Origin of the sequence: Streptomyces sp. NPDC048584 (assembly GCF_043199595.1) — a bacterium.
GTDB classification, from domain to species: domain Bacteria; phylum Actinomycetota; class Actinomycetes; order Streptomycetales; family Streptomycetaceae; genus Streptomyces; species Streptomyces edwardsiae.
Map to the genome: position 1 here is coordinate 57,672 of NZ_JBICWF010000012.1, position 57,123 is coordinate 114,794.

The 57,123-nt window shown below is 69.8% G+C and carries 50 protein-coding genes, 1 pseudogene and 1 riboswitch (2 of these 52 running past the window's edge); of the genes and pseudogenes, 29 read left to right on the top strand and 22 right to left on the bottom strand.

The window, feature by feature from the left end; all coding sequences use genetic code 11:
- Window positions 1-313, top strand: partial view of a glycoside hydrolase family 3 C-terminal domain-containing protein gene (locus ACGFR9_RS25175; protein WP_393212381.1) — the final stretch only. The gene continues 2,528 nt to the left of window position 1, outside the view; 313 of the gene's 2,841 nt are visible here — the last part of the coding sequence; its start codon lies beyond the left edge, outside the window; it ends in the stop codon at window positions 311-313.
- Window positions 314-442: 129 nt separating this feature from the next.
- Here ACGFR9_RS25175 and ACGFR9_RS25180 read toward each other — a convergent pair whose 3' ends face one another.
- Window positions 443-991, bottom strand: coding sequence for an NADAR family protein (locus tag ACGFR9_RS25180; RefSeq protein WP_393212383.1), 549 nt, complete (start codon window positions 989-991; stop codon window positions 443-445).
- Between the two features lie 417 nt (window positions 992-1,408).
- Between ACGFR9_RS25180 and ACGFR9_RS25185 the strand changes: the two genes are divergently transcribed.
- From ACGFR9_RS25185 to ACGFR9_RS25215, 7 genes are all read left to right on the top strand, one after another.
- Window positions 1,409-2,899, top strand: coding sequence for a gamma-aminobutyraldehyde dehydrogenase (locus ACGFR9_RS25185; RefSeq protein WP_393212385.1), 1,491 nt, complete (start codon window positions 1,409-1,411; stop codon window positions 2,897-2,899).
- A gap of 49 nt (window positions 2,900-2,948) precedes the next feature.
- On the top strand, window positions 2,949-4,196 hold the full coding sequence (locus ACGFR9_RS25190) for a spermidine/putrescine ABC transporter substrate-binding protein (RefSeq protein WP_393212387.1): 1,248 nt from the start codon (window positions 2,949-2,951) through the stop codon (window positions 4,194-4,196).
- Window positions 4,197-4,200: 4 nt separating this feature from the next.
- Entirely contained in the window at window positions 4,201-5,391 is a 1,191-nt protein-coding gene (locus tag ACGFR9_RS25195) for an ABC transporter ATP-binding protein (RefSeq protein WP_393212389.1), read from the top strand.
- Window positions 5,391-6,317 carry an ABC transporter permease gene (locus tag ACGFR9_RS25200; RefSeq protein WP_393212391.1) on the top strand — a complete coding sequence of 309 codons (927 nt, stop codon included), beginning with the start codon at window positions 5,391-5,393 and terminating at the stop codon, window positions 6,315-6,317. Before ACGFR9_RS25195 ends, ACGFR9_RS25200 begins: the two co-directional genes overlap by 1 nt.
- Window positions 6,317-7,117 (top strand): ABC transporter permease, encoded by an 801-nt coding sequence (locus ACGFR9_RS25205; RefSeq protein ID WP_393212393.1) that lies wholly within the window; start codon window positions 6,317-6,319, stop codon window positions 7,115-7,117. The genes ACGFR9_RS25200 and ACGFR9_RS25205 overlap by 1 nt, the downstream gene beginning before the upstream one ends.
- 22 nt (window positions 7,118-7,139) lie before the next feature.
- On the top strand, window positions 7,140-8,558 hold the full coding sequence (locus ACGFR9_RS25210) for an NAD(P)/FAD-dependent oxidoreductase (protein ID WP_393212395.1): 1,419 nt from the start codon (window positions 7,140-7,142) through the stop codon (window positions 8,556-8,558).
- Between the two features lie 85 nt (window positions 8,559-8,643).
- A complete protein-coding gene (locus ACGFR9_RS25215) occupies window positions 8,644-10,458 on the top strand; it encodes a chitinase (RefSeq protein WP_393212397.1) in 1,815 nt (604 codons plus the stop codon).
- On the opposite strand, the gene ACGFR9_RS25220 is transcribed toward ACGFR9_RS25215, so the two are convergent.
- Entirely contained in the window at window positions 10,397-11,035 is a 639-nt protein-coding gene (locus ACGFR9_RS25220) for a phosphatase PAP2 family protein (protein WP_393212399.1), read from the bottom strand. The two genes, ACGFR9_RS25215 and ACGFR9_RS25220, sit on opposite strands and share 62 nt — an antisense overlap.
- A 431-nt stretch (window positions 11,036-11,466) precedes the next feature.
- A complete protein-coding gene (gene gabT, locus ACGFR9_RS25225; RefSeq protein WP_393212401.1) occupies window positions 11,467-12,801 on the bottom strand; it encodes a 4-aminobutyrate--2-oxoglutarate transaminase in 1,335 nt (444 codons plus the stop codon).
- Window positions 12,802-13,130: 329 nt separating this feature from the next.
- On the opposite strand from gabT, the gene ACGFR9_RS25230 reads away from it, so the two are divergent.
- The 3 genes from ACGFR9_RS25230 to ACGFR9_RS25240 all read left to right on the top strand — a co-directional run bounded on the left by ACGFR9_RS25230 (window position 13,131) and on the right by ACGFR9_RS25240 (window position 18,910).
- Window positions 13,131-15,524, top strand: a complete 2,394-nt coding sequence (locus ACGFR9_RS25230) for an ATP/GTP-binding protein (RefSeq protein ID WP_393212403.1) — start codon at window positions 13,131-13,133, stop codon at window positions 15,522-15,524.
- A 126-nt stretch (window positions 15,525-15,650) separates the two neighbouring features.
- A complete protein-coding gene (locus tag ACGFR9_RS25235; protein WP_393212405.1) occupies window positions 15,651-17,207 on the top strand; it encodes a PucR family transcriptional regulator in 1,557 nt (518 codons plus the stop codon).
- A gap of 257 nt (window positions 17,208-17,464) precedes the next feature.
- Window positions 17,465-18,910 carry an aldehyde dehydrogenase family protein gene (locus ACGFR9_RS25240; RefSeq protein WP_393212407.1) on the top strand — a complete coding sequence of 482 codons (1,446 nt, stop codon included), beginning with the start codon at window positions 17,465-17,467 and terminating at the stop codon, window positions 18,908-18,910.
- Between the two features lie 18 nt (window positions 18,911-18,928).
- On the opposite strand, the gene ACGFR9_RS25245 is transcribed toward ACGFR9_RS25240, so the two are convergent.
- Window positions 18,929-19,624 carry a DUF4190 domain-containing protein gene (locus ACGFR9_RS25245; protein ID WP_393212409.1) on the bottom strand — a complete coding sequence of 232 codons (696 nt, stop codon included), beginning with the start codon at window positions 19,622-19,624 and terminating at the stop codon, window positions 18,929-18,931.
- Between the two features lie 171 nt (window positions 19,625-19,795).
- On the opposite strand from ACGFR9_RS25245, the gene ACGFR9_RS25250 reads away from it, so the two are divergent.
- From ACGFR9_RS25250 to ACGFR9_RS25260, 3 genes are all read left to right on the top strand, one after another.
- A complete protein-coding gene (locus ACGFR9_RS25250) occupies window positions 19,796-20,857 on the top strand; it encodes an adenosine deaminase (RefSeq protein WP_393212411.1) in 1,062 nt (353 codons plus the stop codon).
- Between the two features lie 19 nt (window positions 20,858-20,876).
- On the top strand, window positions 20,877-21,572 hold the full coding sequence (locus tag ACGFR9_RS25255) for a glycerophosphodiester phosphodiesterase (protein WP_393212413.1): 696 nt from the start codon (window positions 20,877-20,879) through the stop codon (window positions 21,570-21,572).
- 150 nt (window positions 21,573-21,722) lie between these two features.
- On the top strand, window positions 21,723-22,871 hold the full coding sequence (locus ACGFR9_RS25260) for a serine hydrolase domain-containing protein (RefSeq protein WP_393212415.1): 1,149 nt from the start codon (window positions 21,723-21,725) through the stop codon (window positions 22,869-22,871).
- Here the strand turns inward: ACGFR9_RS25260 and ACGFR9_RS25265 are convergent.
- Window positions 22,864-23,385: a hypothetical protein gene (locus ACGFR9_RS25265; RefSeq protein WP_393212417.1), complete on the bottom strand. Its 522-nt coding sequence runs from the start codon at window positions 23,383-23,385 to the stop codon at window positions 22,864-22,866. The two genes, ACGFR9_RS25260 and ACGFR9_RS25265, sit on opposite strands and share 8 nt — an antisense overlap.
- 215 nt (window positions 23,386-23,600) lie before the next feature.
- Window positions 23,601-25,040, bottom strand: a complete 1,440-nt coding sequence (locus ACGFR9_RS25270; RefSeq protein ID WP_393212419.1) for a gamma-aminobutyraldehyde dehydrogenase — start codon at window positions 25,038-25,040, stop codon at window positions 23,601-23,603.
- 206 nt (window positions 25,041-25,246) lie between these two features.
- Between ACGFR9_RS25270 and ACGFR9_RS25275 the strand changes: the two genes are divergently transcribed.
- From ACGFR9_RS25275 to ACGFR9_RS25305, 7 genes are all read left to right on the top strand, one after another.
- A complete protein-coding gene (locus ACGFR9_RS25275) occupies window positions 25,247-25,765 on the top strand; it encodes an Lrp/AsnC family transcriptional regulator (RefSeq protein WP_393212421.1) in 519 nt (172 codons plus the stop codon).
- A 2-nt stretch (window positions 25,766-25,767) separates the two neighbouring features.
- Window positions 25,768-27,141, top strand: a complete 1,374-nt coding sequence (locus ACGFR9_RS25280) for an aspartate aminotransferase family protein (protein WP_393212423.1) — start codon at window positions 25,768-25,770, stop codon at window positions 27,139-27,141.
- Between the two features lie 209 nt (window positions 27,142-27,350).
- Window positions 27,351-28,100: an ABC transporter ATP-binding protein gene (locus ACGFR9_RS25285; RefSeq protein WP_393212424.1), complete on the top strand. Its 750-nt coding sequence runs from the start codon at window positions 27,351-27,353 to the stop codon at window positions 28,098-28,100.
- A complete protein-coding gene (locus ACGFR9_RS25290) occupies window positions 28,082-29,368 on the top strand; it encodes a hypothetical protein (RefSeq protein WP_393212426.1) in 1,287 nt (428 codons plus the stop codon). Before ACGFR9_RS25285 ends, ACGFR9_RS25290 begins: the two co-directional genes overlap by 19 nt.
- Window positions 29,369-29,466: 98 nt before the next feature.
- On the top strand, window positions 29,467-29,874 hold the full coding sequence (locus ACGFR9_RS25295; RefSeq protein WP_393212428.1) for a VOC family protein: 408 nt from the start codon (window positions 29,467-29,469) through the stop codon (window positions 29,872-29,874).
- Between the two features lie 26 nt (window positions 29,875-29,900).
- The gene (locus ACGFR9_RS25300) at window positions 29,901-31,022 is read left to right on the top strand and encodes an LOG family protein (RefSeq protein WP_393212430.1); all 1,122 of its coding nucleotides are present in this window, start codon (window positions 29,901-29,903) and stop codon (window positions 31,020-31,022) included.
- Between the two features lie 148 nt (window positions 31,023-31,170).
- A complete protein-coding gene (locus ACGFR9_RS25305) occupies window positions 31,171-31,860 on the top strand; it encodes an LAETG motif-containing sortase-dependent surface protein (RefSeq protein ID WP_393212432.1) in 690 nt (229 codons plus the stop codon).
- A 67-nt stretch (window positions 31,861-31,927) separates the two neighbouring features.
- Here ACGFR9_RS25305 and ACGFR9_RS25310 read toward each other — a convergent pair whose 3' ends face one another.
- The 10 genes from ACGFR9_RS25310 to rpsB form a co-directional block, all read right to left on the bottom strand.
- A complete protein-coding gene (locus tag ACGFR9_RS25310; RefSeq protein ID WP_393212434.1) occupies window positions 31,928-32,725 on the bottom strand; it encodes a maleylpyruvate isomerase family mycothiol-dependent enzyme in 798 nt (265 codons plus the stop codon).
- A 24-nt stretch (window positions 32,726-32,749) separates the two neighbouring features.
- A complete protein-coding gene (locus ACGFR9_RS25315; protein WP_393212436.1) occupies window positions 32,750-33,769 on the bottom strand; it encodes an ABC transporter ATP-binding protein in 1,020 nt (339 codons plus the stop codon).
- Window positions 33,770-35,443: an ABC transporter permease gene (locus ACGFR9_RS25320; protein ID WP_393212438.1), complete on the bottom strand. Its 1,674-nt coding sequence runs from the start codon at window positions 35,441-35,443 to the stop codon at window positions 33,770-33,772. It lies immediately after the preceding gene.
- On the bottom strand, window positions 35,419-36,504 hold the full coding sequence (locus tag ACGFR9_RS25325) for a thiamine ABC transporter substrate binding subunit (protein WP_393212440.1): 1,086 nt from the start codon (window positions 36,502-36,504) through the stop codon (window positions 35,419-35,421). The genes ACGFR9_RS25320 and ACGFR9_RS25325 overlap by 25 nt, the downstream gene beginning before the upstream one ends.
- A gap of 80 nt (window positions 36,505-36,584) precedes the next feature.
- Window positions 36,585-36,690: riboswitch (TPP riboswitch) on the bottom strand.
- Between the two features lie 24 nt (window positions 36,691-36,714).
- Entirely contained in the window at window positions 36,715-37,827 is a 1,113-nt protein-coding gene (gene rlmN / locus ACGFR9_RS25330; protein ID WP_393212442.1) for a 23S rRNA (adenine(2503)-C(2))-methyltransferase RlmN, read from the bottom strand.
- A 158-nt stretch (window positions 37,828-37,985) separates the two neighbouring features.
- Entirely contained in the window at window positions 37,986-39,110 is a 1,125-nt protein-coding gene (locus ACGFR9_RS25335; protein WP_393212444.1) for a phosphatidate cytidylyltransferase, read from the bottom strand.
- Complete coding sequence (gene frr / locus ACGFR9_RS25340; RefSeq protein ID WP_393212446.1) at window positions 39,110-39,667, bottom strand: ribosome recycling factor; 558 nt, start codon at window positions 39,665-39,667, stop codon at window positions 39,110-39,112. The genes ACGFR9_RS25335 and frr overlap by 1 nt, the downstream gene beginning before the upstream one ends.
- A gap of 121 nt (window positions 39,668-39,788) precedes the next feature.
- Window positions 39,789-40,547, bottom strand: a complete 759-nt coding sequence (gene pyrH, locus ACGFR9_RS25345) for a UMP kinase (RefSeq protein ID WP_030216636.1) — start codon at window positions 40,545-40,547, stop codon at window positions 39,789-39,791.
- 189 nt (window positions 40,548-40,736) lie between these two features.
- Window positions 40,737-41,573, bottom strand: coding sequence for a translation elongation factor Ts (gene tsf / locus ACGFR9_RS25350; RefSeq protein WP_393212448.1), 837 nt, complete (start codon window positions 41,571-41,573; stop codon window positions 40,737-40,739).
- A 155-nt stretch (window positions 41,574-41,728) separates the two neighbouring features.
- Window positions 41,729-42,697, bottom strand: a complete 969-nt coding sequence (gene rpsB / locus ACGFR9_RS25355; protein WP_393212450.1) for a 30S ribosomal protein S2 — start codon at window positions 42,695-42,697, stop codon at window positions 41,729-41,731.
- A gap of 284 nt (window positions 42,698-42,981) precedes the next feature.
- Here rpsB and ACGFR9_RS25360 point away from each other — a divergent pair, with 284 nt between their 5' ends.
- On the top strand, window positions 42,982-43,554 hold the full coding sequence (locus ACGFR9_RS25360) for a murein hydrolase activator EnvC family protein (RefSeq protein ID WP_393212452.1): 573 nt from the start codon (window positions 42,982-42,984) through the stop codon (window positions 43,552-43,554).
- A 290-nt stretch (window positions 43,555-43,844) separates the two neighbouring features.
- On the opposite strand, the gene ACGFR9_RS25365 is transcribed toward ACGFR9_RS25360, so the two are convergent.
- The 3 genes and pseudogenes from ACGFR9_RS25365 to ACGFR9_RS25375 all read right to left on the bottom strand — a co-directional run.
- Window positions 43,845-44,402, bottom strand: coding sequence for a TetR/AcrR family transcriptional regulator (locus ACGFR9_RS25365; protein WP_393212673.1), 558 nt, complete (start codon window positions 44,400-44,402; stop codon window positions 43,845-43,847).
- A 90-nt stretch (window positions 44,403-44,492) separates the two neighbouring features.
- Entirely contained in the window at window positions 44,493-45,335 is an 843-nt protein-coding gene (gene whiG / locus ACGFR9_RS25370) for an RNA polymerase sigma factor WhiG (RefSeq protein WP_393212454.1), read from the bottom strand.
- Window positions 45,336-45,640: 305 nt separating this feature from the next.
- Window positions 45,641-46,117 (bottom strand): annotated as a pseudogene (locus ACGFR9_RS25375) (DNA-processing protein DprA); the annotation flags it as partial.
- Between the two features lie 151 nt (window positions 46,118-46,268).
- Between ACGFR9_RS25375 and ACGFR9_RS25380 the strand changes: the two are divergent.
- The 4 genes from ACGFR9_RS25380 (at window position 46,269) to ACGFR9_RS25395 (ending at window position 53,084) form a co-directional block, all read left to right on the top strand.
- The gene (locus ACGFR9_RS25380; protein ID WP_393212456.1) at window positions 46,269-47,411 is read left to right on the top strand and encodes a tyrosine-type recombinase/integrase; all 1,143 of its coding nucleotides are present in this window, start codon (window positions 46,269-46,271) and stop codon (window positions 47,409-47,411) included.
- A complete protein-coding gene (locus ACGFR9_RS25385; RefSeq protein ID WP_393212458.1) occupies window positions 47,408-49,885 on the top strand; it encodes a tyrosine-type recombinase/integrase in 2,478 nt (825 codons plus the stop codon). Before ACGFR9_RS25380 ends, ACGFR9_RS25385 begins: the two co-directional genes overlap by 4 nt.
- The gene (locus ACGFR9_RS25390; RefSeq protein WP_393212460.1) at window positions 49,882-50,400 is read left to right on the top strand and encodes a DUF6262 family protein; all 519 of its coding nucleotides are present in this window, start codon (window positions 49,882-49,884) and stop codon (window positions 50,398-50,400) included. The genes ACGFR9_RS25385 and ACGFR9_RS25390 overlap by 4 nt, the downstream gene beginning before the upstream one ends.
- A gap of 164 nt (window positions 50,401-50,564) precedes the next feature.
- Window positions 50,565-53,084 (top strand): DEAD/DEAH box helicase, encoded by a 2,520-nt coding sequence (locus ACGFR9_RS25395; RefSeq protein WP_393212462.1) that lies wholly within the window; start codon window positions 50,565-50,567, stop codon window positions 53,082-53,084.
- 140 nt (window positions 53,085-53,224) lie between these two features.
- Here ACGFR9_RS25395 and ACGFR9_RS25400 read toward each other — a convergent pair whose 3' ends face one another.
- Both ACGFR9_RS25400 and ACGFR9_RS25405 read right to left on the bottom strand, forming a co-directional pair.
- Complete coding sequence (locus ACGFR9_RS25400) at window positions 53,225-54,142, bottom strand: hypothetical protein (RefSeq protein WP_393212464.1); 918 nt, start codon at window positions 54,140-54,142, stop codon at window positions 53,225-53,227.
- 212 nt (window positions 54,143-54,354) lie between these two features.
- Window positions 54,355-54,660 (bottom strand): helix-turn-helix domain-containing protein, encoded by a 306-nt coding sequence (locus ACGFR9_RS25405; RefSeq protein WP_393212466.1) that lies wholly within the window; start codon window positions 54,658-54,660, stop codon window positions 54,355-54,357.
- 84 nt (window positions 54,661-54,744) lie between these two features.
- Here ACGFR9_RS25405 and ACGFR9_RS25410 point away from each other — a divergent pair, with 84 nt between their 5' ends.
- The 3 genes from ACGFR9_RS25410 (at window position 54,745) to ACGFR9_RS25420 (ending at window position 56,424) form a co-directional block, all read left to right on the top strand.
- A complete protein-coding gene (locus tag ACGFR9_RS25410) occupies window positions 54,745-55,059 on the top strand; it encodes a transposase (RefSeq protein WP_393212468.1) in 315 nt (104 codons plus the stop codon).
- Between the two features lie 349 nt (window positions 55,060-55,408).
- Window positions 55,409-55,588, top strand: a complete 180-nt coding sequence (locus ACGFR9_RS25415; protein WP_393212470.1) for a hypothetical protein — start codon at window positions 55,409-55,411, stop codon at window positions 55,586-55,588.
- Window positions 55,589-55,617: 29 nt separating this feature from the next.
- Window positions 55,618-56,424 (top strand): hypothetical protein, encoded by an 807-nt coding sequence (locus ACGFR9_RS25420; RefSeq protein ID WP_393212675.1) that lies wholly within the window; start codon window positions 55,618-55,620, stop codon window positions 56,422-56,424.
- Window positions 56,425-56,503: 79 nt separating this feature from the next.
- On the opposite strand, the gene ACGFR9_RS25425 is transcribed toward ACGFR9_RS25420, so the two are convergent.
- Window positions 56,504-57,123: the final stretch of a hypothetical protein gene (locus ACGFR9_RS25425; protein ID WP_393212472.1), read on the bottom strand. Its footprint extends 1,216 nt past the window's final position; only the last 620 of its 1,836 coding nucleotides appear in the window; its start codon lies off the right edge, out of view — the gene reads right to left on this strand; its stop codon occupies window positions 56,504-56,506.

A 57,123-nucleotide genomic window follows, 5' to 3' on the forward strand; every position in this document is an offset into this window, starting at 1 on the left:
CGTCGACCGGGACAGGTCGGCGGGCGACGCGGTCACGGCCGTGGCCGGGAAGGAGGGGGAACTCCTCTTCCGTCGCTGCGACTTCGGTGACGGGGTGACGGGGGTCGCCATGGAGGTGTCCGGCGAGGGGACGGCCGAGGTCTCGGTGGGTGACGGGCCGGTGCTCGCGTCGCTGTCACCGTCGGCGCCCACGTCGGGGCCGTACGACTACATCACGCTCCGCGCGTCCTTCGCCGTCGTCGACGGTGTGCGCGACGTGCGGGTCCGACTGCGCGGGCCGCTGCGGCTGGCGCGGGTCGGCTTCTCCGGTTGAGGGTCCGGGGAGGGCCGGCATCTTGGGCAGGGGCCCGGCATCGCGGACATCGGTGCCGGGCCTCTGCCGGGGTGGTGGGGCGTGATCGGCAGGTCATGTCCGCAGACCGGCTTCCCCGCGCGAGGCCGTTCAGCCGGCGCGCAGTCTGCGGCGGGCTTCCATCAGGGCGAACCCCAGCAGGTTCGGGCCGCGCCAGCGTTCCGGGTCTGCCGCGCCCTCGTCACCGGCCGCGAGGCCGATGCCCCAGACCCGGTCCACCGGGCTGGCCTCGACCAGGACGCGGTCGCCGGTGTTCAGAAGGAACGCGCGCAGGTCTTCGTGGGCGGTGAACTTGTGCAGGGTGCCTTCGACGACGAGGGGGAAGCGTTCGCTGCGCCAGGTCGTCTCGTCGAAGCCGCGTACTTGGCGTCCCGCCTTTTTCGCCTGTGAGGGGTGTTCTGCGGCGAGTACCCGGCGCTCGCCCTCCGGGTCGTCGAAGAGGCGGGCCTTCGCGGCCATCATCCAGTGTTCGGCGGTCGCGTAGTGCTTGCCGTCGACGGTGAACGGGGACGGCCACCACTGGCTGAGGCAGCTCGGGCCGACGCGGCCGTCGGGGTGGGGGCGGTGGCCCCAGAAGTGCAGGTACTTGACCTTCTTGCCGGCCCGGACCGCCTCGATCAGGGTCGCGTGTGAGTCCATGGGTGCGCTGCCTCCGTGTCGTTCGGTCCGCCCCCGCCGCCCCTTCCCGTCCCGAACCGGGGGCGCTGCCCCCGGACCCCCGCTCCTCAAACGCCGGAGGGGCTGTTTCCAGCCCGTCCGGCGTTTGAGGACGAGGCCCGAAGGGCCGACAGGGGGTCTGGGGCGCAGCCCCAGGAACGGGACGGGAAGGGGCGGCGGGGGCGAGAAAACCCGTCGTCTCCTCCGCGCCGGAGTCTCCCAGCAACCACCGACACCCGCCCCGCCATTTCCGTCGCCACCCCTCTCCCCACCAACAGATTCCGTCGCGTAACCAAAATTCAACAACGGAATCACTTGTTGGACTCCCCTCCCTCTGCCAGGATCGGCACTCAAATCGAGCCGGCGCCACGCCGCCCCTCGTGCACGGAGGAGAGCGACATGCACCATCCGGACGGAGCCCAGTTCATCGCCGGTCGCCCGGCCAAGGGCACCTCGGGCCGTACCCACACCGTCGTGAACCCGGCCACCGGCCAGGATGTGTACATCTACGAACTCGCCGGCACGGCAGACGTGGACACCGCCGTCACCGCCGCACGCCACGCGCTGACCACATGGGCGGCAGCCACCCCCGCCGAACGCTCGGACACCCTGCACCGCTTCGCCGAAGTCGTCGCCGACCGCGCGGAGGACTTCGCCCGCACGGAATCACTCCAGTGCGGCAAGCCGCTGAAGCTGACCCGCGAGTTCGACGTCCCCGGCACCATCGACAACATCGCCTTCTTCGCCGGCGCCGCCCGTCACCTCCAGGGCCAGGCGGCCGGCGAGTACTCCGGCGACCACACCTCCTACGTCCGTCGCGAACCCATCGGCGTCGTCGGTTCCATCGCCCCCTGGAACTACCCTCTCCAGATGGCCGCCTGGAAGATCCTCCCGGCGATCGCCGCGGGCAACACCGTCGTCCTCAAGCCCGCCGAGCTCACCCCGCTGACCTCACTCCTCTTCGCGCGGGCCGCGACCGACGCCGGAATCCCGGACGGCGTGATCAACATCGTCACCGGCACCGGCGGGGAGGCGGGCGAGCACCTGGTCGGCCACCCCGATGTGGCCATGACCTCCTTCACCGGCTCCACCGCCGTCGGCAGGCGGGTCGCCGAGATCGCCACCACCACCGTCAAACGCCTCCACCTGGAACTCGGCGGCAAGGCGCCCTTCCTCGTCTTCGACGACGCCGACCTCGACGCCGCCGTCAACGGCGCGGTCGCTGGCGCGCTGATCAACACGGGACAGGACTGCACGGCCGCCACCCGCGCCTACATCCAGCGTCCGCTCTACGACGCGTTCGTGGAGCGCACCGCCGCCCTGATGGAGACGGTCCGGCTGGGCGACCCCTTCGCCCCCGGCACCGACCTCGGCCCGCTCGTCTCGCACGCCCAGCGCGACCGGGTGGCCGGCTTCGTCGACCGGGCGCGTGCCTACGCACGCGTGGTGACCGGCGGCGAAGCGCCTCTGGGCGAACTGGAGAGCGGCGCGTACTATCTCCCCACCCTCATCGCCGGCGCACCGCAGGACAGCGAGGTCGTGCAGTCCGAGATCTTCGGTCCGGTGCTGGTCGTGCTGCCCTTCGACACCGACGACGAGGGCATCGCGCTGGCCAACGACACCCCGTACGGACTCGCCGCCTCCGCGTGGAGCAGGGACGTGTACCGGACGGGCCGCGCCACCCGCGAGATCAAGGCCGGGTGCGTGTGGATCAACGACCACATTCCGATCATCAGCGAGATGCCGCACGGCGGATACCGGGCGTCCGGCTTCGGCAAGGACATGTCCGCCTATTCGTTCGAGGAGTACACGCAGCTCAAGCACGTCATGTTCGACAACACCGCGGCGGTCCGCAAGGACTGGCACCGCACCGTCTTCGGGGACCGATAGCAGCCAGGCCGCCCGACCCGCGGCCATCTCCCGAAAGGGCACCACGCGCATGGAGCAGTACGAGCCCGACCGCCTCTCCCCGGCCCAGGTCGCCGCCATGCGGCGCAGCTTGCGTACCGGCAGGGCGGGCCTGTCCCGCCGTTCGCTGCTGCGCTCCTCCGCGGGCGGGGCGCTCGCGGCCGGCGGACTCGGTGTGCTGAGCGGCTGCGGCATCCCCGCGGCAGGCAACACACAGGGCGGTGTCTCCGCGGAGGACCACTCGAAGGAGGAGAAGACCGTCAGCTTCTCCAACTGGACCGAGTACATGGACGTCGACGACAGCGGGCGCGCGCACCCCACGCTGGACGCGTTCACGCGGCGTACGGGCGTCAAGGTCAAGTACACCGAGGACATCAACGACAACACCGAGTTCTTCGGCAAGATCAAGCCGCAGCTGGCGGCGGGCCAGGACACCGGACGCGACATCATCGTCCTCACCGACTGGCTCGCGGCCCGTCTGATCCGTCTCGGCTGGGTCCAGAAACTGGACCCCTCCCATCTGCCGAACGCCTTCACCCATCTGTCGGCCCAGTTCCGCGACCCCGACTGGGATCCGGGACGCTCCTACTCGTATCCGTGGCAGGGCATCTCCACGGTCATCGGCTACAACAAGAAGGCGCTCGACGGCGTGGAGGTACGCACCCTCTCCGACCTGCTGGACAATCCGAGGCTCAAGGGCCGGGTCGGTCTGCTCACCGAGATGCGTGACACCGTCGGCATGACCTTGCTCGACATGGACAAGGACCCGGCGAAGTTCGCCGCGGACGACTACGACGCGGCGATCGCCCGTCTGCAGAAGGCCGTCGACAAGGGGCAGGTCCGCCGCTTCACCGGCAACGACTACACCTCCGACCTCGCCAAGGGCGACTTCGCCGCCTGTCTCGCCTGGGCCGGCGACCTCGTCCAGCTCAAGGCGGACAACCCGGACATCGAGTTCCTGATCCCGGACAGCGGTTACATGACGTCCAGCGACAACATGCTGATCCCCAACAAGGCCCGGCACAAGACGAACGCCGAGCGGCTGATCGACTACTACTTCGAGCCGAAGCCGGCCGCGCGGCTCGCCGCGTACATCAACTTCGTCTGTCCCGTCGACGGAGTGAAGGACGATCTCGCGGAGATCGACGAGGACGCGGCGAACAACCCGCTGATTCTCCCCGACCGGGCCATGCAGGCCAAGTCCCGTGCCTTCCGCTCGCTGAGCTCCGAGGAAGAGACGGAATTCGAAGAGAAGTTCGCGAAGCTCACTGGGGCGTGACGAGATGAAGACGACCGAAGACACCAGCACGGCCGGCCACGGCGGGGACGTCCGTCTCACCGGTATCGGCAAGACGTACGGCTCCTTCACCGCCGTACACCCCCTGGACCTGACCGTCCCGCAGGGCTCGTTCTTCGCCCTGCTCGGCGCGTCCGGCTGCGGCAAGACCACCACCCTGCGCATGATCGCCGGCCTGGAGGAGCCCACGTCCGGCACCGTCCACCTCGGTGACCAGGACGTCACCGCGCTGCCGCCGTACAAGCGGCCGGTGAACACGGTCTTCCAGTCCTACGCCCTCTTCCCGCACCTCGACATCTTCGAGAACGTCGCCTTCGGTCTGCGCCGGCGCGGCATCAAGGGTGTGAAGAAGCAGGTCGGGGAGATGCTGGAGCTGGTCCAGCTGGGCGAGCAGGCCCGTAAGAAGCCGCATCAGCTCTCCGGCGGCCAGCAGCAGCGGGTGGCGGTGGCCCGTGCGCTGATCAACCACCCGAAGGTGCTGCTGCTCGACGAGCCGCTGGGCGCCCTGGACCTGAAGCTGCGGCGTCAGATGCAGCTGGAGCTGAAGCGCATCCAGACCGAGGTCGGCATCACGTTCGTGCATGTCACGCACGACCAGGAGGAGGCCATGACCATGGCCGACACGGTCGCCGTGATGAACGCGGGCCGGGTCGAGCAGCTCGGCTCACCCGCCGACCTGTACGAGAACCCGCGCACCACGTTCGTCGCGAACTTCCTCGGCACCTCGAACCTCATCGAGGCCGAGGTCGACTCGGCGTCCGGCGGTGAGCTGGTGCTGAAGGCGGGCGGCGGCAAGCTCGCGCTCCCCGAGGCCCGTAACAGCGCGGCCACGACGACCGGCGGGAAGGTGCTGGTAGGGGTGCGCCCGGAGAAGATCTCCCTGACGCACGCCGACGACGCCGGAGAGATACCCGGGGGCCGCAACCGGATCACCGGGCGGATCGCCGACTCCAGTTTCCTCGGCGTGTCCACGCAGTTCGTCGTCGACAGCCCGGTCTGCGCCGGCTTCGAGGTCTACGTCCAGAACATCGACCGCGACGCCCGGCTGGTACCGGGCGCCGAGGTGGTCCTGCACTGGAATCCGGCGCACACCTTCGGTCTCGACGCCGCCCAGTCCCTGCTTGCCGGGACCGTGGGCTCCGCGGGCGTCGAGACGGTCGGGGAAGAGGTCGCCTGATGACCACGGTCACCGAGGCGCCGCCCCTGGCGCCCGCCCCGCCGGAGAAGAAACCGCCGCGCGGGCGGGGCCGCTGGACGCCGTACTGGCTGCTGCTGCCCGGTCTGCTCTGGCTGGTGGTGTTCTTCGCGCTGCCGGTGATCTACCAGGCCTCCACGTCCGTGCAGACGGGCTCCCTGGAGGAGGGCTACAAGGTCACCTGGCATTTCGCCGCCTACGGGGACGCGCTGTCCGAGTACTGGCCGCAGTTCGTCCGCTCGGTGCTCTACGCGGCCTCCGCGACGGTGCTGTGTCTGCTGCTCGGCTATCCGCTCGCGTATCTGATCGCGTTCCGCGCGGGACGCTGGCGGAATCTGATCATGATCCTGGTGATCGCGCCGTTCTTCACCAGTTTCCTGATCCGCACCCTCGCCTGGAAGACGATCCTCGCCGACGGCGGACCGGTCGTCGGCGCCCTGGACACGCTGCACGTCCTGGACGTCACGGCGTGGCTGGGCTGGACCGTCGGCGACCGGGTGCTCGCCACGCCGCTCGCGGTGGTGTGCGGTCTGACGTACAACTTCCTGCCGTTCATGATCCTGCCGCTCTACACCTCGCTGGAACGCATCGACCCGCGGCTGCACGAGGCGGCGAACGATCTGTACGCCAAGCCGTCGACCACCTTCCGCAAGGTCACCTTCCCGCTGTCGATGCCGGGCGTGGTCTCCGGGACGCTGCTCACCTTCATCCCGGCCACCGGCGACTACGTCAACGCGGATCTGCTCGGCTCCACCGACACCCGCATGGTCGGCAACGTCATCCAGTCGCAGTTCCTGCGGATTCTCGACTATCCGACGGCCGCCGCCCTTTCGTTCATCCTGATGGCCGCGATCCTGTTCATGGTCACCTTCTACATCCGTAAGTCGGGGACGGAGGATCTGGTCTGATGCCCTTCGTCAACTGGCTGAAGCGCCGTCTCGTGGTGATCGCGGGGCTGGCCACCCTGGCCTATCTCCTGCTGCCGAACGTCATCGTCACCGCGTTCTCCTTCAACAATCCGAAGGGGCGCTTCAATTACGAGTGGCAGGAGTTCTCCACCGAGGCGTGGCGGGATCCCTGCGGGGTCTCCGGACTGTGCGGTTCGCTGACGCTGAGCCTGCGGATCGCGCTGTGGGCGACGATCGGCGCCACCGTCCTCGGCACGATGATCGCCTTCGCGCTGGTGCGTTACCGCTTCCGCGCGCGCGGCGCGGTGAACTCGCTGATCTTCCTGCCGATGGCGATGCCCGAGGTGGTCATGGCGGCCTCGCTGCTCACCCTGTTCCTCAACATGGGTGCCCAACTGGGCTTCTGGACGATTCTGATCGCCCACATCATGTTCTGCCTCAGCTTCGTCGTGGTCGCCGTGAAGGCACGGGTGATGTCCATGGACCCGAGGCTGGAGCAGGCGGCGCAGGATCTGTACGCCGGCCCGGTCCAGACGTTCTGGCGGGTCACGCTGCCGATCGCCGCCCCCGGGATCGCGGCGGGCGCGCTGCTCGCCTTCGCGCTCTCCTTCGACGATTTCATCATCACCAATTTCAACGCCGGTTCGACCGTCACGTTCCCGATGTTCGTATGGGGCTCCGCCCAGCGCGGAACTCCCGTGCAGATCAATGTGATCGGTACGGCCATGTTCGTGATCGCCGTTCTGCTGGTGCTGGTCTCGATGGCCGTCGGCAATCGCCGCAACCGGCAGAAGGCGTGAAACCCCGTGGGGAGTTGACATCATGGCCGCTGACGCCATGAGCCGTTGGACGAAATCCCTTTCCGAGGCCCGGCCGTCCGCCTACTGGCTGGACGACGCCGCCAGGCCCGATCCCGAGCCGGCCCTCACCGGTACCGAGACCTGCGATCTGCTGGTCGTCGGCGGCGGTTACAGCGGACTGTGGGCCGCGCTGACCGCCAAGGAGCGCGACCCCGGGCGCGACGTCGTGCTGGTGGAGGGCCGCGAGGTGGGCTGGGCCGCCTCCGGCCGCAACGGCGGCTTCTGCGCCGCCTCCCTCACCCACGGCCTGCCCAACGGACTCGCCCGCTGGCCGGACGAGATCCACACCCTGGAGCGGCTGGGCGCCCGCAACCTCGACGCCATCGAGGAGACGGTGGCCCGGCACTCCATCGACTGCGACTTCGAACGCACCGGTGAGATCGACGTCGCCACCGAGCCGTACCAGGCCGGGCAACTGGAGGCCTGGTACGAGGAGATCCGCGCGAAGGGCCTCGCCGACGGCATCGAGTACCTGGACGCCGACGCCGTACGGGACCAGGTGAACTCCCCGACCTTCCGGGCGGGCCTGTACGACCGCCGGGGCGTGGCCATGCTCCACCCGGCCCGGCTCGCCTGGGGACTGAAGCGGGCCTGTCTCGGCCTGGGCGTCCGCGTGTTCGAGCACACCCCCGCCCTCACCCTGCGGCCCTACGGCGCGGGCATGGCCGTACGCACCCCGTACGGGAGGATCCGCGCCCGTGCGGTGGCGCTCGGCACCAACGTCTTCCCCAGTCTGGTCAAGCGGGTCCGCTCCTACACCGTCCCGGTCTACGACTACGCCCTGATGACCGAGCCGCTCACCACCGACCAGCTGGCGTCGGTGGGCTGGAAGAACCGGCAGGGGCTCGGGGACAGCGCCAACCAGTTCCACTACTTCCGGCTGTCCGCCGACCACCGCATCCTGTGGGGCGGCTACGACGCGGTCTATCCGTACGGCGGCCGGGTGCGCGCCGAGTACGACGACCGGCCGAAGACGTACGCCAAGCTCGCCGGGCACTTCTTCACCTGCTTCCCGCAGCTGGAGGGCGTGCGCTTCACCCACGCCTGGGGCGGCGCGATCGACACCTGCTCCCGCTTCTCGGCGTTCTTCGGCACGGCGCACGCGGGGAAGGTCGCGTACGCGGCGGGCTACACGGGTCTCGGCGTGGGCGCGACGCGTTTCGGCGCGGAGGTGATGCTGGACCTGCTGGCGGGTGAGCGGACCGAGCGCACGGAGCTGGAGATGGTGCGCAGAAAGCCGCTGCCGTTCCCGCCGGAGCCATTCGCCTGGACCGGTATCGCCCTCACCAAGTGGTCGCTGGCCAGGGCGGACTCCCATGGCGGGCGGCGCAATCTGTGGCTGCGGACGATGGACCGGCTGGGTCTGGGCATCGACAGCTGAGCCGCGCGGGGGCTTGACAACCGAATTGGTCTGGACCAAATTGAGCGCACTCCGCCCTCCAACTCCCCCATGCCCGGAGGCCCTTGTGGACCGCTCCAGACCTTTCGCGCGCCGGCCCCTGGTGGCGCTGCTCACCGCCACCGCCCTCGCCGCCACCGGAATGACCGCGCTGTCGTCGGCCGCCCGCGCGGCCGACGCGGACCTCGCCAGGAACGGGGGCTTCGAGTCCGGCCTCGACGGTTGGAGCTGTACCGCCGGTGCGACCGTGAACACGCCTGTTCACAGCGGCAGTTCGGCGCTGAAGGCCACCCCGGCCGGCTCCGACAACGCCCGTTGTGCACAGACCGTCACCGTGCAGCCGAACTCCCAGTACACGCTCTCGGGTTACGTCCGCGGCAGCTATGTGTATCTGGGGGCGGACGGCACCGGCACCACCGACGTGTCCACCTGGACCCAGTCGGCCCCCGACTGGCAGCGGCTCACGACCACTTTCCGCACCGGTCCCTCCACCACCCGCGTCACCGTCCACACCCACGGCTGGTACGGCACCGGCGCCTATCACGCCGACGACATCACCCTGATCGGCCCCGGCGGCGGCGAGACCGGCCAGCCGCCCGCCCCGCCCACCGGACTGCGGGCCGGCACCGTCACCACCACCAGCGTGGCCCTGTCCTGGTCACCGGTGTCCGGCGCCTCCGGCTACGCGGTCTACCGCGACGGCACCAGGATCCGGACGGTGAGCGGGACCTCGGCCACCGTGTCGGGACTGTCGCCCTCGACGGCGTACGCCTTCCAGGTCGCGGCGGTGAACGACGCGGGTGAGTCGGCCCGTTCGGCCACCGTCACCGCGACGACGGCCACCCCCGACTCCGGCGGCGACCCCGGTCTCCCGGCGCACGCCCTGGTCGGCTACCTGCACGCCAGTTTCGCCAACGGTTCCGGCTACACGCGCCTGGCCGATGTCCCCGACAGCTGGGACGTCATCGACCTGGCCTTCGGTGAGCCGACCTCGGTCACCTCGGGCGACATCCGCTTCGACCGCTGCCCGGCCGCGGAGTGCCCGGGGGTGGAGAGCGACGCCGAGTTCAAGGCGGCGATCAAGGCCAAGCAGGCGGCCGGGAAGAAGGTACTGATCTCCATCGGCGGCCAGAACGGCCAGGTGCAGCTGACCACGACCGCCGCCCGCGACCTGTTCGTCTCCTCCGTCTCGAAGATCATCGACGAGTACGGGCTCGACGGCCTGGACATCGACTTCGAGGGCCACTCGCTCTCCCTGAACGCCGACGACACCGACTTCAGGAACCCGAGGACGCCGGTGATCGTCAACCTGATCTCGGCGCTGAAGACGCTGAAGGCCAAGTACGGCGACGCCTTCGTGCTGACCATGGCCCCGGAGACGTTCTTCGTCCAGCTCGGTTACCAGTACTACGGCACCGGCAAGTGGGGCGGCCAGGATCCGCGGGCGGGCGCGTACCTCCCGGTGATCCACGCCCTGCGTGACGACCTGACGCTGCTGCACGTCCAGGACTACAACTCCGGGCCGATCATGGGCCTGGACAACCAGTACCACTCCATGGGCGGCGCCGACTTCCACATCGCCATGACGGACATGCTGCTCACCGGCTTCCCGGTCGCGGGCGACGCGAACAACGTCTTCCCGCCGCTGCGCGCCGACCAGGTCGCCATCGGCATGCCGGCCACCGTCAACGCGGGCAACGGGCACGTGTCCCCGGCCGAGGTCACCAAGGCCCTCGACTGTCTGACCAGGCGGACGAACTGCGGCTCGTACACGACCCACGGGACGTGGCCGGGGCTGCGCGGGCTGATGACGTGGTCGATCAACTGGGACCGGTTCGGGGGCTGGGAGTTCCAGCGGACGTTCGACGGCTACTTCGGCTGAGGGCGAGCCGGAGCCCGGTCAGCAGCATCGCGCCGAGGCACCAACTGGCCGCCACGTCCAGCGGCCAGTGGTAGCCCCGGCGCACCAGCCCGAACGAGACGCCGGCCACCAGGACGGCGCAGAGGACGACGAGCAGACGGCGGACGGCCGGTGACCGCAGCAGCGGAAGCAGCAGCAGCGTCGCCGCGCCGTACGCCACCACGGCGGTCGCCGTGTGCCCGGAGGGGTAGTAGCCGACGGCCGGGGGCACGGCGGGGGTGCCGGGCCGGTCGGTCCACGCCTTGAGGGGCACGACCAGCACGGGCACCAGCACCATCGCCAGCAGACCGCCGGCGGGCGGCAGCCACCAGCGGTCCGCACCCGTGGCCCGTCCGTGCCAGGCGGCGTACACCAGCGCGATCAGCAGGACCGGTACGGCGATCTGGACGTTGCCCAGGTCCGAGAGGAGTTCGGAGGCCCGGTCCGGGTGGACCAGCTCCCGGCTGAGCCGCTCGTCGAGGACCGTCAGCGGGCCGTCGGCGACGACCTGCCAGGTGATCAGCGCGAAGAGGACGGCGCACGGTCCGAGCAGCGGCATGCCGCACAGCATCTCAGGTGGGTCCGCGTACGCCGAAGGGCCGGCGCAAGGGGGGGTGAGCGCCGGCCCTTCGGGGAACGGCTTGCCGTGTCAGATGCCCGGGTGGCCGTCCTGATCGGAACGCCGCGCGCCCCGGGGGGTTTGGGGCGGGCGACCGTCCGATCGTGAGGAGACCCGAAGCCCCTTGAGGCCCCGGTTTGTGTGCGCGAGGCACGACCAGGTCGAAGCTGGGGAGGCCCCGGCCTGAACCCGTCCACAGTCCCCTGTGGTCGGGGTGTATCTCTCATCCGCGGAGAAACCTACGGCAGGGGGTGGCCCCGCGACAGGCCGAACGGGCTCCTGTCATCCACCTCGCACACCTTCTTCACACGCTCTGCCGCTGACCGCTCCCCGCGGCCCGTCCGGGGCGGCTCACCTGCCCCGATAGGGGCTCAGATGCGTGTGAACGCCTGCTCGATGATGTCGAGGCCCTCGCCGAGCAGGTCCTCGCCGATGACCAGCGGGGGCAGGAAGCGCAGCACGTTGCCGTAGGTGCCGCAGGTCAGGACCAGCAGGCCCTCCTGGTGGCAGGCCTTGGCCAGCGCGGCCGTCGCCTCGGGGTTCGGCTCCTTGGTGTCACGGTCCTTGACCAGCTCGATGGCGATCATCGCGCCCCGGCCTCGGACGTCGCCGATGATCTCGAACTTCTCGGCCATGGCGGTCAGGCGGGCCTTCATGACGGCCTCGATCGCCTTCGCCTTCGCGTTGAGGTCGAGCTCCTTCATCGTCTCGATCGCGCCGAGCGCGCCCGCACAGGCCACCGGGTTGCCGCCGTAGGTGCCGCCCAGGCCGCCGGAGTGCGCGGCGTCCATGATCTCGGCGCGGCCGGTGACGGCGGCGAGCGGCAGACCGCCGGCGATGCCCTTCGCGGTGGTGATCAGGTCGGGGACGATGCCCTCGTCCTCGCAGGCGAACCACTGGCCGGTACGGCAGAACCCGGACTGGATCTCGTCGGCGACGAAGACGATCCCGTTGTCCTCGGCGAACGCGCTGAGCGCGGGCAGGAAGCCCTTGGCCGGCTCGATGAAGCCGCCCTCGCCGAGCACCGGCTCGATGATGATCGCGGCCACGTTCTCGGCGCCGACCTGCTTGGAGATCTGGTCGATCGCCTGCGCGGCGGCCTCCGGGCCCGCGTTCTCCGGGCCGGTGGGCCAGCGGTAGCCGTAGGCGACCGGGACGCGGTACACCTCGGGCGCGAACGGCCCGAAGCCGTGCTTGTACGGCATGTTCTTCGCGGTCAGCGCCATGGTGAGGTTCGTACGGCCGTGGTAGCCGTGGTCGAAGACCACGACCGCCTGCCGCTTGGTGTACGCCCGCGCGATCTTGACGGCGTTCTCGACGGCCTCGGCACCGCTGTTGAACAGCGCGGACTTCTTGGCGTGGTCGCCCGGGGTCAGCTCGGCGAGCGCCTCGGCGACGGCGACGTAGCCCTCGTACGGCGTGACCATGAAACAGGTGTGGGTGAAGTCGGCGAGCTGCGCGGAGGCACGGCGTACGACGGCCTCGGCGGAGGCGCCGACCGAGGTCACGGCGATACCCGAACCGAAGTCGATCAGGCGGTTGCCGTCGACGTCCTCGATGATGCCGCCGCCCGCGCGGGCGGTGAACACGGGCAGCACGGAGCCCACGCCCTGGGCGACCGCGGCGGTACGGCGGGTCTGCAGTTCCTGCGACTTCGGGCCGGGGATGGCGGTGAGGACGCGGCGCTCCTGCGGAAGTGCGGTCATGCGGGGCTCCTGGGGGGTGTTTTCCGGACGCTTCTCGTTCTTTTCTCGCAGGCTAGGGCGGGGAACGAGGGCTGGGCATGCTCCATGTGGGCGCTGTCGGGGGTTCCGCGTTGTCCGCGATGGACATACCCCAGCCGCGGACAGTCGTGCCGCCGGGGCGGCACGGGTGGGCGCGGCGGCACGGGTGGGCGCGGCGGCACCTCGCGAACACGGGCAAGTGAAACCCGCCGCCGCCCGGCCCCCGGCCGCGTAAACAGTGAACTCGCCCTGTCGGGGCGTTAGATTGGCTCGCTGATGGTGGACGGAGCGGCAGCTCAGGGGGCAGGGCGATGAACGACGACGGTACCCAGGACGCGCGGGGCACACACGCGAACCCCGTTCCGCGCCCGGCCGGCCCCCCGGACGTCCCGAAGACACCTCCACGCCCGCCCCGGGCCCCCGGCACACCGCCACCTCCGCGGCAGTCCCCCGTCACCGCCTGGCTGGACGAGGAGAGGCCGACGGCCCGGCCGGGGATCTGGCGGTTCGGCTACCGCCCCAAGGAGGTCCGCGAACGCATCACCCCGGTGACCGTCGCCGGCATGTTGATCCCGGTCGTCCTGGCGCTCATGGTGTGGTCCCTCTGGAGCAGCGGCTACTTCCCCTACAAGACCACCTTGATGCGGGTGTTCACTCCGGACGACTGGTGGTACGAGCTCTCGCTGGTCCCCCGGCCGGTCGAGGGCCGGACCGTGACACTTCCCGGCGAACACGCCAGGCTGGTCGCCGACGGCATCCTCTTCGGCGCGCTCGTCCTCGGAGTCGGTGTGCTCGGCAGCTGGCGTGCCATCGTCCGCCACTACCTCAACCGCCTGCCCCGCCCGACCAGGCTCCTGATCTCCGCCTGTCTCGCCCTCCTCACCCTCGGTTTCGTCTTCCCCGACGCGTTCGTGGGCCTCGGCTGGTTCGAGCTGCCGGTCCTGGTTCCGCTGCTCTCCCTGACGGCGCTGGTCACGGACAGCTACGAACTGATGGCCTCCCCCTTCTTCACGTACTCGCTGTACACGGTCGTCACCGTGCTCGTGCTGTGGCCGTTCGCCCGCCTCGGGGGCTGGCTGCCGTACGCGAGGGAGCTGTTCGCCCCTCCTCCGGCGGACACCGCTGCCAGGACCGCACCCGACCGCCCCCGCTCCCAGTGGCCCGCCCTTCGCGACGCCGGACAGTACGAGGCCGCGGAGCTGCTCACCACCGAGGTCGCCGGAGGCCGCGTGAACGACGTCGACTGCGCCCGTGTCGAGCACGCCTTCGCCGCCGCCCGGCACGGCGCCACCCTGGCGGCCTTCAGCGACACCGTCCTGCGGGAGGGCGGCGCGGCCTGGACGCATCCTTCCGGCGCCCGGGACCTGCCGCACCGGTCCGCCCGCCACGACCTGCTCGCCGGTCAGGTGCGCATCGGCCGCTGGGTGGCGGCCGAGCGTGCTCCCCAGCCGTACCACGACGCGGGCGCGGCCCTCGGCCCGGACGTGCTCGGCACCTCGCTGCTCGCCGTCGGCCCCTCCGGGTCCGGCAAGACCCGCACCCTCGTCGAGCCGGTCACCGAGGCGCTCGCGCTGCAGGCGCTCACCGGCCGCTGTGCCGTCGTCGCCGTCTCCGCCGCCGGGAGCCGGCTCGGCGCGGACGACAGCTTCGACGTGATCGTGCGGATCGGTGACGCGTCCTCGGTGCACGACCTCGACCCGTACGCCGAATCCGACGATCCGGACGAGGCGGCCGCGATCCTCGCGGAGGCACTGACGGGAGACCTGGACACGGCCGGCACGCGGGGCGCCGTCACCGCGCTGGCCCAGCTGCTCGGCCCGTTCCGGGCGGTACGCGGGCGCTTCCCCACCCTGCCGGAGCTGCGTGAGCTGCTGGAGGGCGGGGAGGGGACCCTGACTCCGCTGCGGGAGCGGCTCGAAGCGGGCGCGAACCACGTCATGCTCCGCGAACTCGACGCGCGGATGCGGCAGACCGGTACGCCGGGCGACCCGGGCCGGGTCCTCGCCGACCGGCTGGCGCTGCTGAACCGGCCGGTGTTCGCGGACTTCCTCGGCGGGGGCGGTCCCGGACGGCCGTTCTCCCTGCGCGCGGTCGCCCACCACCCCCTGCGGGTACGGATCGACCTCCCGGAGCGCGGCCACGAGGAGGCCGGACGGCTGATCACCCGCCTGGTCCTCGCACAGTTCCACGCCGTCGTACGCGAGAGCCGGCGCGGCCACTTCGTCTGCCTGGTCCTGGACGACGCGACGGGCACGATCACGGCGGAGTCGGTGCGCCGCATCCAGCGGCTGCGGTCGCAGAACGCGGGCGTGGTCCTCGCCCTGCGTGCGATCGGTGACGTCCCCGAGGCGCTGCACGGTCCGCTCTACGGCGCGGTGGGCTGCCGTATGGCGTTCTCCGGTGTCACCACCTGGGACGGCAACCGTTTCGCGCAGACCTGGGGCACCGAGTGGGTGGAGACGACGGAGGTCGCCAAGCACACGGTCTTCGCGGACCAGCCGATGACCCGCTTCCTCCACGCGCTGCGCAAGCGGCTGACGGGCAAGGCGGTGACCACGGACGCGGTCACCGTGAAACAGGTCGAGCGCGAGCGCTGGTCCGCCTCCGAGCTGGCCCACTCCGTGCCGCCCGGGCACGCCGTGCTGTCACTGACGACCGTCGAGGGTGATCACGCGCCGCCGCTGCTGGTGGATCTGCGGGGGTGAGCTGTCCGATCGGGCGGCCCGGGACCGTACAGTGAGGCAGAATCGACAGGGGCCGTTCATACGTGGCGGCCAAAAGATCACCGCGTTCTCACACACCCGACGCAGACCCGAAGGCTCAAGGCACCCATGCCCCCGACGCTCGCCTCGCTCGTCCACCACTCCGCGCTCAAGCTGACCGTGCGCGCGGGTGCGGACCGCCTCGACGTGCCGGTCCGCTGGGCGCACGCCAGTGAGCTCACCGACCCCGTGCCGTACATGGAGGGCGGGGAGCTGCTGCTGATCACCGCGCTGAAGCTGGACGCGGAGGACCGGGAGGCGATGCGCCGCTATGTGAAGCGGCTGTCGGGGGCGGGGGTCGTCGGGCTCGGTTTCGCCGTCGGCGTCCACTACGAGGACATCCCCGACGCCCTCGCCGACGCGGCCCGCGCGGAGGGCCTGCCGCTGCTCGAGGTGCCGCGCCGCACCCCGTTCCTCGCGATCAGCAAGGCCGTGTCCGCCGCGATCGCGGCGGACCAGTACCGGGCGGTGACGGCGGGCTTCGCGGCCCAGCGGGAACTGACCAAGCAGGCGCTGACGGAGGGCCCGGAGGGGGTGCTGGCGGCGCTCGCCGCGCAGGTCGACGGGTGGGCGGCGCTGTACGACGCCTCGGGCGCCCTCGTGGCCACGGCACCGGAGTGGGCGGTGCGGCGGGCCGCGCGGCTCACCCCGGACGTGACCCGGCTGCGGGAGCGGCCGGCGCCCGCCTCCTCGGTGGTGGCGGGACCGGAGAACGAGGACCGGGTCGAACTGCACTCCCTCGGCACCGGCCGGCGCCCCCGCGCGGCGCTCGCCGTCGGCACGGCGGCCGCCCTGGGCACCGCCGAGCGGTACGCGGTCCACTCGGCGATCGCCCTGCTCACCCTGACCACGGAGCGCTCCCGCTCGCTGCACGCCGCCGAGCAGCGCATCGGTGCCGCGGTACTGCGCATGCTGCTCGCCGGGGAGCCGGACCACGCCCGCGCGGTGGCCGGGGACCTGTACGGCGGTCTGCTGGACGCGCCGTTCAGGATCATCGTGGCGGCGGGGGGCGAGGGGAACGGTGACGCCCTCGGGGTCCTCGCCGAGGTGGCGGAGTCCGCCGCCGCCCGTTCCGGGGAGGTGGTCCTGGTGGTGCCGGAGGGGGACCGGCTGGTCATCCTGGCGTGCGACGGCGGTGCCGCCGTGGCCGCCTGCTGCGACCACGCCGCGTTGCGGGAGACCTCCCGCAAGACGGACGACGACGAACTGGTCGTCGGACTGTCCGCACCGGCCGGGCCCATCGCGGCGACCGCCGCCTACAAGCAGGCCGGGCAGGCCCTGTCGGTGGCGAGGCGCCGCGGCAGGGTGCTGGTGGAACACGAGCACCTGGCAGCGGGCTCGGTCCTGCCGCTGCTCGCCGACGACGCGGTGAGAGCCTTCGCCGACGGACTGCTGCGGGCCCTGCACGAACACGACGCGACGGGCCGCGGTGACCTCGTCGCCTCCCTCCGCGCCTGGCTCTCCCGCCACGGCCAGTGGGACGCGGCGGCAGCCGACCTGGGCGTCCACCGACACACCCTCCGCTACCGCATGCGCCGAGTCGAGGAGATCCTCGGCCGCTCGCTGGACGACCCGGACACCCGCATGGAGCTGTGGCTCTCCTTGAAGGCCACGACAACGGAGTAGAACCTCCAACTCAGCCCGTCCGACGCTCGAGGACGAGGCCCGAAGGGCCGACAGGGGGTCCGGGGCACAGCCCCAGGGACGGTAGGGGAAGGGGCGGCGGGGGCGAAACGGACCCCGAACCCCACCCCGCCAAACCGTAGAACCCGCCCACCCGCACCACTACGACTCGGCCAAACTCCAGCCCCGACCCCCCGCCCTACCGTGGACCCAGCACCACCCGCCCACACCCGACCCCGCGGAAAGGCCGGTCCCCGCACATGACCCCCACCACCCCCTTCTGGCTCGCCGGCCGCCAGGCCACCGGCGACACCACCCTCGACGTCACCTCTCCCTGGGACGCCCACACCGTAGGCACGGTGGCCATCCCCACACCCGACCAGATCGAAGAGGCCGTAGCCACCGCCCACGCCGTCCGCGAGGACTTCGCCGCCACCCCGGCCCACACCCGCGCCGCCGCCCTCGACCACGTGAGCCGCCGCCTCACCGAGCGCACGGAGGAAATCGCCCGCCTGATCTCGGCCGAGAACGGCAAGCCGATCAAGTGGGCCCGCGGCGAGGTCGGCCGCGCCGTCTCCGTGTTCCGCTTCGCCGCCGAGGAGGCCCGCCGCTTCAACGGCGGCGACGCCCAGCGGCTGGACACCGACGCGGGCGGCCAGGGCCGGCTCGCGTTCACCCGCCGCTTCCCCAAGGGCGTGGTCCTGGGCATCGCGCCCTTCAACTTCCCCCTCAACCTCTGCGCCCACAAGATCGCCCCCGCGATCGCCGCCGGCGCGCCCATCATCCTCAAGCCGGCCCCGGCCACCCCCCTCTCCGGTCTGATCCTCGGCGAACTGCTCGCCGAGACCGAGCTGCCCGCCGGCTCCTGGAGCATCCTCCCGGTCCCCAACGACCGCATGCCGGACCTCGTCCAGGACGAGCGCCTCCCCGTCATCTCCTTCACCGGCTCCGAGACCGTCGGCTACGCGATCATGGACTCGGTGCCGCGCAAGCACTGCACGCTGGAGCTCGGGGGCAACGGCGCGGCCGTCGTCCTCGCCGACTACGCGAGCGACCAGGACCTGGACTGGGCCGCACAGCGCATCGCGACGTTCTCCAACTACCAGGGCGGCCAGTCCTGCATCTCCGTGCAGCGGGTGATCGCGGACGCGTCCGTGTACGACCGTCTGCTGCCGCGCATCGTCGCCGCCGTCGAGGCGCAGGTCACCGGCGACCCGAACGACGACGCGACGGACGTCGGGCCGCTGGTCGGCGAGGCCGCCGCGCAGCGGGTGGAGTCCTGGGTCGAGGAGGCCGTGACGGCCGGCGCGAAGCTGCTCACCGGCGGCGAGCGCGACGGCGCCTCGTACGCGCCGACCGTGCTCACGGACGTACCGGCCGATGCGACGATCTCCCGCGAGGAGGTCTTCGGACCGGTGCTGACCGTGCGGAAGGCGGACGGTGAGGAGGCGGCCTTCGCGGCGGTCAACGACTCCAAGTACGGCCTTCAGGCGGGGGTGTTCACCCACGACCTGCAGACCGCGTTCCGGGCCCACCGTGCTCTGGAGGTCGGTGGCGTGGTCATCGGCGACGTGCCGTCCTACCGTGCCGACCAGATGCCGTACGGCGGTGCCAAGCAGTCCGGGGTGGGACGCGAGGGCGTGAGGTTCGCGATGGACGACTACACGTACGAGCGCGTGATGGTCCTGACGGGCCTCGCGCTCTGACACACCCCGCCCACGGGGTCAGCGGAGGACGGGAGCGGTGACGACCGGGCGATGGGCGCCGTAGTAGTCCTCGTCCTCCCGGTCCTCCCCCTCGTTGATGGCCGCCGTGATGCCGACCGCCAGCAGGATGATCACGGCGATGCCGAGGACAAGGCCGATGATGCCCATGATCAGGCCGGCCTGGGCCTGCCCGTGGTTGTCGGCCAGGCCCCGCTCGGCCTTCTGGCGGCCCTTGACGCCGAAGACGATGGCGAGGATACCGAGGACGACGGAGACGATGCCGTACAGGCAGAACAGGCAGCAGGCGAGGATGCCGAGCACCATGGCGGCGATGCCCATGCCGTTCTCCCGCTGCATCGGCATGCCGGGCCAGCCGTAGCCCTGCGGGTAGCCGGGGTAGCCGTAACCGCCGGGCGTGCCGGGGCCGTTGGGCCCGACGGGCGGCGGAGGCAAGGCGGTGCCGGGGGCTCCGGGCGGTGTCGCCCCGGCCGGCGGGACGAAACCGGCGCCCGGCATTCCGATGACGGTGGGCTGGTCGTGCACGGACGGCGGCCGGGGCGCGGTGAGCCCGTCGGCGACGGTCGGCGTGGCCGGTGCCTGCGGCGGCCGTCCGCCACCCGCCGTACCGTCCTTGTCCAGTGAGGTCCGGTGGTCCGGGGCCGCCCAGGGATCGTCCGCGTTCGTGTCTCCGCCCGGCTGCGTCGCGTCGGTCATCTGGAGTTCCCCCCTGGCCCTCGATCGTCCGGCCATGCTACGGCGCCGTCGGCCCGCCCCGCCCCGCACCCCCGCTGCCACCGCCTACGATGACCCGAGTCACCGATCAGCCGATCACCAGCGTCCCGCCGCGTCCGCGCGGTCGAAGGGGCGCCGTTCCGGGGAGGAACCTTGACCGAACGTCTCATCGACCCGCGCGTCCCGCACGGTCTGCACGCCTTCATCGCCGGGCTGCCGAAGGCCGAACTGCATGTGCACCACGTCGGGTCCGCCTCCCCCCGCATCGTCTCGGAGCTGGCGGCACGCCACACCGACTCCAAGGTTCCCTCCGATCCCGAGGCCCTCGCCGACTACTTCACCTTCACGGACTTCGCCCACTTCATCGAGGTGTATCTGTCCGTCGTCGACCTGATCCGCACCCCCGAGGACGTACGGCTGCTGACCTACGAGGTGGCCCGTGAACTGGCCCGGCAGCAGGTGCGGTACGCCGAGCTGACCATCACCCCGTTCTCCTCCACCCGGCGCGGCATCGACGCGAAGGCCTTCATGGACGCGATCGAGGACGCCCGCAAGGCGGCCGAGACCGAGTTCGGGACCGTGCTGCGCTGGTGCTTCGACATCCCGGGCGAGGCGGGTCTCGAGTCCGCCGAGGAGACCGTACGGCTCGCCACCGACGACCGGCTGCGCCCCGAGGGGCTGGTGTCCTTCGGTCTGGGCGGGCCGGAAATCGGTGTGCCCCGGCCGCAGTTCAAGCCGTACTTCGACCGTGCGATCGCCGCCGGTCTGCACTCCGTGCCGCACGCCGGTGAGACCACGGGCCCGGAGACGGTGTGGGACGCGCTCACCGAGCTGGGCGCGGAGCGCATCGGGCACGGCACCAGCTCCGCCCGCGATCCCAAGCTGCTCCAGCACCTGGCCGAGCGGCGCGTCCCGCTGGAGGTGTGCCCCACCTCCAACATCGCCACCCGCGCGGTGGCGAGCCTCGACGAGCACCCGATAAAGGAGTTCACGCGGGCCGGCGTCCTCGTCACGGTCAACTCCGACGACCCGCCGATGTTCGGCACCGACCTCAACAACGAGTACGCGGTCGCCGCGCGGCTGCTGGAGCTCGACGAGCGGGGTCTGGCCGGCCTGGCGAAGAACGCGGTCGAGGCGTCGTTCATGGACCCGGCCGGCAAGGCGCGGCTGGCCGCCGAGATCGACGCCTACACCTCGGCCTGGCTCACCTCCTGATCACCCGCGAAGGGCCGCCATGCACAACGTGACCGCCGTGGCACACCGCGGCGACCCCTACCGCGTCCGCGAGAACACCCTCGCCTCGCTGCGTTCCGCGCTCCACCTGGGCGCGGACGCGGTCGAGACCGACGTGCGCCTCACCCGGGACGGTGTCCCGGTGCTGCTGCACGACGGCACGCTGAAGCGGCTCTGGGGGCACGACCGTCCGCTGTCGTCCCTGACGTGGGAGGAGGTGCGCGCGCTCACGGACGGCGGGGTGCCCACGCTCCTTGACGCGCTGGCGGCGACGGACGGCGGCCGGATGATGATCGACCTGCCCGGCACGCCGGACGTCCGCGCGGTGCGCCGCGTCGTGGACGTCGTACGCGAGCGGGACGCGCGGGACCGGGTCTACTACTGCGCGGGCGCCGCCGCCATGCTCGCCGTGCGCGCGGCGGACCCGTCCGCCGAGATCGCGCTCACCCGTACGACGGCGGCGCCGGCCCGCGCCGGGCTGCTGGAGGCGATCCGGCCCCGCTGGCTGAACTACCGCTTCGGCCTGGTGGACCGCGCCCTCGCCGACCGCGTGCACGGCGACGGCTGTCTGCTGTCCGTCTGGACCCCGGACACCCGCCGCTCCATGCGCCGGCTGCTGTCCCTGGGCGTCGACTCGATCACCACCAACCGGATCGACGTGCTGTGCGCACTACGGGACGCACGGCGGGCACCGTAGGGGCGATCCCTGACCAACTGCCTGGTCAGCACAGGGCAGTTGGTCAGGGGTACGCCAGGGCGGACCCCCTCCTCGACGACGATCCGGTGACGTCCCGCACGGCCGGAGGATGATCACGTCCCTCCGTCGAACTCCCCAGAGGAGCAGCCGATGCACGCCCGCCGCCGCACCACCCTTCTCGCCGCCTCCGTCGTTCTCGCCCTGGGGGCGGGCCCGTTGTCCGCGTCCGCGGCCCCCGCGCCACGCGCGCCCGTGTGCACCCCCGCGCCGTCCCATCAGGCGCTCTGCGAGGCGATCGGAGGGCTCCCCGACGCGAGCACCACGGCCGCCCTGGTCCGGATGTCCGACAACGAGGGTTCCTGGCAAGGCAGTTCGGGAGTGCGGGACCTGCGAAGCGGCAAGGCTGCCGACCCGGACGCGCGGTTCAGGGCCGGTTCGACGACCAAGGTGGTGACGGCCGCCGCCGTCCTGCGGCTCGCGGCGCGGGGCGACGTCGACCTCGACGCGTCGATCGAGCGCTATCTCCCCGGCCTGCTGGGACCCGAGTTCGAGAAGCCCGTCACCGTACGGAACCTGCTGAACCACACCAGCGGCATCCGGCCCGGGATCAGTTGGGGGAACACCTTCGAGGAACAGTACGCGCACCGCTACGACACGCTCAGCCCTCGGCGGGTCGTGGAGTCGGCCGTCGCCCTGGGGCCGGCGTTCGACGCCGGAGATCAGCAGCAGTACCTCAACATCAACTACACCGTCCTCGGTCTGCTGATCGAGAAGGTGACCGGACGGCCGTACGCCTCCGAGGCGGCCCGGCTCGTGCTGCGCCCCGCCGGAATGCGGGACACGTACTTCCCCGGCACCGACCCCCGCGTCCGGGGACCGCACCACCACGGCTATCAGCAGGTGGAGCGGCCGGACGGGACGACGCGGCTGGTCGACGTCACCGAGTGGAACGTGGCCGACCGCTGGGCGGCCGGAGACATGATCTCGACCACCGCGGACCTGGAACGGCTGATCACCGCCCTCTTCAGCGGAGAGATCGTGCCCGAACCGCAGTTGCGGGAGATGTTCACGGTCCCGGCGGGCATCGAGGGCGCCTCCTACAGCGCGGGCCTGACCCGGCTGGAGCTCCGGGGCACGGTCTACTGGGGCAAGAGCGGAGCCCGCCCCGGCTACAGCACGCTGATCGCCGCGACCGAGGATCTGAGCTTCACCCTCGTGTACGCGCTCTCCGACACCGACGCGAAGGACCAGTCCTCGAACCCGGTCGCCGACCGGATCAGGGAGGCCGCCCTCACATAGCGGCAGCGGGTGCGGGGTCCGGCGTGAGCGCCTCGAGTCGCTTGATCTTCCGGCGTACGGCGTACAGCGGGATCACGCCGAACACGCCGAACGCCATGTCGATGACGCTCCACCAGAAGGGGATGCCCCGGATCGGACCGCAGACGAGGGCGAGCGGAACGATGCCGGCGCAGGCGATCATGCCGAACTCGATGACCCAGATGTTGCGGACGGGGTCGCGGTAGGGGCCGTAGAAGGCGACGGCGATCACGAGATGCGCGAAGGCCAGCCAGTCGGTGCCGTAGAGGAGGAAGGGATGGTCGGCGTCGGCGGTGTCCAGCCCCTGCCGCACGCGCTCGATCCACTCCACGAGGCCGGGCAGATACTCGGCCACCGACAGCGACCGCAGCAACTCCTCGGTCCAGCGCAACTCGTGCACCAGCGGAAACGCCGTCACCCCACTGAGCACCAGACAGACGACGAAGAAGACCAGCCAGCCACGAATGCCCTTGAGCAGGGCAGCTCTGTCGCTCATGACAGCAGCGTACGCCACAGTTGAACACGTTCAAAAACGAGGCACACCTGAAAGGAGACGTTCCCCGCGCCCCTGAGGGGCGCGGGGCCGTATCGGATCTGCGGCTCCGCCGCGTGGGCGCGACCGGCCACGGACGGCCCGCGGCCTCCGAACAAGCGAACCCCCAGCGGCGCCGAGGAGGCCGAGGAACTCGTCCGGCTACCCGAAGCGGAAGATCACGCGTCCAGGGACGTCATCACATGCTTCACACGCGTGTAGTCCTCGAACCCGTACGCCGACAGATCCTTGCCGTAGCCGGACTGCTTGAAGCCCCCGTGCGGCATCTCCGCGACCAGCGGAATGTGCGTGTTGATCCATACACACCCGAAGTCCAGCCTCTTCGACATCCGCATCGCGCGCGAGTGGTCCTTCGTCCACACCGAGGAGGCCAGCGCGTACGCGACCCCGTTGGCGTACTCGACGGCCTGGTCCTCGTCGGTGAAGGACTGGACGGTGATGACCGGACCGAAGACCTCCTTCTGGATGATCTCGTCGTCCTGGCCGAGCCCCGAGACGACGGTCGGGGCGTAGAAGAACCCCTTGTCGCCGACGCGCTTGCCGCCGGCGACCACGCGCGCGTGGGCCGGCAGCCGCTCGATGAAGCCCTCGACCTGCTTGAGCTGGCCCGGGTTGTTGAGCGGTCCGTAGAGCACGTCCTCGTCGTCCGGCATGCCGGTCTTCGTGTCGGCGGCGGCCTGGGCGAGCGCGGTGACGAACTCGTCGTGGATCGACTCGTGCACGAGGACGCGCGTGGCGGCCGTACAGTCCTGGCCCGCGTTGAAGAAGCCGGCGACGGAGATGCCCTCGACGGCCTTGGCGATGTCGGTGTCCTCGAAGACGACGACCGGGGCCTTGCCGCCCAGCTCCAGATGGACCCTCTTGAGGTCCTTGGAAGCGGACTCGGCGACGGACATGCCCGCGCGCACCGACCCGGTGATGGACGCCATCGCCGGGGTCGGGTGCTCGACCATGAGGCGGCCGGTGTCGCGGTCGCCGCAGACGACGTTGAAGACGCCCTTGGGCAGGAGGGAGCCGAGGATCTCGGCGAGCAGGACCGTGGAGGCCGGGGTGGTGTCCGAGGGCTTCAGGACGACCGTGTTGCCCGCGGCGATCGCCGGGGCGAACTTCCATACGGCCATCATCATCGGGTAGTTCCAGGGCGCTACCTGCGCGCACACACCGATCGGCTCACGGCGGACGAAGGAGGTCAGCCCCTCCATGTACTCGCCGGCGCCCTTGCCCTCCAGCATCCGCGCCGCGCCCGCGAAGAAGCGGATCTGGTCCACCATCGGCGGGATCTCCTCGGTGCGGGTGAGCCCGGTGGGCTTGCCCGTGTTCTCCACCTCGGCGGCGATGAGTTCCTCGGCGCGCTCCTCGAAGGCGTCCGCGATCTTCAGCAGGGCCTTCTGGCGCTCGGCCGGGGTGGTGTCGCGCCAGCCGGGGAACGCCTCGGCGGCGGCCGCCATCGCGGCGTCCACATCCGCCCGGCCGGACAGCGGAGCGGTCGCGTACGCCTCGCCCGTCGCGGGGTTGACCACCTCGGTGGTCCGGCCGTCGGCGGCGTCCCGGAACTCCCCGCCGATGTAGTTGCGCAGACGACGCAGCTCGGTGCTCACTGCAGTCCCTCCTGGTGTTCCTTGTGGGTGTCCGAGGTGTCTGGGGTGTCGAGAATGTCGAGTGTCCAGCCTCTGAGACACCCACCCTAGACCGATGGCTGTCGTTTTCAACACCCCCACCCGCTCCGCTCCTGCGAAATCCGCAAACAGAGGCGCCCCAGACAACGAAATTCATTGATCGAGCCTTGCGAAACTGTCGATACGTCGTGCACAGTGGCACCGTGGCCAGTCGAAGCGCAGACCCCAGGGACTCCCGCGAGTCCAAGAACGGCGGCCGTCCCCAGCTGGACGCCGTCTCCCTCGCCATCATCGAGCAGCTCCAGGAGGAGGGCCGCCGGCCGTACGCCGCCATCGGCAAGGCCGTGGGGCTGTCGGAGGCGGCCGTGCGCCAGCGCGTCCAGAAACTGCTGGACCAGGGCGTGATGCAGATCGTCGCCGTCACGGACCCGCTCACCGTGGGCTTCCGCCGCCAGGCGATGGTCGGGGTCAATGTCGAGGGCGACGTGGAGTCCGTGGCCGACGCGCTGACCGCCATGGACGAGTGCGAGTACGTGGTGATGACCGCGGGCTCCTTCGACCTCATGGTCGAGATCGTCTGCGAGGACGACGACCACCTGCTGGAGGTCATCAACAGACGCATCCGGGCCGTGCCCGGAGTGCGCTCCACCGAGAGTTTCGTCTACCTCAAGCTCAAGAAGCAGACCTACATGTGGGGAACCCGATAACCGTGAGCAGCGACCGCACCGAGGACCTCAGCAAGTCCGCGTACGACCACCTGTGGATGCACTTCACCCGCATGTCCTCGTACGAGAACGCCCCCGTCCCCACCATCGTCCGGGGCGAGGGCACCCACATCTACGACGACAGGGGAAGGCGCTACCTCGACGGTCTCGCCGGGCTGTTCGTGGTGCAGGCGGGCCACGGCCGTACGGAGCTCGCTGAGACCGCGTTCAAGCAGGCCCAGGAGCTGGCCTTCTTCCCGGTCTGGTCCTACGCCCACCCCAAGGCCGTGGAACTCGCGGAGCGGCTCGCGCACGAGGCGCCCGGTGACCTCAACAAGGTCTTCTTCACCACCGGTGGCGGCGAGGCGGTCGAGACCGCCTGGAAGCTCGCCAAGCAGTACTTCAAGCTCACCGGCAAGCCGACCAAGTACAAGGTCATATCCCGCGCGGTGGCCTACCACGGCACCCCGCAGGGCGCCCTGTCCATCACCGGCCTGCCGGCCCTCAAGGCCCCGTTCGAGCCGCTGGTCCCGGGCGCGCACAAGGTGCCCAACACCAACATCTACCGGGCGCCGATCCACGGCGACGACCCGGAGGCGTTCGGCCGCTGGGCCGCCGACCAGATCGAGCAGCAGATCCTCTTCGAGGGCCCGGACACGGTCGCCGCCGTCTTCCTGGAGCCGGTGCAGAACGCCGGCGGCTGCTTCCCGCCCCCGCCCGGCTACTTCCGGCGGGTGCGCGAGATCTGCGACCAGTACGACGTACTGCTCGTCTCGGACGAGGTCATCTGCGCGTTCGGCCGGCTCGGTACGACCTTCGCGTGCGACAAGTTCGGCTATGTGCCGGACATGATCACCTGCGCCAAGGGCATGACCTCGGGCTACTCCCCCATCGGCGCCTGCATCGTCTCCGACCGGCTCGCCGAGCCGTTCTACAAGGGCGACAACACCTTCCTGCACGGCTACACCTTCGGCGGACACCCCGTCTCGGCGGCGGTCGGCGTCGCCAACCTCGACCTGTTCGAGCGCGAGGGGCTCAACCAGCACGTCCTCGACAACGAGGGCGCCTTCCGCGCCACCCTGGAGAAGCTGCACGACCTGCCGATCGTCGGCGACGTCCGCGGCAACGGCTTCTTCTACGGCATCGAGCTGGTCAAGGACAAGAACACCAAGGAGTCCTTCGACGCGGAGGAGACCGAGCGCGTCCTGTACGGCTTCCTGTCGAAGAAGCTCTTCGAGAACGGCCTGTACTGCCGGGCCGACGACCGCGGAGACCCGGTCGTCCAGCTCGCCCCGCCGCTGATCTCGAACCAGGACACCTTCGACGAGATCGAGCAGATCCTGCGCGCGACCCTCTCCGAGGCGTGGACCAGGCTGTAACCGCTCCGATCATCCACTTGGATGATCAACACCGGCCCCGGTGCCGCCCGTTCGAGTGAGAAACGGGCCCCCGGGGCCGCGTGCTGTCCTGCGTCCCGCCATGGCCTGCCTAGCGTGCCCAGTGACCGATCGGCCCTGCCTTCGTTCCCCCGGACGGGGGATGACCCGAACCGCGCACGGCATTTCCGATCCGAACCGAGGTGTACGCCATGGTGGCCCCACCGGACAACGACGTGCTCTGGGCACGAGCCCTGCACTACCGGTACGACGACGGCTCGCCCGGCCTGAGCGGGGTCTCGCTCGGTGTCCGGGAGGGCGAGATCCTCGCCGTCGGCGGCCCGCGCGGCAGCGGCAAGACGACCCTGCTGCGCTGTCTGTCCGGCCTGGTGGCCGCGCGGAGCGGCGAGGTCTGGTTCAACAGCGTGCCCGTGCACACCATGAGCCCCGTCGTCCGGGAACGGCTGCGCCGGGACCGCTTCGGCTGGATCGACCCGGAGCCGGTGCTGGTGCCCGAACTCACCGTCTGGGAGAACGCCGCCCTGCCGCTGATGCTGCGCGGCACCGGCCGGCGCCGGTCCAGGACGGCGGCCATGGAGTGGCTGGAACGCCTCGACGTCGGCGACAGCGCCCGCAGACACCCCGACCGGCTGACGCAGGCGGAGCGGCAGCGGGTGTGCATCGCCCGGGCCCTCGCCCCGGCGCCCGCGGTGCTGTTCGCCGACGAGCCGACCGCCCCGCTGCACCGCGCCGACCGCGCCCATGTGCTGCGCACGCTCACCACGGCGGCCCGCTCGCACGGCATCACCGTCGTCCTCGGCACCCACGACGCGCAGACGGCCGCCCTCGCCGACCGCACGGTGTCGCTGCTCGACGGGCGCAGCGTACGCACTGTCCATCTGCCGCCGGTCCCCGGGGCGGCCGAGTCGGAAGGCCGGGCGGCGTGCTCGCTCTCCGTCTGACCCGAGGCGCCCACCCCGCCGTCCAGCTGCGCCGTCTCCTCGTCGCGGCCGCGTCCGCGGGCACGGGCTTCCTGCTGCTCAGCGCCCTCGGCCACGCCATGGGCAACCCGGACGCCGCCGCCTCGGCGCTCCGGCTCGCCTGGTGCGCGGTGCCGCTGGCGGCCACCGTGTACTTCGCGGTCGCGGTCGCCCGTACCGATCCGGGCACCCGGCCCCGGCCCGGACTGTCGGCGATCGGGCTCGGTCCGGCCCGGCTGATGGCGGTCTCGGCGGCCACCACGGCGCTCTCCTGCGCGCTGGGCTCCCTGCTCGCCCTGCTGGTCTTCCTCCAGCTGCGCGGCGACCTCGCGGGGACGTCGTCCGGCGCCGCGACGGACTTCCTCGCCGCGGGCCGGCCGCTGCCGCTCCCGGCGGCCCTGACCCTGCTGGCCCTGGTGCCGCTGAGCGCGTCGGCGGCGGTCGCGGTGGCGTTGCGGCCACGTGAGCCGGTGACGGGCGCGGCCCGCGCGGTGCCGGCGTACGGCAGGTTCGGCGCGTACCGGCGTACGCCGGTACGGGAGTCGTTCGGGGCGTACGGGCGGTTCGGGAGACAACTGGGGGCGGCCGGGCGGAGCAGGCCCGCCACCCCCACGGTGGAGTCGGCCGAGGACGCTCCCGGGACGCCCGTCGAGGCCCCGCCCGCCGTGCCGCTCGCGCCGCCGTCCGGGCTGCCGTGGGGCATCGCGGTGCTGGCGGTGGGTCTGGCCGTGGAGGCGTTCGCGAGCCGGACGGGCGTACCGGGTGACCGGCCGTCCGCGCTGCTGGGGCTCGCCCTGACCGCCGTCGGTCTCGCCCTGGCCGGTCCCGGCCTCACCCATCTGTGCGGCAGGCTGCTGCAGACGGTACGGCCGGGTGCGCTGCGGCTGCTGGCGGGGCGGGTCCTCATGACCGAGGCCACCCGTATCGGGCGACCGCTGGGCGTGGTCTGCGCGGTGATGTCGGCCGCGTACTCCCTCGCCTCGCTGCACGAGCGCGAGGACACCGCCGCCGGCCCGCTGGTCGCGCTCGGGGTGCTGCTGGTGGCCGGCTGCACGGTGGCGACGCTGCTGACGGCCGCCGTGGAGGCCCGGCAGACCCGCGCCGCCACCACGGCCGCGCTGCAGCGCCTGGGGGCGGCCACGGGGACGCTGCGCAGGGCCGCCGCCCTTCGCGCGGGCGCGCTGCTCGCCCTGTTCGGACCGCTCACGCTGATCGTGGCCGAGCTGTCGGCGTGGCCGCTGGCCCGCTGAGCAGGTCCGGGAAAAAGATCTCCGCGGACCGATGAGTTCCGTACGGGCCCCCGGTCTACCCCTCGAACGACACGGAACCGAACGGGAGAGGCCCCGCCATGTACCAGCAGATGATCTTCGTGAACCTGGCCGTCGAAGACCTCGAGGCCTCGAGGAGGTTCTTCACGGAGCTCGGCTACTCGATCAACGAGCAGTTCAGCGACGAGACCGCCGCGTCGGTCGTGATCAGCGACACCATCTTCGCGATGCTGCTCACCCGGCCGAAGTACGCGGAGTTCACCAAGAAGGAGCTCGTGGACGCCACCAGGAGCAGCGAGGTGCTGCTCGCGCTGAGCGCCGAGAGCCGCGAGAAGGTGGACGAGCTGGTGGACAGGGCCCTCGCGGCGGGCGGCTCGATCGCCGGTGAGCCCATGGACCACGGCTTCATGTACGGCCGCTCCTTCGACGACCTCGACGGCCACACCTGGGAGGTCGTCTGGATGGACCCGGCGGCGGTGGAGGGCTGAGCGGAACGCGGGCCTAGCATGGGCGGGTGCAGACGAGTCCCGCCCATGCCGTCCATCACGGAGACCGCGAGATAGAGACGCTCGAGGAGTTCGACGCGACCGTCTCGTCCCGCGGCACACTCTCCGGATTCCGTGTCCAGTCCGTCGATCTGACCGACCGGACACGGGAGTTGCTCACCACCGACACCGCCGGAGCCGTCTTCCTCGGCTGCCGGATGCGTCCCGACGCGACGGAGAAGCTCCGCGCCGACGGCGCCTTCCTCCTCCCGCCCGTTCCGGGCCTGCCCTTCGACCCGTACCGGGGTCATCTCTACGCGCCCGGCGACCTGTTCGCCTCGCTCGACGAGGGCTACGAGGCGACACCCGACGCGCTGGCCTACGGCTGGTTCCAGCGGACCAAGGCGGACGGCGACATCTTCGGCTCCATGCTGCGCGCGGTCCACGACGACTCCATGTCCGACGCCCTCGACGAACTCCTGCGAGGAGCGCGGGTCGTGGGCGTGATGGGGGGTCACGCGATGGCCCGCGGCAGCGAGGAGTTCCGGGGCGCCGCCCGGCTCGGACGGGCGCTGACCCACGCCGGCTTCACTGTGGCGACGGGCGGCGGTCCCGGCGCGATGGAGGCGGCGAACCTCGGCGCCTACGCGGCCCCGTACGACGACGCCATGCTGGACGGGGCCTGCGAACTCCTGGCGTCCGCCCCCTCGTTCACCCCGTCGATCACCGACTGGGCGCGTGCCGCCTTCGAGGTGCGCGGCCGCTGGCCGAAGGGCAACCACTCGATCGGCATCCCGACGTGGTTCTACGGTCACGAGCCGCCGAACGCGTTCGCGTCGCACATCGCCAAGTACTTCGCCAACGCCACCCGCGAGGACGGGCTGCTGGCCCGCTGCAACGCGGGCGTGGTCTTCCTGCCGGGCGCCGCCGGGACCGTACAGGAGATCTTCGACAACGCGACGCCGAACTACTACGAGTCGCGCGGTGAACCCACTCCCATGGTGCTGGTGAACCGGGCGCACTGGACGGAACGGCTGCCGGCCTGGCCGTTGCTGACGTCACTCGCGCGGGAGCGGTCGATGGAGGCCCGGATCGCCCTGGTTGACCGGATCGAGGAGGCTCCGGAGGCCTTGAAACGTCTGGCTGGTTAATAAGAAGGCAAAGCCCGGGCTCGCAGTAGGCATATGCGTTGACACTACTTATGCGCCGCTTATAGACCTGAGAGTCACATGGGAGTGCTGATGCTTCATCAACACTTCCTCAACCCCCCGCATTTGCGCTTCCCCGTAAAGGACAAACGTGGCAGTTCTGTCCGTATCCCGCCGCACCGTCGCGCGCTCCGTGCGCGCCCTCGGTGTCGTCTCCGCGTCCGCCGCGCTCGCGATCGGCGTCGCCGGTAACGCCGCGGCCTGCAACATCAGTGAGTTCACGGCCGAGGCCAAGTGTGACGGTGACAAGGGCATCATCACCGTCACCGACAAGGACCCGGCCGGCGTCCCCGCCACCATCACGGTGTTCCTGCAGGACAAGCAGGTCGGCCAGCAGGTGGTCAAGGGCACCCGTGAGGGCACCACCATCACCTTCGAGGAGGACTGGAAGCCGAACGCCGAGTACCGCGTCCACGTCGAGGCGAAGCCCTACGTCAACGAGGACATCAAGGGGAACCTGACGACCCCCGACACGGGCTGCAAGAAGGACGAGGAGCAGCCGCCGGCCGAAGAGCCGGAGCCGACCCCGTCGCAGTCCTCGACCACCCCGGCCGAGGAGCCCGAGCAGCCGGCCCCGTCGGCCTCGGAGAGCGAGAGCACCGCTCCGGCGACGGAGACCTCGAACAACGCTCCCTCCCCGGCCGGTGAGTCGAACCTCGCCGAGACCGGTGCCGACTCCAACACCGGTCTGATCGCCGGTGTCGCGGCCGCCCTGGTCGTGGTCGGCGGTGGCGCGGTCTTCTTCGGCATGCGCCGCCGCGGGGCGAACAGCCAGAGCTGACGCCTCACGGAGACATCCGGTGGCCCGTCCCCTTCCCGGGGGCGGGCCACTGCCGTTGCCGGGCCGCTCAGCCGAACGTCGCCCGCTCCAGCCAGAGTTCCAGCAGCTCCCGGTCGCCGTGCACCTCGAGGCCGGGTGCGTCCAGCGGCAGCCTGCGATAGAAGGCGAGCAGTACGGAGGTGAGCGGGCCGCGCAGGGCGACGGTCGCCTTCTCGTGGCCGCGCCGCCAGGAGACGCCCTCCTCGCCCAGCTCGATCACCCACTCCGAGCGGACCTCCGGCCGGGTCTCCGTGGCGTGCAGATGGATGGTGCGCCGGGGCCCGCGCAACTCGTGCACCGCGTCGTCCGGGAGCGTCCGCTGCGCCCACTCCACGATCTCCAGCCACTCGTCGACCGCGTCCGCGGCGATCTCGGGCGCGACCTCGTACGGCAGCCCCGCGGCCAGGGTGGCGTCCGCGCGGTGGACGGTCACCTCGTGCGTCATACGGCGGGCCCAGAACCCGGCGTTGTCGATCCCGGCCCAGCTCCACACCTTCGCGTCCGGGCCGGCCTTGCGCAGCGCGCCGACGACCAGCTCGCCCGACTCCGCCAGCCAGGCGTCCAGGGCCGCGGGATCGCCCCGCTCCCCGGGCCCGTCGGACCCCGGCACCTGGTCCTCGGGTACGTCGGCCTCGGCCCCGGTGCGGACTATGACCTCCACCCAGCGCAGCGCTCCGCCGACGTGCCGTACGAGCTGTTCCAGGGTCCAGTCGGGGGTGGTGGGCACGGTGCGGGACAGATCGGCGCCGGAGGTCACGACCGTCCGCAGCTGCCCCACCTGGTGTGCGATCTCGTCGCAGTAACGGGCATGCGTGAGGGGTGTCATAGCGCTCACCCTAGGCAGCCGCCCTCACCCCAGCACAACGATTTCCGCCGCGTCGAACTCCACACCGGCCTCGTCCCCGACCTCCGGCGCGGCACGGAGCGCGCAGGCCGCCTCCAGACGGGGGGCGTCCCCGGGCTGGAGGCGGACGGCGACGTGCGTGCCGCGGAAGGTGCGCGCGGCCACCGTGCAGCGCAGCCCCTCACCGGCCGGGACCAGCCGGACACCCGCGGGCCGGACCAGCAGCGTCCGCGTGCCCTGCAAGGACCCCTCCGGCACGGGAACCTTGCCCCAGGGGGTCAGGGCGACACCGTCGGCGACCGTCGCCCCGACGACGTTCTCGAAGCCGAGGAACCGGGCCACGAAGGCGTCTGCGGGACGCTGCCACACCTCAAGTGGCGTACCGGACTGGGCGATCCGCCCGTCCCGCATCACCACCACCCGGTCGGCCAGCGCGAACGCCTCGCCCTGGTCGTGGGTCACGGCGAGCACGGTGGTGCCCAGCCGCCCGAACAGCTCGCGCAGTTCGACGACCAGCCGCTCCCGGAGCGAACGGTCGAGCTGTCCGAGCGGCTCGTCGAGCATCAGCAGCCGCGGGCTGGGCGCGAGGGCGCGGGCGAGCGCGACGCGCTGCTGCTCACCGCCGGACAGCGCGGCGACAGCCCGCCCGGCCGCGTCCGGCAGACCCACCAGGGCCAGCAACTCCCGTACACGGTCCGCCTGCTCGCCACGCGTGGCGCCGTGCATCCGCAGGCCGAAGGCCACGTTGCCGCCCACGTCCCGCTGTGGGAAGAGCTGGTGGTCCTGGAACATCAGTCCGACGCCGCGCCGGTGCGCGGGCACGCCCGACTGGTCGTGTCCGTCCAGCGACACCCGCCCGGAGTCGAGGGGCTGCAGTCCGGCCACCGCCCGCAGCAGCGTGGACTTGCCGCTGCCGCTGGGGCCGAGCACACAGACGATCTCGTGCGCGGCGACCGCCAGGTCGACGGCGTCCAGCACGGCCCGCCCGCCGAAGCGGACGGTAGCGGCCTGAAGGCTCAGCAGCATCTAGAACTCCCCGGTCCGGTCGGTCCGCAGCCGCTCCAGCACAAGCAGCGCCACCGCGCACACGATCATCAGAATCGTCGACAGGGCCATCGCCTGACCGTAGTTGAGCTCCCCGGGCCGCCCCAGCAGCCGTGCCACGGCGACCGGCAGCGTGGGGTTCTCCGGCCGCGCGATGAACACGGTCGCCCCGAACTCCCCCAGTGACACCGCGAAGGCGAACCCGGCCGCGATCAGCAGCGCCCGCCGCACCAGCGGCAGGTCGACCTCCCGCCACGCCCGCCAGGGCGACGCCCCGAGCACCGCCGCCGCCTCCCGCAGCCGTACGTCCACGGCCCGCAGCACCGGCAGCATCGTCCGTACGACGAAGGGGACGCCGACCAGCGCCTGCGCGAGCGGGACCAGGATCCAGGAGGCGCGCAGATCCAGCGGCGGCTCGTCGAGGGCGATCAGGAAGCCGAAGCCGACGGTCACCGCGGACACCCCGAGCGGCAGCATCAGCAGCGCGTCGAAGCCGCGCACCAGCCGTCCCGCGTCCCGCCGGGTCAGCGCGAAGGCGGCGAGAGCGCCGATCACCACAGCGATGGCGGTGGCGGCGACCGCGTACCGCAGCGAGTTGCCGACCGCCTCGATCGGCGCGACCAGGAACACTCCCCCGTCGTCGTGGGTCAGCTCCCGGTAGTGGCCGAGGCCGGCGGTGCCGAACGACCGCTGCACCAGCACCGCGAGCGGCAGCAGAAGCAGCACGGTCACGGTGGCGACGACCCCGCCGAGCAGCGCCCACTGCCCGGCCCCGCGCGGCCGGCGTGCGGTCAGCGAGGCGTCCACCAGCCGCAGCGCGGTCTCCCGGCGCCGTACGGTCCAGGCGTGCAGGGCGAGGATCACGCCCACGGCGACAAACTGGATCATGGTGAGCACGGCGGCCGTGGACAGGTCGAAGATCTCGGAGGTCTGCCGGTAGATCTCCACTTCGAGGGTGGAGAAGGTGGGCCCGCCGAGGATCTGCACCACACCGAAGGAGGTGAAGGTGAACATGAAGACCATCAGTGCGGCCGCCGCCACGGCCGGCGCGAGCGCGGGCAGGGTGACGGTCCGCCAGGCCGCGAACCGGGAGGCACCGAGCATCCGCGCCGCCTCCTCCTGCCGTGGGTCGAGCTGCGCCCACAGTCCGCCCACGGTGCGGACGACGACGGCGTAGTTGAAGAAGACATGCGCCAGCAGGATCGCCCACACGGTGGTGTCCAGACGCAGACCCCACAGCTCGTCGAGGAGTCCGCCGCGGCCGACCAGCGCCATGAACGCCGTACCGACGACGACCGTCGGCAGCACGAACGGCACGGTGATCACGGCCCGCAGCACCTGCTTGCCGGGGAAGTCGAAGCGGGCGAAGACATAGGCGCCGGGCAGGGCGATCAGCAGGGTGAGGACGGTGGAGACGAGCGCCTGCCAGGTGGTGAACCACAGCACCTGGCGCACATCGGACTGCGCCAGTACGTCCCCGATCCGCCCGAGGTGCCAGGTTCCGCCCGCCTTCAGTCCGCGCGCGACGATCGCGGTGACGGGGTAGGCGAAGAAGACGGCGAAGAACGCGACGGGCACGGCCATCAGGCCGAGCCGCGCCGCGCTGCCCCGCCGCCGCGCCGCGGTGTGCGTCACTTCAGTACGAGCGAGGTCCACGACTTGACCCACTGGTCACGGTTGGCGGCGATCCTCGCCGGGTCCATGGTCAGCGGGTCCTTCGCCTGCGGCCCGAACTCCACGAACTCCTGGGGCACCTGGGCGGCCTCCCGCACCGGATACACGAACATGTTGAGCGGCATGTCGTCCTGGAACGTCTTGCTGATCAGGAAGTCGAGCAGAGCCCTGCCGCCCTCGGGGTTCTTCGCGTTGCTCAGCAGCCCCGCGTACTCGACCTGGCGGAAGCAGGTGCCCTCGGCGACACCGGTGGGCGCCGTCTGCGGCCTCGGGTCGGCGTAGATGACCTCGGCGGGCGGCGAGGAGGCGTAGGACACCACCAGCGGCCGGTCGGCCTTGGCCTTCTTGCCGCCGGCCGAGCCGGAGAACTCCTCGTTGTAGGCCTGCTCCCAGCCGTCGACCACCTTCACGCCGTTGGCCTTGAGCTTCTTCCAGTAGTCCGCCCAGCCGTCATCGCCGTACTTGGCGGCCGTGCCGAGCAGGAAGCCGAGGCCGGGCGAGGATGTGGAGGCGTTCTCGACGACGAGAAGGTCCTTGTACTCGGGCTCGACCAGGTCGTCGAGGGTCTTCGGCGGGGTCAGGTCGTGCTCGGCGAACCAGGCCTTGTCGTAGTTGACACAGACGTCGCCGCTGTCGACGGGGGTGACCCGGTGCTTGTCCTGATCGACGCGGTACTCGTCGAGGATCAGGTCGGAGCCCTCGGCCTCGTACGACTGGAACAGGCCGTTGTCGAGGGCGCGGGACAGCAGGGTGTTGTCGACGCCGAAGAGGACGTCGCCCTGGGGGTTGTCCTTGGTCAGGATCGCCTTGTTCACGGCCTGCCCGGCGTCGCCGTCCTCGAGGACCTTCAGCTGGTAGCCGGACTGCTTCTCGAAGGCGGCGACGACGTCCTTCGACACGGCCCACGAGTTGTGACTGACGAGGGTCACGGTCTTGGACGCGCCGCCGCTGCCGTCGGCGTCGCCGTCGGACGACCCGCACGCGGACAGCGTGACCATGCCCAGCCCGAGGGCCAGGACCGTGACCTTCTTGGTGATGCCCACTTGATTCCTCCTGGAGGGACCAGGAAGAGACGCGGCCCTGCCCGGGACCCCTGGGCGGAGTCCCGGGCAGGGCGCAACAGCTCGAGTGATGACCGATCTCCCTACCCAGAATGACCTGGGCGAGGTTCGGAGGGTCTGCGGCCGGTGCCGCACTCTCAGCGCTGTGGCGCTCCCCTGTCGGAATATGAAGATGTGCTTACGCGAGTCACATTACCTCTCGCTCGCGGCGAGCTGACCACACGCCCCGTCGATCTCCTGTCCACGGGTGTCCCGGATCGTCACCGGCACACCGTGCGCGGCGATCGCCTCGACGAACGCCTTCTCGTCCTCGGGACGGGAGGCGGTCCACTTGGAGCCGGGGGTGGGGTTGAGCGGGATGAGGTTGACGTGCACGGGACGGCCCTTGAGCATCCGGCCGAGACGGTCACCGCGCCAGGCCTGGTCGTTGATGTCCCGGATCAGCGCGTACTCGATGGACAGGCGGCGCCCGGACGTGGCCGCGTACTCGAACCCGGCGTCGAGCACCTCGCGCACCTTCCACCGCGTGTTCACGGGGACGAGGGTGTCGCGCAGTTCGTCGTCGGGGGCGTGCAGCGAGATCGCGAGCCGGCACTTGAAGCCCTCGCCGGTGAACCGGTGGATGGCCGGGACGAGACCGACGGTGGACACGGTGATCCCGCGCTGGGACAGACCCAGCCCGTCCGGCTCCGGGTCGGTGAGACGGCGGATGGCGCCCACGACCCGGTTGTAGTTGGCGAGCGGCTCGCCCATGCCCATGAACACGATGTTGCTCAGCCGCGCCGGGCCGCCGGGGACCTCGCCGTCCCTGAGCGCGCGCATCCCGTCCACGATCTGGTGCACGATCTCGGCGGTCGACAGGTTCCGGTCGAGGCCGGCCTGCCCGGTGGCGCAGAACGGGCAGTTCATGCCGCAGCCCGCCTGGGAGCTGATGCACATGGTCACCCTGTCCGGGTAACGCATCAGCACGGACTCGACGAGCGTCCCGTCGAACAGCTTCCACAGCGTCTTGCGGGTGGTGCCCTCGTCGGTCGACAGATGCCGTACGACCGTCATCAGCTCCGGAAGCAGCGCCTCCTGGAGCTTGCCGCGGGAACCGGCGGGGATGTCCGTCCACTGCTCGGGGGCGTCCGCGTAGCGCGCGAAGTAGTGCTGCGAAAGCTGCTTCGCGCGAAACGGCTTCTCACCCGCCGCGGCGACCGCCTCCTTGCGCTCGGCGGGCGTGAGGTCGGCGAGATGCCGCGGTGGCTTCTTGGCTCCGCGGGGGGCGGCGAAGGTGAGCTCACCGGGAACGGGACGGGCCACGGTCGGGCAACTCCTCAGAGAGACGGGGGCCGGCCACCCCGAGGGGGCGGGGACGACGGCGACGCCGTGCCGGAGCCGGACAACCCCCGCAAGGGCGGGGACGTACGAAAGGGCCCACGGCCGGACACCGCGAGCCCTTCCAGAGTACCTGTTCCCCGTCAACCCGATCCGACGAAGATCACCAGCAACAGCCACACCACCGGCGCCGTCGGCAACAAGGAGTCCAGACGGTCCATGATGCCGCCGTGCCCCGGGAGCAGGGAGCCCATGTCCTTGATGCCCAGGTCGCGCTTGATCATGGATTCGCCGAGGTCGCCCAGGGTGGCGCTGGCCGCGACCGCGAGGCCCAGGAGCAGGCCCTGCCACCAGCTGCCGTCGTCGATCAGGTACTGCATGCACAGCGCGCCGGCGACCATGGCGAAGGCCACCGCGCCCAGCAGGCCCTCGCGGGTCTTGCCGGGGCTGATGCGCGGGGCGAGCTTCCTCTTGCCGAAGCGCCAGCCGACGGCGTACGCGCCGGTGTCGCTGACCACCGTCAGCAGCAGGAACGTCAGGACGCGCCAGGCGCCGTCGTCGGCGGTGAGCATCATCGCGACGAACGTCGCCAGGAACGGCACGTAGAACGCCGCGAAGACACCCGCCGTGACGTCCTTGAGGTAGCCCTCGGGCGGCGCCGCCATACGCCAGACCAGCACCGCCAGCGCGGTGAGGGCCATGGCGGTCCACGCGCCCTCGGCTCCCCAGGCGTACCCGGCGACGACCATGGCCGCACCGCCGAGCGCGAGCGGGACGAGGGGCGCGTCGATGCCCTTGCGCTCCCGCAGCCGCGAGGTCAGCTCCCACAGGCCCACCACGACGGCGACGGCGACGACACCGACGAAGACCGCCTTGACCACGAACAGCGACGCGACGATCACCACGCCGAGTCCGACGCCGACACCTATCGCGGCACCGAGATCGCGGCCCGCGCTCTTCTTCTGCGGTGCGGGTGCCGGCTGCGGGGCGTCGGGCATGGGCTCCGGATTCTGCGGCACCTCCCCCGGGAAGGGTCGGGCCCGCGTCGGTTCGTCTCGGAACAGGGGGCCGCTCGGCCGAGCGGCCCCCCGGTCCACATCCTGGTCTCCGCCGTGTTCGGGTACGTCGGGCACGACGGGCTTGGGGCGGGTCTGCTGCGCGTAAGGCGCATCGTACGCGGGCCCCGCCGGGGCAGCCCCCTGGCCGGGCCCGTGGTCGGACGGTCCCCAGTACCCGGTCTGCGGCGTCCCCCAGGAAGAGTCGTTCATCAGACTTCGAGCAGCTCAGCTTCCTTGTGCTTCAGGAGCTCGTCCACCTGGGCGACGTACTTCGCGGTGGTGTCGTCGAGCTCCTTCTCCGCACGGCGGCCCTCGTCCTCGCCGACCTCGCCGTCCTTGACCATCTTGTCGATGGCGTCCTTGGCCTTGCGGCGCACGGCGCGGATGGAGACCTTGGCGTCCTCGGCCTTGGTCCTGGCGACCTTGATGTAGTCGCGGCGGCGCTCCTCGGTGAGCTCGGGGAACGTCACCCGGATGATATTGCCGTCGTTGCTCGGGTTGACGCCCAGGTCGGAGTCGCGGATCGCCTGCTCGATGTTGCGCAGGGCGGTCTTGTCGAACGGCGTCACCACGGCCATGCGCGGCTCGGGCACGGAGAACGAGGCCAACTGGTTGATCGGCGTCGGCGCGCCGTAGTAGTCGGCCACGATCTTGTTGAACATCGCCGGGTGCGCACGGCCGGTACGGATCGCGGCGAAGTCCTCCTTGGCGACCACGACGGCCTTCTCCATCTTCTCCTCGGCCTCGAGGAGGGTCTCTTCGATCACCACTTGCTCCTGCGTGTCTTGAGTAGGCCCGGCTGCGGTTCCCTGTCAGGAGCTGCGGCCGGCTGCGTCGCGTCTTCTTCCTGCACGGTTCCCGACCGGCAGGACATTGTCCATCCCCCGGTCAGTTGCGGCCGGCTTGGTCGCCCACCAGCGTGCCGATCTTCTCACCCTTGACGGCGCGGGCGATATTGCCCTCCTTCAGAAGCTCGAAGACGACGATCGGAAGGCTGTTGTCACGGCAGAGCGTGACGGCCGTGGCGTCGGCGACCTTGAGATCCCGGGTGATGACCTCGCCGTAGCCGAGCGCGTCGAACTTCACCGCGTCCGGGTTGGTCTTCGGGTCGGAGTCGTAGACCCCGTCCACACCGTTCTTGCCCATGAGCAGCGCCTCGGCGTCGATCTCCAGGGCGCGCTGGGCGGCGGTGGTGTCGGTGGAGAAGTACGGCATGCCCATCCCGGCGCCGAAGATGACCACACGGCCCTTCTCCAGGTGCCGTACGGCGCGCAGCGGGATGTAGGGTTCGGCGACCTGCCCCATGGTGATGGCGGTCTGCACGCGGCAGTCGACGCCCTCCTTCTCCAGGAAGTCCTGGAGGGCGAGGCAGTTCATCACGGTGCCGAGCATGCCCATGTAGTCGGAGCGGGCACGGTCCATGCCGCGCACCTGGAGCTCGGCGCCGCGGAAGAAGTTGCCGCCGCCGATGACGATCGCGATCTCCGCGCCGTCCCGGACGACGGCCGCGATCTCACGCGCTATGGCGTGCACCACGTCGGGGTCGACGCCCAGCCCTCCGCCACCGGAGAAGGCCTCTCCGGACAGCTTCAGCAGAAACCGGCCGCGCACTTTGCCGTCGTCGCTCTTCTCAGCCTTGGTGGTCATCGGGATCCCGCCTCTTTCACGTGTTGCACATACGAAGAAGGCCATTGCCGGTGGGGTGTGCTTCGCATCCCATGCGGCAATGGCCTCCTCGTCAGATCTGCTGTCGTCCGGCACGCGCGCGTGCGTGGACGCGTATCCGAACGGCTGCTGTCGACCCTATCGGGGTCGCGCGCCCGTCGCGGTACGGACTCAGATGCCGACCTTGATGCGCGTGAAGCGCTTCAGGGTGACACCGGCCTCGTCCAGGACCTTCTGGACGGACTTCTTGTTGTCCAGCGCGTAGGGCTGGCCGAGCAGCGTGGCGTCCTTGAAGAAGCCGTTGAGACGACCCTCGACGATCTTGCCGATCGCGGCCTCGGGCTTGCCCTCGGCGCGGGTGGTCTCCTCGGCGACGCGGCGCTCGGACTCGACGACCTCGGCCGGGACGTCGTCCTTGGAGAGGTACTTCGGCGCGAAGGCGGCGATGTGCTGGGCGATGCCCTTGGCGACGTCGGCGTTCGGCTTGTCGAACTCGACCAGGACACCGATCTGCGGCGGCAGGTCGGGCATCGTGCGGTGCATGTACGCCGCCACGAAGCCGTCGGCGAACTGCGCGAAGCGGTCCAGGACGATCTTCTCGCCGAGGTTGGCGTTGGCCTCGTCCACGAACGCCTGGACGGTCTTGCCGGCCTCGATCTCGGAGGCGAGCAGCGCCTCGAGGTCGGCCGGGGAGGTCTTGACGACGTGCTCGGCGATGGCGGTGGCCACGCCCTGGAACTTCTCGCCCTTGGCGACGAAGTCCGTCTCGCACTTCAGCTCGACGAGGACGCCGGAGGAGTTGTCGTCGGCGATGATCGAGACCACGGCGCCGTTCTCGGCGGAGCGGCCCTCGCGCTTGGCGACGCCCTTCTGGCCCTTGATACGGAGCGCCTCGACGGCCTTCTCGACGTTGCCCTCGGCCTCGTCCAGCGCCTTCTTGCAGTCCATCATGCCGGCGCCGGTGAGCTCCCGGAGCTTCTTGACGTCGGCGGCGGTGTAGTTCGCCATGAGTCTGTGAGTCTTTCTCGAAGTCTGGAGGTGCGGAGGTCCGCGGGTCAGGACCTACCCGAGGGCAGTCCCCCGACGCGCCGCTGACCTACGGGTGAACGGCGGGAGCGATGCACTTGTCACCGCTCCCGCCGTCATCGGCTCTGACGGAGCGGTCAGGCCTGCTCGGCCTCGGCGGCCGGGGCGGCCTCGGCAGCGGGGGCCTCGGCGGCGTCGGCGGCAGGGGCCTCGGCGGCGTCGGCGGCGTCGGCGGCGTCGGCGGCGGGAGCCTCGGCAACGTCGGCGGCGGGGGCCTCGGCCTCAGCCGGCTTCTCCGCCTCGGCGGCGGCCGGGGCGGCCTCCTCGGCCTTCTTCTCGCCCGAGAGCAGGTCGCGCTCCCACTCGGCCAGCGGCTCGCCGGCGGCCTTCTCGCCCTTGCCGGCCTCGGCGGCACCGGAGCGGGACATCAGGCCCTCGGCGACGGCGTCGGCGATCACGCGGGTGAGCAGGGTGACGGAGCGGATCGCGTCGTCGTTGCCCGGGATCTTGTAGTCGACCTCGTCGGGGTCGCAGTTGGTGTCGAGGATGGCGACGACCGGGATGTTGAGCTTCCGGGCCTCACCGACCGCGATGTGCTCCTTCTTGGTGTCCACGATCCAGACGGCGCTGGGCACCTTGGACATCTCGCGGATACCGCCGAGGGTCTTCTCCAGCTTGGCCTTCTCGCGGGAGAGGACCAGCAGCTCCTTCTTGGTGAGGCCGGAGGCGGCCACGTCCTCGAAGTCGATCTGCTCGAGCTCCTTCAGGCGCTGCAGGCGCTTGTAGACGGTCGAGAAGTTGGTGAGCATGCCGCCCAGCCAGCGCTGGTTGACGAAGGGCATGCCGACGCGGGTGGCCTGCTCCGCGATGGCCTCCTGCGCCTGCTTCTTCGTACCGACGAACATGACCGTGCCGCCGTGGGCGACGGTCTCCTTGACGAACTCGTAGGCGCGGTCGATGTACGACAGCGACTGGAGCAGGTCGATGATGTAGATGCCGTTGCGCTCCGTGAAGATGAAGCGCTTCATCTTCGGGTTCCAACGACGGGTCTGGTGACCGAAGTGGACGCCGCTTTCCAGCAGCTCCCGCATCGTGACGACGGCCATGGCCGTATCTCCTTGATTTTTCTCGGTTGTGCCGCGGATGCCGGACGGCTCCCGCGCCTGACGCCCGCGACGCGCCGTTGCCACGAAGGACCGAGGGGCGCTGACATCGGGGTCCGGCCGTGACCGGGTCCTGATGTCGGGGCGTGCGAAGTCGACCCAGTGACCCGGGTCGCCACCAGAAGTGTACGGGACCCGGGAGGTGCCGGGTGACGCCGTTGTCCACAAACCGGATGGCGGTCCACAGGTCCGGGCGGTGACCGCGGATGTCCGGAAGGCTCTGCGGCATGCGAACGAGTGCATTCACGAGGGTGTGTACGCGACTGGTCCTGCTGGTGGCCCTGACCCTGGCGGCGGTGTCTGCCCCGCAGCCGTCACGGCTGGTGGCGGCGGGTGCGGACACGGCCGGGGTACCGGCGGTCGGCCGGGTGTGGCCGGTGGGGGCACGACCGCGGGTCCTGCGCGGCTGGGATCCGCCGGCGACGCCGTACGGGCGGGGCCACCGGGGCGTGGACCTGGCGGCCGCGCCGGGCGCTCAGGTACGGGCTGTGGCGGCGGGCAGGGTGTCGTTCGTGGGCCGCGTGGCCGGCAGGGGCGTCGTCTCACTGGAACTCGACGCCACGGGCGACCCCCCACTGCGGACCACCTACGAACCGGTCCACGCCTCGGTCACCAAGGGCACCGAGGTCACGGCAGGCGAGCCCCTCGGCACGGTGGAACCAGCGGGCTCCCACTGCGCGCCCTCCTGCCTCCACTGGGGCCTGCGCCGCGCGGACACCTACCTGAACCCCCTGGCCCTGCTCCCCCCGGCCCTCCTGAACCGGGCCCCGCCGAGACTCCTCCCGGTCCCCGGCCCATAGGCCGAGGCCTCGGCCCGCAGCCCACAGCCGCGGGCGCCGGGCTCACAGCCGGCGCCCCCGGCCCGTAGCCGCGAACCCCGTCCCGCGGCTGCGGGCAGTCGTGCCTCCCCCGGAGCCCGAAGCCCGAAAGGGCGCGGGGAGGTACCCCCAGGGCGGCACGGGTGGGCGGTGGGGGTACCTCCCCCGCTCGAGCGAGGCCGAGAGTGGGGGAGGCGCCCCGCGGACGCGGGCAAGCACGGCCCACCCCCGCCCGGCAGCAGCCCACGCAGGCAGACACCGGGGCCCGAGGCTCAGCCCCGTACGCCCCGCAGCGCCATGGAGACCGCCGCTTCCGTGATGGCGTCCGGCTCCTCCGCGGCCCCCAGCTCGAGCCGTCGCACAGCCGCGTCGACCACCCCCTGCAGCAGCATCGCCGCGAGCCGGGGCTCCCCGTGCCCGAGATCGGCCAGCGCGTCGACGACCATCGCGACGAGCCCCCCGTGCGCCGCACGGATCTTCTCCCGAGCCCCCGCGTCCAGCTCACTCGCGGAGATCGCGACCACGGCCCGGTGCCGCCGGTCCCCGACCAGTTCCAGTTGCCTGCGGACATACGCCTCGATCTTCGCGTCCGCTCCACCCGCCGCGGCCATCGCCGCCTCGACCTCCGCCGCCCACACGGGGATGTCGACCTCGCACAGCTCCTCGACCACGGCGGCCCGTGAGCGGAAGTACTCGTACACGGACGAACGCGCGAGGCCGGTGCGCTCGGCGAGGGCCGGGAAGGTCAGCGCCTCCGTACCGCCCTCTGACAGCAGGGAGCGTGCCGCGTCCAGCAGGGCGGCTCGCTGCATCGACCGGTGCTCGGCCACGGAGGCCGCTCGAATCCTTGGCACGACGTCCACTTTACGGACGCCCGGCCCATGGCGGCCAGGGGACGGCCATGCCCGGCACCGGCCGGCTCAGCGGCCGAAGGCCGCCAGCTTGGCCCGCAGCTGCAGCACGGACTTGGTGTGGATCTGGCTGACCCGGCTCTCGGTCACGCCCAGCACGTTGCCGATCTCGGCGAGGGTGAGCCCCTCGTAGTAGTACAGCGTGACCACGGTCTTCTCCCGCTCCGGCAGGGTGTTGATGGCCCTCGCCAGGAACCTCCGCAGCTCCCGGTCCTCGGCCACTTCCACCGGGTTGTCGGCGGCGGTGTCCTCCAGGGTGTCCATCAGGCTCAGCCGGTCGCCGCTCTCGCCCCCGACGTGCAGCAGCTCCTCCAGGGCGACGACGTTCGCGAGCGACAACTGGCTGAAAACCGCGTGCAGCTCGTCCACCGCGATGCCCAGCTCGCCGGCGACCTCACGCTCCGACGGTGTGCGCCGCAGCCGCGCCTCCAGCGTGGCGTAGGCACGCTCCACATTGCGTGCCTTCTGCCGCACCGAGCGCGGGATCCAGTCCAGAGCGCGCAGTTCGTCGATCATCGCGCCCCGGATGCGGGTGATCGCGTAGGTCTCGAACTTGATCTCCCGGTCGACGTCGAACTTCTCGATCGCGTCGATCAGCCCGAAGACCCCGGAGGAGACGAAGTCCGCCTGCTCCACGTTGGGCGGCAGGCCCACACTGACCCGGCCGGCGACGTACTTCACCAGGGGCGAGTAGTGCAGGATCAGCTGCTCCCGCAGCCTTTCGTCCCCCGTCGCCTTGTACGACCGCCACAGCTCGTCGAGCGTCGAGGGAGCTGGCGGCCGCACGCTGCCACCGTCGCGGGCGGCTGGGGGGATCGCCGCCCGGTCGGACCCGGAGGTGTGCTGGGGCATTCCTCGCCTAGTGCCGTTCTGCCGTGGACCGGTGCTGCCTGGGTGCGCTGTCTGTCCGATGTCTGGATGCCTGTCCTCGCGTGCCTGTCCTTGCGTGTCCTTGCCTGTCCGTGCCGGGATCCTCGTGAGCGTAGCGTGACTGCGGCGTCGCGGTGTGCGAAGAAGCGAGGTCGGACCGTGCGCAGATTCGTTCCGGGTGCCGCACCGGCGAGGCACATCCGTCGCTCTGAGTGATCGACGAGTAGCCCAACTGACGTCATTTCCCTGGGGTGTCGGGGTTCCCCCGGACGGCCGAACACGCTGCGTCAGCGAGGTTCGGGGCCGTCCTGGACCGAGATCATCGCCTGGCGCGTCAACTTCCAGCCGTCGCCGTGTCGTTCGACGTAACCAAGTGCTCGTAGTTCGTACAGTCTCGCGATCGCGTCGTCCGGGGTGGTCTGTGCCGCGAGCGCGATCTCGTCCGGCCGGGCCGTGCCGCGCCCGGGCAGTGCGGCGAGGACCTGCCGTCCGTCCGGGTCGAGCAGGTCGCGGGGCAGCACCGGTCCCCGTCGTTCCGGAGCGAGTTCGCCCATGTCGCCGACGAGTTCGACGACCTCGGCGGCATCGGTGACCAGCACGGCGTCCTGCCGGAGCAGTTCGTGCACCCCGGCGGAGAGCCCACTGGTGGCCGGTCCGGGTACTCCTATCGTGTGGCGTCCCAGCCGGCGGGCCGCCCGGGCGGTCACCAGTGAGCCGCTGCGGTGGGCGGCCTCGACGACGACCGTGCCCCGGGTGAGCGCGGCGTTCTCCGGGGGTTCTGTGGCTGTGGTGTGACGCTGCAACTCCCCTTCTCGTTGGTGAGGTTGCAGCGGTACTCGGAGGGTGTGGCTCTGCGGCGGATCGTTGCAATCGTCTCGTGAAGTGGGGCTACAAGTGCGGGCCTTCCCTGTACGGATGCCGTCGGGCACCAGGTACTGGACCGTGGTGGATGACGACCTGGTGGTGGTGGAGAGCGCTGATCGGTTCCTGCGGGAGCTGAGACTCGCTCGGGACCGGGCGGAAAGTACGACGAAGTCGTACGCGGAAGGGGTGTCTCTGTTCCTCCGCTGGTGCGTACGTACGGGACGCGACTGGCGGACGGCTGCCCGGGATATGGGGCTGTTCATGCTCTGGCTCAAGTGGACGCCCGGCGACGGCGGACAACACGTGACCGTAGTGCCGGGGCCGGGCTCGAAGCCGGTCCGGGGCGAGAGCCGGATCAACAAGGTGCTGACCGCGGTCCGGATGTTCCTGGCCCACGCCGTGGTGAACAAGGCGGTGCCGGCCTGGGTGCTGGAACAGCTCTACGAACTCGGCGACGACCGGGATCTGCCATACGAGGCACGCGGAGAGAACGGCGGGCTGCGCTACCGGCTGCGCGCCCGCCACCGGCTCCAGGAACCGGAGACCGACGTCGACCGGGCCAGCGACGAGGAGATCGTCGCGATGTTCCTCGCCTGCCGCTCAGCTCGTGACCGGCTGATCCTGCTGCTGCTCGCCCGGGTCGGTCTCCGGCGCGGTCAGACCGCGGGCCTTCACCGCACCGACCTCCACCTGCTGATGGACTCGCGGTCCCTGGGCTGCGACATCGAGGGCGCCCACCTGCACGTCGTCCGGCGACAGAACGAGAACAACGCCTGGTCCAAGCGCCGGGCCTCCGTCTGGTTCCCCGTCGACTTCCTGGTGGTCCAGGCTTTCGATCAGTACGCGCTGGAGCGCTTCGAACTGCTCGGGGCCGGCGGCAGCGACTTCCTCCTGGTCAACCTCTTCCGCCCGCCCTACGGCTCCCCCGTCACCCCGGACGCGATCGGTGAGCTCGTGGAGTCGCTGGCCAGGCGGGCCGGGCTGGACCGGCCGATCTCCCCGCACATGTGTCGCCACGCCATGGCCAGCAACGTCGCGGACGCGGGCGGCAGCCTCGACGAGGTCCAGGCCCTGCTGGGTCAGAAGAACCCCGCCTCGGCCCGGCCCTATCTGCACCCCAAGGCGGCACGGCTGCGTGAGGCGGTCGAGCGGGTTCCCTCGCCGCGGCAGCTGAGCGAGGGAGAGTCCTGGTGACCCTGGCCCTTGCTCCGGCTCGCCCGTTCGAAGACCCGCTCACCGCTGAGCTCCTGGCGGCGCTGAAGCCGGACTTCCTCAGCACGATGAGCTGGGATTCCAGTGTCCGGGTGCTGACCTTTCCTGCGGGTCACCCGCTGCTGGGAGGGCCTCAGTGCCTCGTGGTCGGCTGCGAACAGATGGCCTTCAAGAAGGCTCACCGCGGGATCTGCGTCGCCTGCTGGCAGCAGATGGAACGGCGGGGCCAGGAGTTCGAGGAGTTCGTCGCGAACACCGTGAGGTCCTGGCGCGGGATCGGGATCTCCAACTGCCGGGTCCCGGACTGCGCGAGGCCCTGGATGACGTCGACCAGAACGTTGTGCACCACTCACGGCCACCAGCAGGAGAACATCTTCTGCCTGCCGGTGGAGGAGTTCATCCGTCATCCGGACGTCCGGCCGCTGCCGGGCTTCGGGCCGTGTCAGGTCGCGGCCTGCGCGAGGGACCGGCACGGGCGGGGACCCTACTGCCATGCCCATACGAACCGGTGGAAGATCGTTCGCCGGAATGGGTACACACACGACGAGGAGACGTGGCGGCGGACAGCGACCGGAATCGCCGAGTCGGGGAAGGTCAGCCTGCGCGGCCTTCCTGACCGGGTCGTCGCCGAACTCCTCTACGGCCTGCAACAGCGTTACGCCGAAGGAATCCGACAGCTCGACGTGGACACCCGAGGCATCGCCGATCTCGTCCGGGCCCGGCAACTCGGCTCACTGAGCGAACTCGACCCGAGCCCGCTGCCCAAGAACCTCCAGCGGCTTGTGAGGGGCATCCTCAAGCACTGCGACCGTTCCCAGCTGTCGCCGGAGACCGAGCGTCACAAGGACACCTGGGACGGCGCCGCCTTCGGCTTCACCGGGAACTTGTACTTCAACGAGATCAGCCAGCCCTGGCTGCGTGAGGCCGCCAAGAGCTGGGCCGTCGATGACGTTCCCGGACGCCGCGGCCACAAGATCAGGAACACCGTCCAGAGTCAGATCACCTCCCTGGCGCATCTGTCGGACAGCCTCCGGCTCAACCGGGCCGACAAGGGCACCACTCCGCAGCTGCTCGGCCGCGAGGACGTGCTGCACTTCCTCAACCGGCTCCGGTTCCTGCACGAACGAGAGGAGATCAGCGCGGTGCGCCGCTGCCGGATCGGCCGGGACGTCAGACGGCTGCTGACCAGGATGAGAACGCTCGGCCTGGACCAGCCAGGTCACCCGCTGCACGGCCTGAGCAGCGACTTCTGCCTGCGCTGGGAGGACGTCCCCGACGATCCGGAGGACACGGAGGCCGGCCACGACCTTCCGCCGGAGGTGATGCGCCAGCTCTGCGACCACCTGAACTCGCTGGGCTCCGGCGAGGACCCGGTGATCCGCACCGTCGTCGAGCTGCTCATGGACACCGGACGGCGCCCCGGCGAGATCCGCACGCTGGGCTGGGACTGCCTCGAACGCGACAGCGACGGCAAACCCGTGCTGGTCTACGACAACCACAAGGCACTCAGGAACGGGCGGCGGCTGCCCATCCCCGAGGCGACCGCAACGGTCATCCTCGATCAGCAGAAACGTGCGCGGGCCCGGTTCCCGGACACCCCGGTCAAGGACCTCAAGCTGCTTCCCTCGATCCGGATGAACCCGGACGGCACGAAGCCGGTCAGCGACGGGTGGATCAGCGACGCCCATCGGAACTGGGTCAACTCGCTGCCCGACTTCCTCGTCCCCACCGTGGTTCTGCGCGACGGCGAACGCGTCACCGAGATGCTCCCCTACGACAAGGCGAACATCTTCCCCTACGCCTACCGGCACACCTACGCACAACGACATGCCGACGCGGGCGTCCCCATCGACGTCCTCAGAGGGCTTATGGATCATCGCCAACTCGACACCACTCAACGCTATTACCGCGTTGGCGAGACCCGCCGCCGAGAGGCCATCGACCGCGTCACCGCCATGCAGTTCGACCGGCACGGCAACCGCGTCTGGCGCCAGGCCAAGAACCTACTCGACTCCGAACACGCCCGCCGAGCCGTCGGCGAAGTCGCCGTTCCCTACGGCGTTTGCTCCGAGCCGTCGAACGTCGCGGCCGGCGGCCATGACTGCCCGGTGCGGTTCCGCTGCGTCGGCTGCGGACACTTCCGCACCGACGTGTCATATCTGCCGGACCTGGAGGCATACCTGGCCGATCTGCTGCGGAACCGGGAACGGCTCGCGGCCTTCGCGGACGCCGATTCATGGGCCAAGGGCGAGGCAATGCCCTCGGACGAGGAGATCACCCGGGTGAGGCGCCTGGTCCGCCGTGTCCGCGAGGACCTCGACGGCCTCACCGACGAAGACCGGACCCAGATCGAGCAGGCCGTCGGACTGGTCCACAACAGCCGCCACGTCGTCTCGCTCGGAATGCCAAAGATCCGCCAGCCGCTGCCCGACCTCCGTCCTGGAAGAGCCTCATGACCGCCCCCATGATCGAAGGAAAGCGGGCCGACTCGGCCCGTCGGCGCGAACGCGTCCTCAAGGCCATCGACGCAGCCCTGCGAAGCGGCGAGGACATCACCGTGTCCGGGCTCGCTCGCGCGGCGCGAGTCGATCGCACCTTCCTCTATCGGCACCGAGACCTGCTCGAACGCGTCCACACCGCCGCGGCCAGCCCCCCGTCTGAAGGGCGGCAGGCAGCCGTGACCAGGGCCTCGCTCCAGGCGGACCTGGCCAACGCGCTGGAGCGCAACACGCGGCTCGCCCAGCGGGTCCGGCAACTGGAGAGACGCCTCTCCGAATCGCTCGGCGATTCCGCATGGGCCGACTCCGGACTCGGCGCCCCGACCGACGTCGACCAGCTACAGCGGCGCATCGCGCTCTTTGAGCAAGAACTCGCGGAAGTACGCGGTCAGCTCGACGAACGGACCGAGGAGCTCGCGGCGGCACGAGGCGCCAACCGCGAGCTGACCCGGACCCTCAACCAACGAAATTGATCACGCTTGCCGCTGAAGCGCCAACCGTTGGGCAGGCCGCCCCTGGCCAGCGGCTGGCGCACGCAGCGTCACTAATCGTTGTGCATCGAGGGCACCGGCAACGGCATGATGACAATGCGAGACCGGCAGCGTCCGCAGCCGGCGGGAAAGGGGACTCGAAGGACATGCCTCTGGATCTGAGCAGGCTGGGCAAGGGCGATCGTGCACCGCTCATCCGCCCGCGCGACATCTTCAACGGACTGCCGAACCGCCCCTTCCCGTACCTCCGCCAGGAACAGGGCGAGGTATTCGAATCATGGTTCGACATCAGAGACAACCATGACGTCGTGATCAAGCAGAACACGGGGGGCGGCAAGACGGTCGTCGGCCTGCTGATCGCGCAAAGCACCCTGAACGAGGGCATCGGCAAGGCCGTCTATCTCACGCCCGACAACTACCTGGCATCCCAGGCCCGAGCCGAGGCCCACCGGCTGGGACTCGCGACAGCCAGCGACCCGGACGACATGGAGTTCCGCGCCGAGCGGGCAATCCTGATCACCACTTTCCACACCCTCGTCAACGGCCTGTCCCGCTTCGGAGTGATCGGCGGATCACACCCGCCCATGGATCTGGGCGTCGTGATCGTTGACGACGCCCACGCTGCGCTGGCGGCCACAGAGGCTCAGTTCACGCTCAACATCGCCCGCGGGCACGCCGCCTATCAGCCGCTCCTGGACATGTTCGAGGGCGACCTGCGCCGACAGTCCGCGAAGGCATGGGCAGACATCAGCACAGCGGAGTACACGGCGGCCATCCGAGTCCCGTTCTGGGCATGGGCGGACCGGGCCCAGGACGTCATGGAGCTGCTGCACCCACACCGGGAAAGCAACGACAAGTTCCGGTTCACGTGGCCCCTGATCGCGGACGTCCTCCCGCTGTGCGCCGCGACCGCGACCAGCCAAGGCTTCGAGATCCGTCCGCCGTGCCCGCCCATCCACATGATCCCGTCCTTCGCGAAGGCCCGCCGCCGCGTCTACCTCACCGCCACTCTCGCAGACGACAGCGTGCTCGTGACCTCGCTCGATGCCGACCCGGAACTCCTGGTCAAACCCGTCACTCCAGGAAGCGCGGCGGACCTCGGCGACCGGTTGATCCTTTCTCCGCTGGCGCTCAACCCGAACCTCGACGCCGGGGCCATCAGATGGCTTGCCCGGCAATTCGCCACCGGTGACCGGAACGGTGACGGTGCCCCCGACTCAGAGCCGATCAACGTCGTCGTCATCGTGCCCAGTGGGCCGGCCGCAGAGCCGTGGAAGCCGTTCGCGGACGCCGTACTCAGAGTCAATGACCTCGCGGCCGGAGTGGAATCCCTCAAGTCCACACGCGGCCGCCTCGTGGTCTTGATCAACAAGTACGACGGGGTCGACCTGCCCGGCGACGCCTGTCGCCTCCTGATTCTCGATGGCGTCCCCACTCCGATGAGCGGCGCCGACCGTCGCGAAGCGGATGCCCTGACCGGCAGCCCGACGGTCACAGCCCGTGAGATCCAGAGGATCGAGCAGGGCATGGGCCGAGGCGTGCGTGATCGGGACGACCACTGCGCAGTTCTACTTCTCGGAGCCAACCTCGCCCGAGCCACGACGGAGCCGAACCGCCTGTCGATGTTCTCCAACGCGACCCAGGCCCAGCTTGGGCTCAGCCAGGAACTGGCCCTCCAGATCAAAGGTGAGGGAATCGGCTCGATTCGGGAGGCTCTCTCCGTTTTCCTCAGCCGAGATCCGGCCTGGGTTGAGGAGAGCCGGCGCCGCACGGCCACGGTCCGCTACTCCGAGTACACGAGAATCCGCCCCGAGGCCATCGCGAGTCGGAAGGCATTCGACCTGGCCGTCGTCGGCCAGACCAGCAATGCAGCTGAACGTTTTGTGCAGGTGATCAACCAGACGGATGATCCAGCCTTGCGGGGATGGCTGCTGGAGCAGCGGGCTGGATACCTTCACTTCACCGACTCGCACCGGGCCCAGCAGGTGCTCGTGAACGCTACGGGACTCAACCACGCGGTATTGCGACCAGCTGCCGGAATCGCCCCCGCCAAGGCCAAGGCCGGGGCCGTTCAAGCCCGAGAAGCAGCCGCGTTCCTGGCCGCAACATACGACAATCCAACTCAACTCGTCCTCGGAGTCAAGGCCCTGCTGGAGGATGTCGCCTGGGACGAGGAGCGCACAAACCAGGCCGAAGCCGCCTGGCAGCAGCTGGGACGGCACCTCGGGTTCGCCAGCAGCCGCCCCGACAAGGAGAGCGGCGGCGAAGGTCCAGACAACCTCTGGATTCTCAGCTCGACTCGGCATGCCGTCACAGAACTCAAGACGGGCTGCACCACCAACACCATCTCGAAGCACGATCTGGACCAGCTCGGCGGCAGCGTCCGATGGGATCGCCGCGAGTATCCGGAAGCCACTCCCCTGCCGGTCATGCTCCACCCCAGCAATATTTGCGACTCGCTGGGCACCCCGGAGCCGGGCATGGTCGTCATCACGCCTGACAAGCTCGACGCCCTCAAAGCTGCCGTGACCAGGTACACGATTGCCCTGGCCGACGGACTGGGCCTGTGGCGCGACGAGGGCACCGTTGCTACCCATCTCGTGGCAAACCGCCTGAACGGCGATCAACTTTTCAATACCTACGCCATCCCGGCACGCAAGGTCTGAGTCGATCTCAATCGGCAAGTGACTTGGGGTCGCCGACCTGTGGTCCGCGACCCCAAGTAGTGAATGACCGTCAGTTTCCCTTCTTGGGATATTGGAACCTGACGGATTCAACGGAACCTGCAAAGTAACGGTGGTTGGGCTCAATGGCCTCTGTAGATTTGTTCGTCTACGGGCGGTTCGTTGTCGATGTAGTCGTAAAGGTCGCCATCTAAGAAGATGCCCTGGGCCAGGTCACCCAAGTGCAAGAGAAGCTTGGTGCCCACTTCGAGGTCGCACGCTGCGCAGTGAAACCCATGGGGGTCGAGGTAGAGCTCTTTCGGGTGGGCGCCGCCGCCGTGGTGGTGAACGACACTCACGTCGCCGGCCACCCACCCCTGAGAGCCGCAGGCCGGGCACTCCCTCGGCGCTTCCCGGCTCATGGTGATCATCGGCTTGCTGGTGATTGCGGCCAGCACTACGTCACGCTCTTTGCGGGACATGTGCCCGAAGCGCTGTTCGAACAACGAACGGGCCTTGATCAGCAGAGCTTCCACCGCGACGCGCTCCTGCCGTACCTGCTCATCGACCAGTTTGTCGTGCAGGACTAGGTATGGGCCCCAGTAGCTGTTCGGATCAACTTTGAGTTCTTCGAGAACCGGGTCGACAAGGCGTAGGCAAATTGTGAACACTGCTTCGGCTTGCGCTGAGTCGTGTATCGCACTGTGGGCAACTCCATTGCGGGCATCCGACAGGGGTTCAAGAGCCTTCTTGTCGATCGGGATCTTCTTGGGAAGGAGTTTGACCACTCGTTCATGTGCGTCAGCAAGGCCGATGGTCTTGATCTTGGTCAGTGGGCCTGCGTAGGAGCCAAGGCCCGTGGCATGGAGCAACGAGTCGAAGTGCCGGCCGTCGACAATCAGAGCTGGATGAATCCCAGCGAGGTACGCCTTGAGTAGATGCTCAGTAGCGACTCCAGCGTGGTGGACGGCGAAATCGTAGCCCTCGGGGCCCTCAACGAAGGCTGCCAGTGCGGCATTCATCCATCTCTGGGATGAACCCTTCAACTGCTCTGCATCCATGGCCGAAACGATAGGGCCGCTGGACCGTCAAGCGCTCGGAGTTTCACAAGCGCCCGCTGTGGGCTCACCAAAGCATGGGGGCAGTCGTTGCGCGGCGTATCGAGCCTTCGGACTGGGCCCAGGCGGTGGCGGTTTCCCGGCTGTTCCCAACAGCTCGGTGAGAACCGCCGCCGGCAGTCCGGGGGAGAGAGCTTCATCAGACCTGGAGCGGTTCAGTCACTGCCCCTGTCGCAGCTGTCGAAGACTCCGAGGAGCGTGGAGGGCTCGGCCTGCAAGCCGCGGGCAAGCTTGATCAAGGTGGTCAAGCTTGGGTTGCGACGACCGTGCTCGATGTAGACCACTCCGCGGAAGCTCATGCCACTTCTGCTGGCGAGCTCCTCAAGGGTGAGCCCACGAGCCTCACGCAACCGACGCACATGCATGCCGAAGGTGTGGAGTTGAGGATCAGGCGGATCAAGGTGAGGCACGAACTTGACTTGACATCTGCGCCCATTTGACTGCCATGAACAGTTGTGCATAATCGGCGCTGAATGCTGCGCTTCAAGGCTTGTCGAGTCAAGGTGTGACCGTCGACGAAGCTAGATTTCTTAGAGAGGACCTCTATGCCGACCCCGAGGAAGTACCCAGCAGAGTTGATGGAGCGGGCGGTTCGGATGGTCATTGAGATGAGGTCGACCAACCCTGGACGCTCGGGCATCGTGCGGCAGGTGGGAGAACTGCTAGGGGTCCATCCAGAGGTGCTTCGGCATTGGGTCAAAAAAGCTGATGCGGAAGCTGGTCGAAATGCAGAAACTACTGCGAGCGCCACGGACCGAGTTCGTCAGCTTGAGAAGGAGAACGCTGACCTGCGCCGCCTTAACGGAATCCTCAAGGCGGCTGCCGTTCTGTTCGCGGCGGAACTTGAACCTAGACAGTGAAAGCCAGCAAGCTCGCGCACGAACGCCTCTGGCCCTGTCCGCAGCGCCGGTTGAGCTCACACCCGCCCCAAGGGTCCCACTCCACCACATGCGCGTCGGCGACCTACCGTCGGCCGTCCGGTCCCGCACGAGGGGCAGCACCACAAACCGGGCGGCCGCCGACTGGCTGTGCAGTGCGGACCGGTTCGTCCCGGCAGTCGTGACGAGCGCCTCCAGGCGGGCCGATATGGCCGCCGCTTTGGCGTGCACCGTGCGACCGCCCTGTCCCGTCCTGGTCAGGTCTGTAAAGTTCTGTCAACTAGCGTTCACGAGTGTCTGACGGGTGCGATGGTGATCTCAGGATTAAGCCATGAGCACCTCCCAGAAGAAGACGTTCGAGCCGAACCCCGAGCGCGAGTCGGCGTCTGTGAACTCGCAAAGCGAAGCAGAGGAACGAACCGGGCTACGAGTTGGCCTGGCGTTGGCTTCGGCTGCTATTGGAGGCGCAATGAAGGCAGTAGTTGAGCACTTCCTTAACGATAACCAGTGAACGCCACCAGTGGGGGGATAGTGACAGGAGTGAGGTTGAGCCTGATTGCTCTGCCATCCGAATCAGAGATCTCGCCGGGGCCGCACCGAAATCTGTTGACAGCGCTGCACGACCTCTATCGGCTAGCCGGATTCCCGAGCACCCGGGTAATAAGCAAGGCAATCACGCGATCAGAGTTTGCCAGGGACTCCATGTCTCATCAGACCGTCGCCAATATCCTGACAGGCCGCCGCGTACCGCGATGGCTCAAAGTGGAAGCACTGGTGGACGCATTGCTCACGCTCGCGAGACGTGAGACAGCACTGTCCGAGATTGACCGCTTCCGATCACTCTGGGAGTCAATCCAAACTCCTGCGGGAGAACAGTCAGAGTCGCCCCCTGAGCCCACCCCTCCACCGCTCTCCCCACCAGAAGCGACCGGAGCACCTGAGGTCACTGAGGTGGCAAGACCTGAACCTGAGTGGGTCAGTTCGCCGACTTCCGAATTGGAACCGGAAGAGTGGCAGACGCTGATGGATGCGCCAGCCAATGAAGGGAATTCCCTTCACACAAGAATTGTCGCGGCCGGCTGGAATGGCCCCGAGATGTTTAAGGTCACCTTCCTCCCTGGAACGTGTCAAGTCGAGTTGAACCTTCGACACCCCATGGGAAATGAAATCTGGAAGATTATGGACGGAGAAGATTCGCAGGCGGCAACGACACTCGCCCTCCTTCTTATCTCCTGGGCCCGCATGGAAGACGAAATGCCTTCTGGGCGAGCTGTGGAAAGAATAAGGAAAGCTCGAATCGACTGGGGTCGATATGCGCGCCTTTTCGTCGAGCAACTCCGGAATTAGCCACACCTGATCACTACATAGGGAATAGGCGGCTTCGGTACTGCAGCGCAGCCACTGCAGATCATGGAATCGACGGGGCTCACGGGAAGAAGCCAGGGCGGCCGTCGGCGGCAGTGAAATGATAGGTGGTGGCCTCGGAGAGGACGCCGAGGGGCGGATCGCCATTCTCGATGATCACAGCCTGGCCAGGGAAGGCAAGCATGTCCTCGTAGAAGCTGTCCACGACGGTGGATGTGATGCGCACGTCGGGTAGGTCGGGGTCTTGTGGAATGTTCTTCTTCACTGGCTGGCGGTAGGTGACCACGGGGGAGTCTAGGACGACGAAGCCGAGGTGGGGGAGGTCTCGCTCGATGCAGAAGCGGGCCAGGGAGGTAGTGAAGGCCGAATGCAGCACGGATCGCACGCCCTTGCCACGACCGGCGCGCGGACGGCCCCCGGCCCGGATCTCGGCGTTGTACTGGTCGTAACCGGAGTTGTCGACCGCCGGTACGTCCCAGCTGCCCAGGGTATGTTGGAGGACCGAGTCGAAGTCGTTGACGACCCGCGCCACGATGTACTCCGCAGGCCGGGTAGCTGGCACCGCTCCCTCCCCGTACAGACGAGAGCGCTTGTCCTCAAGTTCCGCTATCCGCGCATGAAGTTCCAGGCCCCGCTCGACTTCAGATCGTGCCTCCAGCAGCTCCTGAAGGCCCTCTCTGA

Bases quoted from the DNA above. Each gene is read 5' to 3' on its own strand.
- tsf (WP_393212448.1), bottom strand. From the start codon at position 41,573: ATGGCGAACTACACCGCCGCCGACGTCAAGAAGCTCCGGGAGCTCACC.
- ACGFR9_RS25285 (WP_393212424.1), top strand. From the start codon at position 27,351: ATGGTGGCCCCACCGGACAACGACGTGCTCTGGGCACGAGCCCTGCAC.
- ACGFR9_RS25255 (WP_393212413.1), top strand. From the start codon at position 20,877: ATGCACAACGTGACCGCCGTGGCACACCGCGGCGACCCCTACCGCGTC.
- gabT (WP_393212401.1), bottom strand. From the start codon at position 12,801: ATGACCGCACTTCCGCAGGAGCGCCGCGTCCTCACCGCCATCCCCGGC.
- ACGFR9_RS25240 (WP_393212407.1), top strand. From the start codon at position 17,465: ATGACCCCCACCACCCCCTTCTGGCTCGCCGGCCGCCAGGCCACCGGC.
- ACGFR9_RS25220 (WP_393212399.1), bottom strand. From the start codon at position 11,035: ATGCCGCTGCTCGGACCGTGCGCCGTCCTCTTCGCGCTGATCACCTGG.
- whiG (WP_393212454.1), bottom strand. From the start codon at position 45,335: ATGCCCCAGCACACCTCCGGGTCCGACCGGGCGGCGATCCCCCCAGCC.
- ACGFR9_RS25310 (WP_393212434.1), bottom strand. From the start codon at position 32,725: ATGACACCCCTCACGCATGCCCGTTACTGCGACGAGATCGCACACCAG.
- ACGFR9_RS25415 (WP_393212470.1), top strand. From the start codon at position 55,409: ATGAGCACCTCCCAGAAGAAGACGTTCGAGCCGAACCCCGAGCGCGAG.
- ACGFR9_RS25395 (WP_393212462.1), top strand. From the start codon at position 50,565: ATGCCTCTGGATCTGAGCAGGCTGGGCAAGGGCGATCGTGCACCGCTC.
- ACGFR9_RS25360 (WP_393212452.1), top strand. From the start codon at position 42,982: ATGCGAACGAGTGCATTCACGAGGGTGTGTACGCGACTGGTCCTGCTG.
- ACGFR9_RS25205 (WP_393212393.1), top strand. From the start codon at position 6,317: ATGCCCTTCGTCAACTGGCTGAAGCGCCGTCTCGTGGTGATCGCGGGG.
- ACGFR9_RS25185 (WP_393212385.1), top strand. From the start codon at position 1,409: ATGCACCATCCGGACGGAGCCCAGTTCATCGCCGGTCGCCCGGCCAAG.
- ACGFR9_RS25245 (WP_393212409.1), bottom strand. From the start codon at position 19,624: ATGACCGACGCGACGCAGCCGGGCGGAGACACGAACGCGGACGATCCC.
- ACGFR9_RS25390 (WP_393212460.1), top strand. From the start codon at position 49,882: ATGACCGCCCCCATGATCGAAGGAAAGCGGGCCGACTCGGCCCGTCGG.
- pyrH (WP_030216636.1), bottom strand. From the start codon at position 40,547: ATGACCACCAAGGCTGAGAAGAGCGACGACGGCAAAGTGCGCGGCCGG.
- ACGFR9_RS25235 (WP_393212405.1), top strand. From the start codon at position 15,651: ATGCCCCCGACGCTCGCCTCGCTCGTCCACCACTCCGCGCTCAAGCTG.
- ACGFR9_RS25400 (WP_393212464.1), bottom strand. From the start codon at position 54,142: ATGGATGCAGAGCAGTTGAAGGGTTCATCCCAGAGATGGATGAATGCC.
- rpsB (WP_393212450.1), bottom strand. From the start codon at position 42,697: ATGGCCGTCGTCACGATGCGGGAGCTGCTGGAAAGCGGCGTCCACTTC.
- ACGFR9_RS25405 (WP_393212466.1), bottom strand. From the start codon at position 54,660: ATGCACAACTGTTCATGGCAGTCAAATGGGCGCAGATGTCAAGTCAAG.
- ACGFR9_RS25210 (WP_393212395.1), top strand. From the start codon at position 7,140: ATGGCCGCTGACGCCATGAGCCGTTGGACGAAATCCCTTTCCGAGGCC.
- ACGFR9_RS25380 (WP_393212456.1), top strand. From the start codon at position 46,269: ATGCCGTCGGGCACCAGGTACTGGACCGTGGTGGATGACGACCTGGTG.
- ACGFR9_RS25230 (WP_393212403.1), top strand. From the start codon at position 13,131: ATGAACGACGACGGTACCCAGGACGCGCGGGGCACACACGCGAACCCC.
- ACGFR9_RS25315 (WP_393212436.1), bottom strand. From the start codon at position 33,769: ATGCTGCTGAGCCTTCAGGCCGCTACCGTCCGCTTCGGCGGGCGGGCC.
- ACGFR9_RS25180 (WP_393212383.1), bottom strand. From the start codon at position 991: ATGGACTCACACGCGACCCTGATCGAGGCGGTCCGGGCCGGCAAGAAG.
- ACGFR9_RS25190 (WP_393212387.1), top strand. From the start codon at position 2,949: ATGGAGCAGTACGAGCCCGACCGCCTCTCCCCGGCCCAGGTCGCCGCC.
- ACGFR9_RS25260 (WP_393212415.1), top strand. From the start codon at position 21,723: ATGCACGCCCGCCGCCGCACCACCCTTCTCGCCGCCTCCGTCGTTCTC.
- ACGFR9_RS25335 (WP_393212444.1), bottom strand. From the start codon at position 39,110: ATGAACGACTCTTCCTGGGGGACGCCGCAGACCGGGTACTGGGGACCG.
- ACGFR9_RS25410 (WP_393212468.1), top strand. From the start codon at position 54,745: ATGCCGACCCCGAGGAAGTACCCAGCAGAGTTGATGGAGCGGGCGGTT.
- ACGFR9_RS25265 (WP_393212417.1), bottom strand. From the start codon at position 23,385: ATGAGCGACAGAGCTGCCCTGCTCAAGGGCATTCGTGGCTGGCTGGTC.
- ACGFR9_RS25295 (WP_393212428.1), top strand. From the start codon at position 29,467: ATGTACCAGCAGATGATCTTCGTGAACCTGGCCGTCGAAGACCTCGAG.
- ACGFR9_RS25195 (WP_393212389.1), top strand. From the start codon at position 4,201: ATGAAGACGACCGAAGACACCAGCACGGCCGGCCACGGCGGGGACGTC.
- ACGFR9_RS25200 (WP_393212391.1), top strand. From the start codon at position 5,391: ATGACCACGGTCACCGAGGCGCCGCCCCTGGCGCCCGCCCCGCCGGAG.